Origin of the sequence: Maribacter aquimarinus (assembly GCF_047345505.1) — a bacterium.
Classification (GTDB): domain Bacteria; phylum Bacteroidota; class Bacteroidia; order Flavobacteriales; family Flavobacteriaceae; genus Maribacter.
This window is the reverse complement of the sequence record NZ_JBLFEO010000026.1, coordinates 1-57,671: the sequence shown is the minus strand read 5'-3', so window position 1 is coordinate 57,671 and position 57,671 is coordinate 1. Positions and strand designations below refer to the sequence as shown.

Here is a 57,671-nt window from a genome sequence, read left to right as displayed (position 1 = left end):
TTTTCGAATGTTGATGATGGCTGCGGCCTACCTGTGTTCTTGATGCTGTGGTAAATGGGTATTTGGCCCACATTGAGCGGCCAGGTGGCCGTTAACTTACCCGACGGGTTGTAAGCGCCAAACAGCACATCGGCAACAGCGTTTCCGGCCTCGACCCCCGGAAACCATACTTGAAGAATGCTCACGGGGAGCTCCATTTCTTCCTCGATGGTCAAAGGTCTACCGCTCATGAGCACCAATACCACGGGTGTATTCGTCAGGACAAGGGCTCTGATCAGTTTTTTTTGGGTTTCAGGTAGGTCCAAATCGGTTTTGCTGGCCGATTCCCCGGACATTTCAGAGGCTTCCCCGACCACAGCAACGACTACATCTGCCTTTTTGGCCACTTCCACCGCTTCTTTCCGCATTTCCTCTGGGCTGCGTGCGTCCATTACAACACGGGGCCCAAAGACATTTACATTTTTGGCCATTACCGTATCATTGGTAATGTTGGCGCCCTTGGCGTACAGGATATTTGCATTTGGGGCCACATTCTTAATTCCCTCCAGAATGGGAATGGACAGTTGCGGGTCTCCCGTTGGGGCCCAGGTGCCCAGCATATTGTTTTTGCTGTTGGCCAGGTCGCCTATCAAAGCGATGGTACCTTCCTTTTTAAGGGGCAAGGTGTTCCTATGTTTCTTGAGCAGCACAAAGGTTTGGGCCGCTACTTCCCGGGCAATCTTTCGGTGTTCCTTCGTGAGAATATCCCGTTGGGGTCGTTTTGTGTCGATGTAACGATAGGGATCCTGGAACAGGCCTAGTTTGTGTTTGGCCTCAAGTATCCTTCGACAGGCAGCCGTTATGTCCTCCTCTGTGATTTTTCGCTCCTCCAGGGATTTGCGCAGGGTCGTCAAAAACCCCTCGCCCACCATATCCATATCCAGGCCGGCCTTCAGTGCCAGTGCCGAAACGGCCTGTAGGTCTCCAAGTCCGTGCGCTACCATTTCATTGACGGAGGTGTAATCTGAAACCACAAATCCGTTGAATCCCCAACGCTGTCGCAACAATTCGGTCAACAGCCATCTATTTCCCGATGCGGGCACTCCGTCCACATCATTGAAGGAGGTCATGATACTGCCAACACCGGCCTCGATCGCCGCCTTAAAGGGGGGCAAGTATTCATTGTACATTCTTATTTTGCTCATGTCCACGGTATTGTAGTCCCTACCTGCCTCAGAGGCACCGTAAAGCGCAAAATGTTTAACACAGGCCATCATCGTTCTGGTCGCGGCAAGGTCATTTCCTTGATAGCCATTGACCATTGCTTTGGCAATTTCGGAACCCAAATAGGGATCTTCGCCCGCGCCCTCCGCAATACGTCCCCACCGCGGGTCGCGCGCTATGTCCACCATAGGGGAAAAGTTCCAATTGACACCATCTGCGGTTGCTTCCAGAGCGGCAATTTCAGCCGTCTTGCGCAATAGTTCCATATCCCAGGAAGAAGATAGGCCCAGGGGTATGGGAAAAGTGGTCTTGTACCCGTGAATAATATCCGATCCAAAAAAAAGCGGAATCCCCAACCGGGTATGTTTAACGGCATAATCTTGGGCCATTTTTATTTTTTCAGGACCGGAGATGCCAAAGAGTCCGCCCACTTGTCCTGCCTTTATTTTTGCCTCCACATTGGTGCTTACCACGGATCCTGTGGCAATGCCACCGCCGGGAGTGACCAAATTCAACTGACCAATTTTTTCATCTATCGTCATTTTGGACAAGAGCGATTCCACTTCCGGTATGGTCTGCTGCGCACTGGAGCGGATGGCCCATAGGACAAAGAAAATTTGTATGGTGATAATGGCATTGATTTTCATCTTACTGGACTTTTAAGGGATTGTTTACTTCACTTTGATTACTTCCGAGGTTTCGGAAACACCGTTTTCATTGAATGCCTCTATGGTAAAATAGTAGGATTGGTCCGTGTTCAAAGACCTTAGATCAAGGGCGTTGTCCCCATAGACCATCCAAGAGCTGTAGAGCTTGTCCGGTGCAATGCCCCACAGCACGTTATATCCGTCCGCTTTTGGTACGGGGTCCCAGCTGACCATAGCGGTTCTTCGGTCTTTCCCCCGAACAATGTTACCTTTTTTAACCGCTTTCGGAGACTTTCCAGAGCCAAGCCCAAATACCCTGATGTCAGATACGGAAAGGTGGGGCGTGGGCACATGGTAATTTGTATACCGGATATAGCGTATTTTCTCTTTACCGTGCACCTCATTATAATCATTGGGCACATCCTTGAAGTTATTGCGCTGGTCCACCAAGGGCATCCATCTTTGGCCATCCAGAGATCCCTCTATGAGGTACCTATGGTGCAGACCTTCGATCTTGCCGTACAAATTGGAATTGTAGTCATTGTAATTGACTTGGATTGCTTTTACAAGCGAAGGCCGTAATAGATCGATCTCCACTTGTTCGCCTTTTTTGTTGCTCTCCGCCACCCAGAAAGTCTGTACGTCCTCATCTACCAAATTACTCGCTTCATGACCCTTTAGGGCGGAAGAGGTGCTCACCGGTTTTTTGTAAGACAACAGCATCCAACCCGTAAACGACCCATTTTTATGGGGCACACTGGGTGCATGGTGTGGATAGTCCCCAAATCTCGTGTTGCTGTGCATGGTTCCATCTTTGTCAAAAAAGGTGGGGAACATCCCTATGCGCCGCTCCCAACCCACCGTGACATTGACGGCCATTGAGGCAAAGTGCCAATAGGTTTCCCATGGCCCCACTACCGTGCTTCCGTGGCCCGCACCATTGATGAACCCGCCGGGCTTGTAAGAAAAAGGATTGTGTGCCGCATACTCAAAGGGACCAAGGGGAGAGGAGCTGGTATAAACACCATCGGCATAAACATCAAATTCGGTTCCCGGAGCGCCATACTGTAGATAATAGGTGTCTTTGTGTTTTGTCATCCAAGGTCCTTCAATGTAACCACTCAAGATGGTATCCCTATGGTTTTCCCCAAAGCGTTCCCAGCCGTGTTCGTCCGGTTTAAGGTTGAAGAGCTCATAAGTTTCTTCTGAAGGTTTGAATCTGTCTGCCATCTCCAATTTTTTGGCCCGTATTGGAAATTTATTAGAAGAACCCCAATATACAAAGGCCTCATCGTTGTCATCAATGAACAGTGCAGGGTCTTGCAGGCGTGTAAGAATGCCCGGGGTGGCTTTCCAGTCCCCTTTTTTGGGATTGTCCGTGTACAAAATGCTCATTTGGCCGGATGGATCACCGGCAACATAGAGCAAGGAATCCCTGTAATTGAAAGCCGCTGGGGCATTGGATCCTTGAAAGTACCATTTCTCTGGGACAATGAATTCCCAATGGTTCAAATCGGTTGAACGCCAATACCCCATTGAGCGGGTAACGAACATATAATACGCGTTCCTGAACTTTACCACAGCTGGATCTGCCCCCGATCGATAGCTCATGTCCTTGTAGGAGTTGTAGATCATATAGGTATAATCTATATTGATGGGATTGCAATAGGTCCTTTGCTGTGCCCTGGCAGATGCCATGAAACTCAGGATTGCTCCATAGGCAAGCCACAGCAGTAGAGTGTTCCGTGTGGTTTTCATTGTTTTCGTTGTTTTGAAAATAGCCAAGGCAAGAGGGAAGGGTCTGCAAATGCGGGATCCCAACTGTTGTGGCCAGTGTTGTCGTACAAGGTCATTTTGGGGCTTCCGCCGTAGTGTAATATTTCAGAGGCCATATCCAAGGATAGCTGCGGGTGCACCACATTGTCATCGGCACCGTGGAACAGCCAAATGGGCGTGTCCCAAAAGCAGCTTGCACCTTGTGGCCATCCACCTCCGCAGATGGCAATTGCCGCCGCAAACGTGCTTGGTTTTCTGTAGAGCACTTCAAAGGTGCCCATGCCCCCCATGGACAAGCCCATGACATACACTTGGTTTTTGGCAACAAACTGCTTTTCCATAACATCATCCATCAGGCCCATTAGGCTTTTCATGGCGTTTGTGGGTGGTTTTTTATAATTGAAAACCAGTTCAATTGGTGTTTTACTGCGGTCTATTGATACGTTGGACCAGTAATCTTCCTCTGGGCACTGCGGAAACACCACTATAACGGGAAAGCGGTTTCTAACTTCTTCATCCGTAAAAAGGGAGCTTCCGTGCACCAGTTGTTTTTCATTGTCATTTCCACGCTCCCCCGCACCGTGCAAAAAGAAGATCAAGGGATATTGTTTGTTCTCAGAAAAATCCTTGGGATAGAGCACCCTATATAACAAGGTGTCCCCCGACTGAATGAAGTTTGCTGTCTTATATTCTTTATCTTGGCCCCAACTGGCCATAGTAATGCAAAGAGTGAAAAGAATGACGTGTTTATTTGCCAGCATATGTAAAACCGAGTTTATCAAGTCCGGCCCGTACCTCTGTGTTTTGCATAAACAAATCCCAGAGAAGGCCTGTCCTGTAATTTTCAATCATTATGATCTGAGGTCCTTGGTCAATGGCCAGATATGCTTCGGCCACCCAGAAATTGAACTGGGGGCTAAAAGCATCGTAAAAACCTGCGGGGCCCAAAAGCTTGTCCTTGTGGCCATAAAAATAATGCATGGCCCTCAAGGATTCCTCTGGCGCATAGGGAAGTGAGCTTATAGCCGCCGTTGGTGAAATAACCCCGGTATCGTTTACGGGTGAGTGGGCCGTGTACCCGATACCGCCGTCACTGTTTCGGGTATAGCTGGCCGTCAATCCCCAGCAGTTCTCTCCATAATCCTTGAATTTTTTTGGGTTTTCCACGGCATACTCGTAATTGATCATGATATGGTTCACGGCGGCCGTTCCATAGTCCACATACGCATCCGATAGGCCCTGGGGGTTGAGTCCCAGAAAGGAATAATGCGAGAAAAACAGAGGTCCTCCATATAGGGGTGAACCGGGGTGCTCCACGACCAAGGGGTAGCCATAATTGGTATTGGCGGACGCTATGGATCCATTGGACGCCCATCCATTTTCATACACTTCCTTTGAAATCCCATATTCTGGAGATGCTGCGGCCAAGACGTAGGTGATCAGGGTTTCGTTATACCCCCGTATCATTAAATTGATGTCGAAGCCGTAGGTTGGGCTCCAATGCCAAAATAGGGCATTTTGTCCTTGGGTGTACCCGTTCCACTCCACACCCTTCCATAGTGCATCGGCCTTATTGGCCAAGGTTTTTTCGGTATCTGAACCCTCTTTAAAGTATTCCTTTACACAGATAAGCCCTTGGGCCAACAGTGCTGTTTCCACCAGGTCCCCACCATTGTCCTTGGCACTGAAGGGAATTACCTTACCTGTATTTCCATTGAGCCAATGGGGCCAGGCGCCCCGAAAACGCTCGGCTGTTTCCAAAAAGGACACTATTTTGTTTAAACGCTGCACGGCCTCCGCCCTGCTCACATAACCGCGTTCCACTCCCACCAGAATGGCCATTAGGCCAAACCCGGTGCCACCCATCGTCACCGTGTTTTGGTCGTTATCGGGATCGTTGGGGTGGTAGCGCTCCCTGGCGGCCCCGGAAACGGGGTGTGCAAATTCCCAGAAATAGTTAAACGTTCTCTCCTGTGTCAGGTCCATTAATTCCTCATCCGTGAGTTCTACTTCCGGCTCCGGTTCCGGATCGGGCAATTCGGAATTTCCTGTGGGGCCCGGGCCGTCATTGTCTATGCAAGCGCAGGCAAAAAAGAGGGTTATAGTTCCCATTACAAGGTTTATCCATCTTTTCATCTGTTTATTTTTATTGGGTTTTTGTAGGTCAGCCCTGCCCGTTCCGGTTCGGGCAGGTGTGATTTTCCACGTCCAAATTGATTTTTTAAAGGTGTTCATGAACCTTCGGTTTCGCCAATAAACATATCTCTGGGCATTAAGATTGGTTATGGCTCATTTCATGGCAAATAGATTTGGTTTTGGCTATGTCACTTTCATTTTTCAATCTTACCACAACGGTTATGGGCCAGTGTTCTGCGAGGTGTCTTCAACAATGAAACCCAATCTGTCCAAACCACGCCTTAAATCTTCATTTTGCATGAACAGCTTCCATAAAAGACCGGTTCTGTGATTTTCAATCATTACCGGAATGGGACCTTGGTCAATGGCCAAATATCTAGGAGGACTCCAATTCTTCTCAAAACTGAAGGCGTCATAGGGGCCATATTTACCGATCAGTGAATCGTGTTCCGTGTACAAGTGCCGCAAGAACCCCAGACTTTCCTTGGGCGTATATGGTATGGAAGAGAGTGCCGCGGTGGGGGCAATGACACCAAGGTCTTCATCTGGCCTATGGCCGGCATAACCGTTAATGGAGTAACTGGATGTGAGCCCCCAACAGCTTTCCCCGTAACCTTTAAAATGGTTTGGGTTTTCCACGGCGTGCCTGTAATTGATCAAGGCATGGTTTTGGTTCACTTCCCAATAATCTGCATATTGATCGCTCAACCCCCTCGGGTCCAGTCCCAAATAAGAATAATGTGCCCAAAACAATGGCCCCACCGGGGCATTTCCATGTTCATAATGGTTGATTTCCGTTGTTAAGCCATAATAGGTCGTATCCTTTTTAATTGCCCCGTTACCTGCCCAGCCTTGTTCGTACACCTCTTTGGGGATGGCATGTTTGGGAGAGGCTGCCGCCAAGACATACATAATAAGCGCTTCATTGTAGCCACCCACGGGAAAATTCATTTCCCACCCATAGTTGGGAGACCAATGCCAATACAAGGTGTTTTCCTTTTTGGTGTACCAAGAAAAATCCACCTCCTCCCACAGCTGTTGAATTTGGTTTCGAAGCTTTTCTTCACGTGGGTTGTTCTTGTTGAAATACTCTTTCGCGGTCAAAAGGCCTTGAAGCAAAAAGGAAGTCTCCACCAGATCGCCCCCATCATCTTTTTCGCTGAAAGGTGCGGTACGGCCCGTGGGCATTAACCAATGGGGCCACACCCCGTGGAAGCGGTCTGCCCTTTGCAAAAAACCAATGCTCTTTTCATAGCGGTCCAGGGCCTGTTCCCGTGTAATGAAATTTCTTTCCACACCCACTAAAATGGCCATTAAACCAAACCCGGAACCACCAATGGTCACTATGTCCTTATCGTGGTTTGGATATACATTGTCCAGATGGATGCGTTCCCGCGCCAAACCAGAGGTTGGTTCTGCGCCTTCCCAGAAATAGTTAAAGGTCTGGTGTTGTACCAAGTCCATCAGCTCCTCATCAGAGATCCGGGGTTCAGCTTTGGCAAGGGCTGCTTTTTGCACCTTGTCCTTTTTACTATCGTTACATCCTGATAATGCCATCGCCAGCACGACTATAATAGCTGACGTCCACATAAAAAGATTTTTCATTTTCATTTTATTTCAACTCTCAAATCAGTCCGGGCTATTGGGTGGTTTGGCCACTAGGGAGCGAGAAGTTGTGATTCTCTCCAAACACTATATTTTCACCTAAGAACTCCAGTTTGCTTTCGTGTCCCAACAGTTGCCAGCCCTGAATGATTTGAATCTTAGCTCTTTTACGATTTCAAGTGATTAGGCTTGTTCATTCCAGCACTGCAAAGGCCAAGGAATACATTGCTATTGGCTACTATTCCCTGAGTTCTGTTATTTCCCAGCTGTCCTTGATTGCTTGGAAAATAAATTAATCAGATCCCATCACGGCCAAGACCTGTTCGGGTGTCAGCGCTTTATTGAAGAAACGGAGTTCGTCCATAAAACTAAGGTCCGAGCCATGGCCCCATTCGGTGAACCTGGGTGCTCCGGAGGCGATGGAGAGCACATCGCAGCCCGTCCAGTCTATTCCAGAAAAGTCCGATGCCTGCACCTGCGCACCATTGAGATACACAATGGCCTGGTCATTGGATATGGTAAAGGCAATGTGCACCCAATCATCCACTTCGGGGTCTATGTCTGCCGCTGCGCCACCATCCACCCAAGTGTCTGCCGTACCATCGCCCACATTCAACTTGATGCGCTGAAGGCCGCCTGCATTTTCCCTGAACAATCTAAAGCCGTGCGTGCGCAGATTTTGCACCTCTGGGTATTCTGCCCGTTCTGTATCCGGTGGCCCCATTACCAAGATGCCGCCACGATCAGGGGTTGCATTTACTTTGTACCAGAACGCAGCACTGAATTCTTCGGTGGTGAGGTCGGTGGTGGGAAAGGTCAGGTACGCATCGGTTGCTCCCGCAAAGGCATTTGTGCCTTCTTTGGCCTCTCCGGCAAAGCCTGTTGTGCCTACCATCGTGGCCTCCTCATTGGAGAATAGCTCCATATTGCTGTCGTCAAATGGCATATAAAACATTTCTCCTTCAAATGTCCCCGTGTATTCATTTGGGTCCACACCGGAGTCATCTTCCATTATGGTCTGGATTTCCTCTTGGGTCAGGGCTTTGTTAAATATGCGCAGCTCGTCCATAAAGCTCAGATCGGAAAAATGGTTCCAACCACTAAAATTTGGGGCACCGGACATTATGGACAATACATCCACATCCGTCCAATCAATTCCATTGAACGGCACCTGTTGTACGATTTGACCATCTATGTAAACCGTGGCCTGACTTCCAGATATGGTAAAGGCCATGTTCACCCATTTTCCGAGATTGGGATCAACATCGGCCGCTTCACCGCCATCTACCCACTGGCCACCCGATCCAAAACCGGCGTTTAGTTTATAGCGTTGCTCTCCGCCTGCATTTTCCCGGAAGAAACGGAATCCGGAGGTGAGCACATTACCCCCATTGGCATCCATGGGCGGGCTCATGACCAATAATCCGGCCCGATCGGGATCGGCGTTGACCTTTGTCCAGAAAATGGCACTGAACTCAGGGGTCTTCAACCTATCTGCGGGAAGTGTAAGGTAGGAATCCGTTGCGCCTGCGTAGGCAGCCGTACCGTTTAGGGCATCGTCCGTAAAGGCGGGGTTCCCGACGGCTTGGGCCGTCTCAAAACTAATGAGATCCACAAAATCGCCATCAAAGGGCATATAAAGTACTTCCCCATCGTATTTTTTGACGTAGGCGGGCTCTTTTTCAAAAGATACCGAGCTAGAGGTCGTTTTACCGTCCAAATCCACTGCGGTAACAGTGAGGGTATATGATCCATCCGCCAATCCATCAACAACAAGATCTTCCACAAGTAGCCTTCGGTAATCCTTGAAATCCGTGAAGGTGCCAATGATCTCGTCATTGAGCGTCACGGTAACCGAGCCCACTTCCACATCGTCGGTAACTTCAAAATCTATGGCCACTTCCGCAAAATCTGCCAACACTTTTATTTTTGAACCATCCAAAGGGGCTTTTATGGTGACTACGGGAGCCGTTGCATCTGCAGGTGGTTCTATGGCCGTGATGCCATCTATTCCTTGATCACAGGCAGTGAAAAATAAAATCGTTACTAAAAAAGGGACTATGCTTGTAAAACGTTTCATGGCTTTTGGTTTTTGCTGTTAGTTAGCCTCCAAGATGGGGAATCTGTCCACTTGGGGTTGGGGATAAGGGAGAAATTTCAAATTTTCGGAAAAAGTTCTTCCGTCATAATTCAACTCATCATACCTGCCGAGACGGATCAAATCAAAATAACGCTTGCCCCATTCCATTCCGAGTTCGGCAAATTTTTCATCTATGATCTCATCAAGGTTTACGCCAGAAAGCGGGGGCATATTGGCCCTTTCCCGCACTAGGTTCACCGCGGCATCCGCGCTTATGGAGGTAGGTGCGGCTCCTTGGGCCACGGCCTCGGCATACATCAGCAAAACCTCACCATAGCGCAGCACGTTATAGTTTTTGTTGCTGCCATAACTTGTTCTTCCCGGAATGAGCTGATTTGAGGGCAGATAGTGCTTTCCACTGGCAAAAAGGGCGCGGGGATAGTCATTGATGATATCGCCATCCCGGGTAGTGTTGCTTACAAAGCTTGGCAGGTCTTGATAAGCCGGATCGGTTCTCAGTTCCGTTATGCCGCGATCTGTAAAGAGTACACTGGTTTCCAAGCGCACGGTCTCACCCCGGTCCAGCATGAACTTAATGAATTTTTGACTGGGTTCATAAAAACCCCACCCACTGCTGGAGCCCTCTACCGCCGGGGTCCAGTTTTGTGGGCCATACGGTGCATAAAGATGCCCTTCCCGATCACCTTCACCTTGGCCAAAATCGGAATACTGCAGATCCAGAATGCTCTCATCACTGAGCTTTCCAGGTGTCTTGAAGAGCTCATAGAAATCTGGGTATAGGCTGAATTTTCCCGAGTTGATGATCTGTCCAGTGGCATCCGCGACAGCTTCATAGTTTTCCAATTCTTGGTTGGCCAGTGCTTTTATGGCCAGGGCCGTGTATTTGGTGACCCCGCCCGGAAGGTCTTGCCTTTCGTTGGGTCTTAGATCGGGCAGGAAAGGAATGGCCTCATCCATCTGGTCGGATAGATGTTGCATTACCTCCGCTTGTGTGGGTACCTCTGTCAAATCCAGAAGTTCGTTGGGGTCCGAATTCCGAGGAATGAACACACCTCCCCAAACTTGCGAAATATGGAAAAGCATAATGGCCCGCAGCACCTTTGCCTCGGCAATGTACTGATCTCCTTCCGCTTGGCCCGCTTCATTGGCGAATTCTTGGTAACGCGTTATCTGTTCCATGGCCGTATGGGCCGTGATCACATCAACATACATATTCTCCCAAAGAGAATTGTACATCCAATAATCCTTGTCATAGTTGAACAGGTCCGTATCCGTAAACTGTTGTTGGTCTCCCAAACCTCCCGCATTCACGTCATCTCCTCTAACGGATATCAATAGGGGCTGTTCCCAACCTCTTGAGTGAAAAGCGGCGTACACACCAATAATGGATAATTTCATATCCTCGGTTTTGGTAAAGTCCGTGCCACCGGCAAAATTGTTGTTCTCTTGTGGGGCGTCCAATTGGTCGGAACAGCCCAGGATGGCCATGGCAAATGCCATGATCAAAATAGGTGATAGCTTCTTGTTTAAGGGTTTCATAGCTTTATCTTTTAAATTTTAATGTTCACTCCCATCGTGTACACGGCAGGGATGGGATAGGTCTGATTGTCCACTCCGTTGGCCACCTCTGGGTTAAATCCGTTGTAGTTAAACAAGGTCAATGGTCTCTCCGCCGTTAGGTAAATCCTCGTAGTCGGAATTTTGTTGTTCTTTCCGTCCTTGTTTATGGTATATCCCAAAGTGATGTTCTGTATTCTCACATAATCCCCGTCTTCCACGTAATAATCGTTCAATCTTTGGTTCCAACCTTTGCGAACAGCTGCTGCAGATGGGTAGCTGTTTGTGGTTCCTTCCCCGTGCCACCGGTTAATCGCAAAATCGCGGTCAAAGTTGGTGTCGTTGGTGAAGATGACCTCCATACGCTTCCGATTTAGAATTTTGTTGCCTCCCTGGCCCTGGGCGGTAGCGGTGAAGTCAAAGTTTTTGTAATTGACGCCTAGATTGAAGCCAAAGGTATAGGAAGGCAGGAAAGACCCCAACACGACCCTGTCATCGTCATCAATGGTGTTCGGGTCCCCGCCATTTTCCTTGTACCTAAAATCTCCTGGAACGAGTCCGTTGGCCACTGCCACGGGATCGGCGGCAATTTCTGCTTCGTTTTGGTAAATCCCATCCGTTTCCCTTCCAAAGAAGGCGAACAGGGGCTGCCCCACGATCGATCTTTGACGGAATTCAGCGGTGCCCGCATCCAAAAAAGGTTGTTCGCTCAAACTCAACACTTCATTGCTTAAGGTAGCAAAATTTGCCCCTATGGCATAACTAAAGTCATTGGTCACGGCCTTGTTCCAACTCAGGGCCACTTCAAATCCGGAATTTCTGATTTCTCCCACGTTCTGCCTGATGGCTCCTGGAATTAGGGGCCTTTCCACCGGAATCACCGCATCTTTGGTGTCACGGATGTAATAGTCTGCTTCCAACGATAGGTTACTATCGAAAAAATTGGCTGTGATACCCACATTTGTTTCTTCAGTAACCTCCCATTTTAGGGATGTGAAATCACTTCCAGTGTTCAATCCACTGAACATTGTGTCTCCCAACGCGGTAAGGACAACGCTAGAAGTAATGGATCCACTGCTAGAGGGTACGTTGTCATTTCCCAGTTGACCCCAACTCCCTCTGAGCTTTAAGAAATCAATGCCGCGAACCCCTTGCATAAAAGACTCTTCAGAAAGGACCCAACCTGCGCCCACTGTGGGAAAATAGCCCCATTGCTCTTGGTATTTATTAGTGCCATCGGCTCTATAGGTGCCATATAATAAGTAGCGGTTGTCAAAGTTATAGGAAATCCTCCCGAAATAAGACAATCCATACTCCCTTGCCCCTCCGTCGCCTACGCTTTCCTCAACAATAGTCTGCGCTTGATCCAAGTAAAACGCTTCCTCTCCAGATAACGGAAAATTTAGTCCCGTGGCAAAAAGGGTCTGAAAGGACTCGTCCCTGAAGGAAGCTCCTCCCAATACCGTTACACTATGATCGCCAAAATCTTGGGTATAGGTAATGGTATTGTCCCATATTTGGTTGGAGATGGTGGTAGTACTTTTGGCGATGCTTGCATTCTCACGTTGAAATTGATTTCCTATAAAAAATGGTAGGCGTGTACTTCTTGAATTGAAGGTTTGAAAGTTATGATTGTACGCCGTTTTAAAAGTGAGCTTGTTTGGAATCAGTGTAGCTTCTGCGTAAAAATTAGCCAGGACATTGCGTATTCGAACCCTATTTTCGCTTGTGTCCATATTGGGAAAGGGGTTCTGGCCGCCCCGGTAACCCAGGTCTTGGGCATTGGCATAGTTTGTTGGGAAAACACTTGGGTCGTTCGCAAGATTGGGGTCCAGTACGGGCATAATGGGAACCGCAAAATAAGCGGAACGCCAGGCGCCATTTTCCCCATCGAATCGGGTTGCATTGCTGATCACCGTATTGGCTCCCATTTTTAACCAGTCATTGGCCTGGAAATCCAGCTTGGCCCTGAGGTTAAAACGTTCATAATTGTTTTCCATTTTCAAAATCCCATCCTGTTGAAAGTAGTTGGCCCCCACGGAATAGCTTACATTGTCAGCTCCTCCCGTGACGCCAAAACTATGGTTTTGAATGGGGGCGGTGCGCATGATTTCGTTGTACCAATCCGTGTTCACTGCCGGAATGTTCGGATTTACCCTGCTACGGCCATATCGTTGCATGGCATTCAAAATAAACTGTGCATCGGCAGCAGATCCAGATTCCAGGGCCAAGGTGGTGAACTGTTCCGCATTGGCCACCTTGAGAACATTCTGGCCCACTTGGTAACCCGTATAGCCATCATAGGTTATTTCAGCCTTCTTGTTAAAGCTGCCCGACTTTGTTTCAATCAGTACTACCCCATTAGCGGCGCGAACCCCATAGATGGCGGAAGCCGAGGCATCCTTTAAAACGGAGATGGAGCTGATATCTGCGGTGTTCAAGAAATCGATGTTATCAAAAAACATCCCATCAACAACATATAAGGGTGCAGAAGCTCCTGTATTATAGGAGCCTATGCCCCTAAGACGTACCGTTGGCCCCTGCCCGGGCGATCCATTGCTCACAATCTGAAGCCCCGCCACTTTACCCTGGAGGGCCTGCATGGCCTGCCCGGTGGGCACTGCTGCAATCTCTTCGGACTCGATCGTTGTAATGGCGGAAGTAAGGTCTTTGACTTTCAATTCCCCGTAACCCACCACTACCACTTCATCCAAGGCTTGGGTGTCCTCTTCCAAGATGATATCGATGTTGGTCTGGTTTGCCACGGCCACCTCTTTGGTGGCGTATCCGATATAGCTTACGGACAGGATGCCATCTGGGGGCACTCCAGCTAGGGTGAAGTTTCCGTCAAAATCCGTTTGCGTGCCTGTTGTGGTTCCCTTGAGAACGATGGAAGCCCCGGGAAGGGGGCGGTTTTCGTTGTCCAAGACCACTCCCGAGACCGTAATGGTGCCTTGCGCGGTGAGTTGTCCATATGACAATAGTAATAGCATTATCAAAAAAACCTTACTAATTTTCATAATAGCTTATTTATTGAGTTAGTTTTCCTCTAAATTAGCAAAGATGATCCGCCTTGACCTCGTTAGCAGACTACATAAAAAATACATCAGGGGATGGCAACACATTAAACTTGCGCTTTTGCGAGCTTGTTGAGCGATTTTGTGAAGGTGGGAATTTATGTTTTTTAACAGGACGATGTAGTAATGATGTAGTAAGCTTTCTGCGGAAATGCGATGGGAGCTTACCCTCTATTTACCACTTCGCCAACGGAGTGGTTCTGATATGTGGGGATTTGGCTTTTTTTCTATGCCGCTTTCGAGGGGCATCTATCGGCTTTATCAAACAAGATTAGGATATTTTCAAAGGTGATGTGTTAACGATGATGAGAAGTAGGGTGTAGTGTCCAAAGAGTCGGCATCCTCTTGGGAAGTTGTTGCATTTGGGTTTAAAAAGTGATAAGGTAGGTGGATAGATATTCATTTTTGTCCAGCCCCAATTTCTTCCTTAAACGGTATCTATGAATCTCCACGCCCCGAACAGAGATTCCCATTAGCGGGGCAATTTCCTTTGAGGACAAGTTCATTTTTAGATAGGCGCATAGTTTTAGGTCCTTTGGTGTTAATTTGGGAAATTGTTTTAAGAGACGTTCAAAGAAATCTTGGTGAAGTTCTTTGAAGTTGACTTCAAAACGCTTCCAATCTTCCTGATCGGCCACAGAGCGATCCAATTTTTTAATGATGTGGTCATAACGCTTGCGGCTCTCAAATTTGGCCTTGTTTACCGCCATCATATCCTTAAGTTCGAGAATCACTTGGTTTTTCTTGGCAATGCCCAAGGTTACGTTAGTCAATTCTTGTTGTTTTAATCTAACCTCTTTGGCCAACTTCTCTTTTTCAAGTTGGGCCCGCTGTACCACTTGCTCTTGATTCAATTTGTCTTCAAAGATGCGTTGTTTACGTTGCAACTTTCTTCTATTATAGGCCCGCACTAAGAAAACAGTTCCCATCAGGGCCAACAGATATAGTACAATGCTCAAGTTGCTAAGATACCAGGGAGGTAAAATCTCAAAACCAAATTTGAGTATTGGGGATGTTTGGCCATATGAACTTATAGCCGCAATTTCTACAAAGTATTCGCCAAAAGGAAGGTTTTGCGAAACAATGGTGCCATGATCCAAAACAACCGTCTTTTTTGAGTCTCCCTCAATAAGGGTGTACTTAAATCTGGGGTCGTTGAGAGCTGGTGCGGCTACTTGGAACACAATATTTCTGGAAGCTTTGAAAGATAGGTTGAAGATGGAATCTGTTACCGGGTACCGATGATTTTTGTCCTTGAAGTAAACGAGCTGGGGTCTTTGAGCCACCTTTTTTCCATAAAGACCGGCCAAGGCTTTCAGGTCTATTTTGGCGAACCCGTCATTGAGTGTGAGCAGCATTAACGAATCTGAAGTGAGCAAAACCTTTTCGGCATCGGGTACCAATCTTTTTTGCAATGACTCTTTTTCAATGACATACTGCCGATCTCTCAAATTGGTATAAAGGAGTCGTTTTGTTTCCCCATTGTCAATGAACATAAAGTGCTCTCCATCATTATAAATCAATTCATAACCGGTAAATTCATTGAAATCCTCAAAACGCTCTATCCGGTTGGCAATGCCGTTGTACCTGTACCAATTGCCCTCAATGTAAAAGAGGATCTGACTTTTCACCTCGTACATTTTAATGTTATAGGTGCTTGGCAATGCTGTGCCATCAAAATCAAGGACTTCTATCACTCGCCGTAGGCCTTCGTCCAAAACCAGTCTGGAAAGACCTTTGTAAGGATGTACGGCCCAGAGTATGTTGTTCGTTTCAAAACACAGATGCTTTACCGGGGAAGCTATGCCCTGGATCGGGATGGCCTGCCAGGTGCCGTCATCAGATTTTTCAAAACGGGACACTCCGGTGTAGGTGCCCTGTAAATAGATCTTGTTTTTTTCGGGGGCCTTGATGAGTTGGTAGCCCCCGGCTATGGAAGATATCTGTTTTAACTTCCCTGGCCCTATGCCGTACGTGCCCGTATTGTGCCCGGCCAACAGATCCCCTTCAATAGCTGCTAGGTCCCAAACATGACCCTGTGTGCCTTCAAGAAAACGCAAGGTGTTTTCCGTGAAGTAATATACCCCCGTATTGCTCCCCAAAAATAGATTTCCGCTGCCATAGTCCAGGTCATATACTGTGCCAAGAAGCCCAGAACGGTCGGTGTAAAAAGTTATGGGGGCGTTGGTTTTCATTTTATCAATGCCGTTGTCCAAGGCCAGCCAGAGTTTGTCTTCGTGCTGCACCATCCCCAAAACAGTGTTGTTCTGGAGTCCCATTTCCCGATTAAGCACCTCATAAGAATCTTCTTTTGGGTCAAAAACATAGACCCCATCCTTGATGGTCCCAAATGCTGTTCTGCCATCCTTAAACGCTATGATTTCATTGAGCTGGTTGGCTTTCAATTTGGCGTTCAATTCTTCATTCCACTGTTTCAGGGCTCCTTTATCATACAGATAACAGCCATTTAATTTTGTACCGATCAAAAGGCCGTCTGGTATCCTGAGAAGGGATACTACCGTATTGTTTTCCAGCTCTTTAAAAGTGAGATGGGGTAAAAGTTGTCCATTGTGCACACGGTAGATGGCACCGTTGGAACCTGCTACCAGCAAATCACCGTCCACGATTTCCATATTCGTGACAATGATATCCAGATCCAAGACCTGTATTTCTCCATTCCTATAGATATAAATAGTGGAGAATGATCGAAACACCACACTGTCGCCAAAAGCAACAATTTGCCAAAACTCTTCATTTGTAAAGGTGTGGTCTTTGATTAAATGGGTCAGGGAGGTGTATTCAAGCAAGCCCTGAGCATTGCGTTGCCAATATCCAAATTCTTCATAAGAACCGGTAAATATGCGATCATCAATGGCTTCCACCGATCGTACAATGGTGGCATTGGGCAGTTTGTAAAGTGACCACTCCTGTCCATTGAAGGAGAGCAGTCCTTTGTTGTTGGCCGCATAGACGATGCCTTGCTCGCCAATACTGATGTCCCAATTCTGACTTGCCGCACCATAATCGAAAATTCCATAGTTGCTTATGGATGGAATATCACGCTGGCCCAAAAGGGAATGGGATGACAATACGAAAACAAAGAGCCACAAATAGCGCATCACAGGAATTGGAATTAAGCTTGATGGGAAATTACAAAATATCATCGTACCGCAGCTGGCTAAATGGCAAAGACCATTTGTTGCGCATCAAATTTGGATTAGCATCTTTGCTTTATTCTGTGGCAATAATAGTTGCGGCAACGTGATGTTCTTATGGATGAACACCCATTTTAACACGCAACCTTTTCGTGAAATTCTGTCGTGTGATGGGGTTAAACTACTACCTAATGCATAGCCCGTAAATTCAGTTCCGACTGCAAATCGGCTCAAAAACTGCCGATTTCAAAGTTACCGTTCCTTCACTTGCACACCGTTTTAGTCGAATGGCCGTTGCGCGATTACTCGCTTTTTCTCATTTGGTGTTTTTTATTGGCGAGGTGGCCGTCAATCTTGCCCTCAAGCATCTTCTCACTGTAGCGGTTTTGAAGTTCGCTGAGAAAACCATTAAGCTTCTTCCCGGTCTTGAACTGATATAAAAATCGTAGTTGAACAATTTCTGTTTATTCGCAATGGCGCAAAAGTTTAAAGTTAAAAAAAGAGCGGGGGTATGCCTCCGCTCTTTTCTATTTACACACCTTATAAAATTGTCCCGCTATACCATGGCATAAACTTCATCAAAGATCAACTTATCCAATTTCTCTTGTTGGGTAAACGTTTTCTTAAGACTATTGTGCAGCATCCAATTGAAGGCATTGTAACCATCCCACAGCGTCGGCTTCCGGTTGCTGTCCTTTACCTCCCCATCTATCAAATCCAACAGTGTTCTGGACTTTTTGGATGGGTCATCGTTCGTATCACTGCAATCATAGCGAAAAAGTTTCGTCCTTGCCAAGATATCCTTTACAAATGCCCTGGTATCGATAAGCTGTATTTCCTCCATCTCACTGAACTTCTGGGTTATTTCGTAATATTCGTTGTTCATAAAACGTTGGAACAGGCCATTGAGCTTTGGCAACAACAGTTCTGTACTGTTCTTTGTATGCTTTATGGAAAAGTGAATCTGGGCGTTCGAGACATGGAGCCCGTTGGTGCACACCTCTCGATAAAAGCCAAAATGGCCTGAAGTTTTCTCCCGGCCATCGTATGAATTCTTAAAACGCAACATCGGCAGTATTTTGCCCATTTCGTTCTTTAGTGAAAACTGATCGGTGTCATCAATGATGAAGTCCGTTATAAAGGACCGGTCATCCCTATTGATGGTTCGCTTATGATAAGCTAATTGAGCGTCCAGCAAAAGCTGTTCGGCCTGTTTAAAAAACAGCTCGTTGGGAATATGTCCGTAACTGTTGGACACAACGTTCACAATTTTCCCGTTGGAGACAATAACATTCTCCAAGCCCCTCCTGGATGGCATCCCAGTAATACTTGCCAAAGATTTCATTTCATTGGAAACGAAAATTTCATCCTGTTGTAACTTTTGTAAATACATAACTTTTGAAATTAGATTGAACAATATTTGAGCGGAACCCAAACGGAAGCTAAAATCTCAGCTCAAAAGGAAACGGAATAAATAGTGAGTGGGCGAACGGCTTTATGCCGTAGTCTTTTGATGGGTGTATTTTACGAGTTTATCTTTACGCAGATATTGATTGATTATTTTTCCCTAAATCCAGAAAGTTAATTTTTGCTTCCTATTAAGTGAACTACCTCGGGGCAAGCACGAGGCATTAATCAGAAACTGAATTTTAATTTCAAGGCATACCTCGGAGTATTAAATCCTTTGGTGGTGCCAATAAAAACCTCTAACTTTAAAATCGAAAGTCAAATTATATCATTTGCAATCAAACTGACCGTCAACAATTCGGTCAACAGATTTTGAAAACAAGAGTATTATTCAATAAACAAAGGCTTCTGGAGAACAGGTTTGAATCCTGTCGAGGTCACTACAAGCAGAAAACCACGTCTTTTTTTTTGACGTGGTTCTTTGTTTTCTGGAAGAATGCAAGGCAATAGCCTTGTACTTCTGAAAGAAAATAAAGAACTAGGGCAGTGGCCCGCAGTTTTCTATTTGCAAAGGGGAACTCCAAGGGAAGGGCGCAGCCAATCCTGTCGAGGTCACTACAAGCAGAAAACCACGTCTTTTTTTTTTTGACGTGGTTCTTTGTTTTCTGGAAGAATGCAGGGCAATGGCCTTGTAATTCCAAAAGAAAATAAAGAACTAGGGCAATGGCCCGCAGTTTTCTATTTGCAAAGGGGAACTCCAAGGGAAGGGCGCAGCCAATCCTGTCGAGGTCACGAATACATCAACAAGCCTCACGTAAAATCGAGCTCGATTGAATTTGTCTTTGGGGCTTTTTGGTTTTCCAAACGGAGTGTTGAGGGATTCCCGCAGCGAATCCTGTTTGATGATATTTTTTTCTAACGGCCCAGAACAGGACATTAGACAGGTTTACCTAACTATGGCTGAATGACCGCTGGGGATTTGGTGTTGCCGTTGTTCTGGGGCCGAAAACGTTGGTTTTTCATTGGGCAAAAAAATATTTTGATGGACCCCGATCCCCGTTGAGACAATTACCATCTTAACCAAGGTAAGGGGATATGGGTTCTTCCAACCAATTTCTTTCCTTTGTTGGGAAAAATCCACCCCCAAAAAATATCATCACCCAGATGCGTGCCCGTGCTCGCCGCTTGGGGCAGCACTGTCTTGAGCGACTGCCTGGCCCACATCACAAGACATCATCGATGCAGGGCGGCAATAATGCCCTTAAGGTAGCCTATGGTAAAGGAGCGGCCGCGCTCTTCCCAAGTCTGGTCCCCAATTATCTTTGGAACGTGGCCCGGCATGATCATGCCGTTAAAGCCCACTTCCTTAAACTTGGCCAACACGGAAACGGGATCGTAATACCCGGGCATGTCCACAAACACTTCGTTGAACTTTGTATTGCCGTCCCGGAGGGAATTGGATACGGTTTGAAAGTGCACGTAGATGATCTTGTCCTGTTTGGCAAAGTACTCGGTAACGGCATTGATGTCCTCGCCCATGGAAGAGAAATTGCCCAAGCAGTACTGCAGGCCGTGGTTCTCGCTTTTTACCAGGTCCATCCCTTTCTTATAGGCCTCAAAACTCCTAAAAAGCTGTGGCACGCCGGCCAAGCTGGGTATGGGGGGATCATTGGGGTGCAGTGCCAAGGTTACCCCGGCCTCCTCGGCCACCGGCAGCACGCCTTCCAGAAAATACTGGTAATAATCCCACATCTCTTCTTCAGAGAACACCCGGCCATGGGAAAGGGGCGCCCTTTTAAAATCTTCCAAATTTACGCTCATGGCCTTTGCGCCCCCGCGGGTGGGGTAGCTTGTGGAAGAACGCCAAACCCCAGTGGGTGTCCAGCCGTAGCCCAGCACGGGAATGCCCGCGCTCCCCATATTGGCAATGGTCTCCTGTACATGCTTTAACTGTTCTTCCCTACCGGGCTGTCCCATCATGATTTTATCATAGAACGAAAACGGCAGGTTCTCCAAGGCCAAAAACCGGATACCGGCATTTTCCACGGTGTTTTTCAACATCAGTAGGTCTTTGTATTCCCATTGCCGGTCTCCGGGAAGGGGCAAGTTATCAAAATTGGTGTCGATCAAGTTGTTCCTGTACATGTTCAGGATAATGTCGTCCACACCCAATTGTTTTATGAGGGTCAGTTTTTCTTCGGTGGGGTGCATGAACGACCCCAGGCCTGTACGCATGGGCAAATGGGCCCACTTGTCCTCTTTAAGCAATCTTTTCATTTTTTGTTTTTTGTTTGTTATTCTATGGTCACGGATTCACCGTAGAACTTGGTGGCAATATGTTGCTCCCCTTCGTAAACGGAATAGGTCTTTCGGGTGAGCTTTACTCCAAAGGACCTGCCTTTCCACTCAATGTCCTTTAAGGTGGCCTCGCCAATGTCCTCGTGGTTAAAGGGTTTTATGACCAGCCGATCTTCTTGCATGTCCACCCCAAAGGTTCCAAAGACAATGGCTTCCAGGCCGGCACCTGCGGAGATTTGCAAAGGCATGGAGGAACGATCTTGAATGGGCGCATCGATCAATGGGTTTTGCGGCAGATAGGGAAAATGGTCCACATAGCGTATGTTTCGCCTTAAAACGTCCCACCCTTTCCCGGCAAATCCCTTGGCATAGAGGTTTCGTGAGATGCGCCCGGGCATCCCGGCATACTGGCCACCGCCACCCCAATCGGCATCAATAAGATCCCAGTGCACGGTATCCCTTCTGGCTATGGAATACACTCCAAATTTTCCCAAGAAGGTGCCTTCCTGTAAATGGCTCACCAACCTAAAGGCTTGGTGATCTGGCAGGTAATCGGTGCCCAAGAGATCGAACAAATGATAGGTCCATACCGTTCCTTTGGTGCCATCCGGGTAGTAATTGTCAAACCAGCCCAGCTCTTCGTTCCACAGGTAGGTGTCCACCAAGCCCTTCAACTTTTCGGCGTCCTTAAAGTAGGTTTCTTTCTTCTTTTTTTCGTTTCGTTTGGCGGCCCAATCAGACATGGTGTACAACAGGTCTATGCCAAGGGTGTTGGTAATGGGCACGGCGTGGTTGTACCCATCCGTTCTGATCTCAATGATCTTTTCGGTATTGTAGCCCACATCCATTAGGCCCAGCTCATTGGTGTAGTTGGTCTGCAGTTCGTTCACCCAGGCCTGCATCCATCCCCAAACAGTCTTTCCGGCCACTTCTTGATCAAAAATGCCATAATCCCCGGTATGCCTCAGATAGGCCTCCAACATAATTTTAAGGGCAAAAGGCTCTTGGATGTAAAGAATGTCCCAATAGGCGCCGTTCCACCCCACATAGGTGCGTTTTAGGCGCACTTGGTCAAAATTGGTCAAGATGGTGTTTTTGAGGCTTTCGGCATCGAGCATGGCAATGACATCGGAAGCGTAGCTAGTGTCCCAACTTATGGTGTAAGGCCACGTGCCCACGGCCCAGAACACCTCAGATATATAGTTGGGGTTTTCATACCTGCTCATCAACACGGAAAGCATGCAACGATAATAGTACTTTTCCAACTTTTTGTTGGTACTTGAGAATTTGGGCAGGTTCTTATGGGCCCAGGCCAACATTTCGCGGCTTTTCTTGTCCGCTTTTTCCATACGTTGCCCAATATCTGCCTGTACAATGGCCGGCGGGGTTTCCTTGGCATCATAAAACTTCACCGCGAAGTAATAGGTCTTGGACTGGTTGGGGGCAATGTTGATCTCAAAACCCTTCTCACTGGTCTCTTTTATGTTTGATGATACCCGTACGTGGGCCAATGAACTGCCTATGGTAAAGGCGTCTATGTTCTTTGCCTCGTTATCGCCAGATTGGGCTCCCGTCTTGGAGAATTTTTCCATTACCTCGGCAACTTGGTTGGGGATGATGGTCATCTCCAATTTTTTGGAGTTCCGATTGGTGAATGTCAGTTCAATGAAGACCTCATTGTCATCATAGGATACGTTGGTTGCACTGTGGGCCGCAAAGCTTACCCATTTGCTGTTGTATTCCTTGTGGAAGGTGGCCGTTCTCTCATATCTGTTGGGCTGCCACCTTTCATCTTGCGTTACCATGATGGAGGGCGAGTTGGGCCTAAAATTGGATCCCAGGGGATCATAGCTCTCCCCATCATCCACCCAAGATTTCCACTTGGTGGGCACGTCATCCTCGATCAAGCGCCCTGTGCCCTTGTCATAAAAATTAAGGTTGAATTCATAGCGGGGCGAAGCAAAGGGCAAAAACCACACATTGGTAAACTGGGTAACACTGAACTGCCGCGGTGAAATAAAGCCCCGGTGGTTAAAGAGCAGTACGTGCTCATCTTCAAAAGCAATCTTTTCCCGGTCCATGGCGTAATATTCCGGATCCGAAGGTTGAAGCTCCTGTTGTGCCGTGGTTCGCTGCTGTACCAGCAATACAAAAACAATTCCCAACAAATAAACATTTCTTGTGCCGTACCCCATCATTTTTATTCTATTCATGATTTCCGATTTTCTATGCTATTACAATCTCATCCACAAAAAGCCATGCCGCGCTACCCGAAAAATCATGTCGTTCCTTTATGGTATCCAAACGACCGGCAGGTACAACTGTACGACATCCTTAAAAACCTCCTTCTGATCATTGCCGATCTTCGCCAAAACGGTGATCGGAGCGTCCAAGCGAGAAAAATCAAAGGATGCTTTGTGCTCTTTAAACATCATTTACCCCCAGTTAACAGAGGGGCATCATCAACGGTTTGGTGAACGGGGCTTCAAAGAGAACGTACCCATATTAAGGACGGCACTTTTATCCGCACAGGACCGGAGGCGCCAAAAACCAAGGCCATAAGAAAGATGCCGGTACCCTCCCATTTCCCGTGCCCCTCTTTGGCCACGGCACACCCCTTCATTCCTAATGGCCAAATTAATTTTTATAACGATATCCCGGAAGAAATAGCCCTCTTTATTTTGGGCCAGTGCGCCCTTAATGTGAACATCCTTTCACAAAAGGACAATATCCACTCAACGCCAACGCTTCTGGGACACACAGTTGCCACATAAAGGGCCCGCGCCCAGTTCCCGTCAACGGGCACCGCATTGCCTCCCTTTAAAAAATTATGCTTTTATTTACCCCATGAAACTTGAATTTAAAAACACGCTCGAAGAAAGTTCCATTATCCTGACGGATTTTAACTGTGGGCCGGCACAAAACCTCCTCCAAGATAGCGGATACTACAAAATAGTATGGGCCAGGGACCGGGAATTTAGCCTTACCGTAGATGGGTACGCGGTGCAACTGAAACAGCACCAAGTCTTGTTTTGCACCACCTTGAACCTCTTGCAGGTGCCAAAGGAAAGCGGCCTCATTGCCCTTGTGTTCAACCGGGAGTTCTATTGCATTCGCGATCATGACCACGAGGTGTCCTGCAATGGCATCCTGTTCTTTGGCTCTTCGCAGCCCCCCATTGTGAGCCTAGCGCAAAAAGACATCAGGAGCTTTGAGGCCATGTTCACCATCTTTCGGGAAGAATTTGAAACAGTGGATCACATTCAGGGCGAAATGCTGCGCGTCATGCTGAAAAGGTTGCTCATTACCTCTTCGCGCCTTGTCAAGGAGATGCAAAAAATAAGCCAGCTGCCCAACACCCAATTGGAACTGCTCCGCAACTTCCACGTTCTGGTGGAGCAGCATTTTAAGGAGAAGCACAAGGTGGCAGATTATGCCGCATTGCTGTACAAATCGCCCAAGACGCTCTCCAACGTCTTCAAAAAGGCAGGGCGCCCCAGTCCGCTGGCCATCATAAACGAAAGGATCTTGTTGGAGGCCAAGCGGCTACTGCTCAATTCCCATCTATCGGCAGAACAGATCGCCCATGCACTGGGCTACGAGGAGGGTGCCCATTTCTCCAAGTTCTTTAAGTCGCACACGGGCCTGCCCCCGGTGGAGTACAGGGCCAAAAAAACAAAAACCGCCCAGGCATAGTGCCTGGACGGTTTCAAACATAAATCAACTACACTTATTTTACCACCAAGGTATATTCCGGGGTTGGGTTAAGCGGACAAAAGTACACGTACTCGCCCTTGGTCAAGGTCACCTCGCCCGTCATGGAAGTGCTTCCGGTGGCCACTGGTGCCTTTACGTAAGCCGGCTTAATGTGGTTTGCCTCATCCGTCATGCCTTTGGGTGCCAATACAAAACCTACCTCATGGTCCACATCCAGATTGGCGATCTCAAAGACATAGGTGCCTTCTTTCAATTCCAACTCGGTGGTGCTGAAAGCCCCTTTGGTCTGCTCTAACCGAATGTTCTGTACCTTGGTCTGCTGCGCTACCTCTTCCGCAACGGCCATTGTGGCCGCTTTGGCTTTTGTTTCTGTGTTTTTCACTTCTTGCTTACAAGATACGAAGGCCAATGAGGCCACCAGCATCAATCCCATTGTTTTGTTTATCATCATATGAATTTTTAAAGGGTTATCATTAATTTTTTAAAGTTCGGGTGCGGCGGGGAAGTCCAACGTGGCCTTTACCGTATTGTTGATGTAGTTGGAGATGGTCTTGTCCCCCACCAGGGAAATGGTGTCGATCAGGTTTTCCTTTGTCCACCCCGCCTCAAAAAAGTTGGCCACTACGGCCTGATCCGTATATCCGCGGTTTTCGGTTATGTTCTTGGCCAGTTGGGCCAGGGCATCCAACTTGGAATCAAAAGATGCCTTTCCTTGTCTCAACTCAAGGATCTGGGCATCGCTGTAACCGTTCATCTTACCAATGGCGGTGTGGGCCGCAAGGCAATAGGCACAGTTGTTCACTTGGCTCACGGCCAGGTTCACCGCTTCCTTTTCCTTTGCCTTCAGGGAAGAGGGCGCCCCGGAAAAATCCAGGTAGTTCTTCAGGGCATTTTCAGAATGGGCATAGGTGGCATAAAGGTTGGGCACAAAACCCACTTGTTTTTCCAATTGATCAAAAATGGCCTGGTTGGCCTCGCTTACTTCTTCCCTCTTGGGGATGTTGAATGTACTCATCTTATCGTTTTCTTAAAGGTTGTAAATGATGTTGTCCGCTTTGAACAGTGCAAAGATGCGGCCGGATCATGGAAGGGCCATGGTAGTCTTTTCCCGCTTCCTTGTACATTCTTCCCTTTCGCAGCTTCCGGGGCCGGCAAAGCCCCTCTCCTGGGCCTAACGCACCCTAAACCATAACGTCCTATACAGCATCTGGGGCTAAGGTGAAGCGAGCCAACAGGGACCAATGGGGAATTCCAGGGACGGTTCCAGGAGCCCTTGGGCCCCACGTCCCCATTTTCCTTGTCCGGCCCTATTCCACGGCGCTTTTTTTTTGCACTGGGGGGTTGCCACAACATGGATGGGCAGATGCCCCGTGCGGTTTTGGAAAGCACCGTTGTTTGCCAAAAGATGACGGGCGTCATTTCAAGGCCCCAAAGCGGCCCATACCTTTGTGGGAAGAAGGTTGATTCATGGTAAACCCCGGCGTGGTGCTTTCACGGCACTGGGCCAAATCTTTGGGAACAGCTGGCGTCCCATGGACTTTCCGGAATGGTTCATCACCAAAAAAAACATCTCGTCATGCAGCACATCCTTGTACCCACCGATTTCTCCAACAATGCCTACAGTGCCTTATTTTACGCCACCCAACTCCTCAAGGGCGAGCGCTGTAGTTTTTGCCTCTTGAACACCTATGACCACCGTACCCCACTGCTGGGCGGCAATGGGCTGCTCTTGGCCAGCAAAAAGAAGCGGGAACGCTTAAAAAAAGAGTCCCGGGACCAGTTGTTGGCCACCAAACACCGCATCGTGCGCGATACGGAAAACAACCAGCACCGGTTCAAGGTGTTGTCCGTGCACGGGGAACTCGTGGCCACGATAAAAAAAGAACTGGAAGAGCACCATTATGACCTCATTGTCATGGGGAACAAAGGCCTTACCCAAACGGCCGACATCTTTTTTGGCAGCAACACCATTCAGGTGGTACAGGCCTTGAACCGCCTTCCCTTACTGGCCGTACCGGGCGAGATGAACTATGCCCCGCCCAAGGAAATTGCGTTAGTGACCGATTACCGCACCGGCTGTGATGCGGAGACCTTGGCCCCCTTGTTGTTTTTTGCCGAGGGCACCCGGGCCAATGTTCGTGTGGTGCACGTGGCCACGGCGGAGGCGCTGGGCGCCACCAAGGAAGCCAACCGGGAACGGCTGGAGGATTGTTTGGCGCACAGGGCGCCCTCTTTCCACACCCTGGAAGAGACCGATGACAAGGCCAAGGTCATAGACCACTTTCTCAGAACCATGAAAATTGACCTTTTTGCCATGGTGAACCGGGAGAAAAGTCTTTTTGAACGCCTTACCCGCGAACCGGTGATCAAGGACGTGAGCATGTACTCCGAAGTGCCCTTGTTGGTCTTGCCCCAGGTGGTTTCACCTTGAGCGCTCTTTTAATTAAATGGAAAGGGAAATGGCCCTTACAAGCGCTAAAAAAATACCATTTAGGGTTACACCGGGGCAATGCTCAGGGGTCGCTGCCCACCTCAAGGGCGCAGTGACAACCCCCTGCCGAACTATACCAAGAAGGGTTGGCCACAGTGGTCCGGCAAACACATATGAAGCACTTAAAAAAAAGACCATAAGGGAAACCTTATGGCCATCAGTTGTACGTAAAATTGTTGGTATGGGTCATTCAACGGCATAACCTTCCGCCTTGCTCATGATGGTGGCCACTTGCCCCAATAGCACCCCATAGATCACTTTGGAGCAGACATCTGCGACCGTATAGGTCATTTGCCGGCCCACCACCCCAGATTCATTGTACAGGGCACCCTCTACCCCCAAAAGATGGGGCATTAAATAAGCGCCAGGGTACAACATCCAAGAAACCAGGAAAAGCACCCAAATCTGGCCCAGGATCTTCTGGGCCCTTGGCGGAATGTTTTCCTTTCCTTCCGCTATGACCTTGCGCATTACATAAAGCACGTGCACAAAAAAGACAGTGGATATGCCGCCCCAAACAAAGAACTTGGTCAGGTTGGATACTTCATAAAACTGGCCAATGTAGCCCGTAATGATCATAAGCGCCCCCGAGAACCAAAACTGGTTCCGTACGGAGGTAAAATCACTCTTGGTGAGGGTTACCACGAACAAGATTTGAAACAAGAGCATGGGTACGTCTATGAGCCAATTGAGGTACCGGTAGCCATTGTTGAAGAGGTCGCTGTCCCTCCCCAGAAAATAACGTCCAGAATCTGCATCAAAAACAAAGGCATCTGCCCAATTGCCCGCCTGGGCGTACAACAACAAGAAGGCGGAAACCATCACCACTCCCGAAAGGATGTTGCTCATGCGATACTTGGGCGATACCGTTTTCAGGGTAAGGACAAAATACAACAGCCCCGCCAGCATCACCGCATAACCCAAGGTCAGGATATGGGAGACCATCTGGTAGGCCATTTCAGAGTAGCCTTGCGTGGTACCAATGTAGTTCTCAAAATTTGCGTTCACCAATTTTTCCATAGTTCCATTATTTTTTTTGGAAATTATAAAGCTGGGAAGAGGGACGTGTGTTGCATCACTTCAAAAATTGACGCGAAAGACCAAAGCACCCTGATAAAGAACGTTGGAGCGTAGGCTTGGCCTCAAGGATTTCCCCCAATGGCGATGTTTGTGGAACGGTAAGGCGCAAGCAAGCGGCCGTTCCGCCAATTTAAGGCGTTGCTCACCTAAGTAACGACGGCATCCGTGGGCAATATGGGCAAATGGGAACACCTTGGCCGACCGCAAGGGCCAAGTCCGATCGCACCCGAGGTCAAGGGGCCAATATGCTGCCATGTACAAATGGTGTCTTGCCATTGGCCCAAACTCCCCCAACACCCCGCTAGGGCAAGGGAACCCCAAATACGGTCCGGTACCGGAACCGTCCGGGAAAGGCCTGGCCCGACCCCGAAGGGCCTTCCCAGCGCGAAGGCAAAGGCAAAGGATCCAAAGCACCCCCCTTACCTTTCCCCTTGATTGTAGGCCATATCCTTCAAATGAAACTTGCCATACACAAAGGCGCCCTCGGGGTAATGCCAGATGGCCTCGCCATAACCGGGCAGTTCATGGCCGTTAAAATTGCGGTACCGGGCCACGGGAGTGGAAAAGGGGTGGCGCTTCATTTGGTCCACCGCCAAGCGATCGTTGGAGGTGAAGTTCACCAATTGGCCCGCTTCGTTAAAATGGAGCACCGCGGCAATCCTGTTCTTTCCGTAACTGAAATGGGCGGTAACGGAGCGTTCGCCATGGGGCTCCCAGGCAATGCGCGGATCGATCAGGGCCGCCGGGGCAAACAGGCAGAGATCGTTAAAATAGGTCACCGTCTCCGCCACGGACAGCTCGGGCCCCTCCACCGCCACCACCGGGAACAGGGAAAGCAGCTTCACCTGCATCCGGGCTTGGCCCTGGGTATAGGCGTGATACCCGTATGCGGGCAGGCCCATGATCTTGGCCTTCATAAAAAAGTGCCGGGCGGGCCGATCAAAAAAACTGTGCTGCTCTGCCGTAAAGGAAAACCAATCCTTGCCGCGATCGCGCATTTGGCCCTCAAAAAATAAGGTCATGCGCCGTACTTTGGGCTTTCCCAGGGCACCGGACCGGCGTATGTATTGCTGTACCAGGGTGGGCAAGTGGGCCAAATCTGACTCGGTGAGCCGCTCCTCTGCGGGCGCACTGGCCTGCAGTGCGCTCTGCACCGCTTCCGCATAGCGCTGTTCAAAGCGCTGGGACGCCCAGGCCACCACGGCAAAGGCAAGCAGCAAGGCATTGGCCAAGGTGCCCCACTTGGCATCGGCCCACGTGGCCACAATGAGCCCCTGGGAAAGCACCACGGCGGCCAGCGCCACCGCGGCCCAGGAGTCCTTCTGAAAACCGTACAGGAAGCCCGCCAACAGAAAGAGGCACCCGGCAACCAACCAGAGCAGGCCCATGGGTCTGGATATGTCCCTTGAAAATTGGCCCACGTTGCCCAGATCAAAGCCTTTGGCAAAACCCATAAGGTGTATGGCACCGTGCACCATCAACAATAAAACAAGTAGTGTCCTCATATCGTTCTTTTTCAATTTGACTTCCCAGGAAGTTAAAAAACCAGGGGGGCAACCACAATGACCATGATCAGGGTGGCACAGGCAACAAGGCTGACAATCGTCATATTTTCGGGACGGTGCCATTGCTATCTTTACCGTATGCCACAAAAGGTAAGGCCCTGGACCAAACCCGATGGAAAGGGACCTGTTGCATCGACTTGATACAGGCCTCTATTTAAAACCAGGTTTCATTCCCTGGCCCGGGCGGGGTTCCTTATTTTTAAGACAACGGATGCTCAAAAACAATCACCATGAAAACCCTGATACACGCCACCGATTACTCCAGCAATGCCGTGGATGCGCTGCATTACGCCAACGCCCTGCGCTTGCAGCTGGCGGCGAAGCTCATTTTGGTACACGTGTACCAGGTGCCCCTTACCATGGGGAGCACCACATCCATCTCGCACACCAAAAAAGTGGCCCAGACCGCCGAAGAACAGCGCAAACGCCTCCGGACCTTTTGCAACGAACACCTTGGGCAGGTGGTATGCGACAGGGCAGTGGACCTGCGCGCCATCCAGGGCACCAGCGTGCGGGAGGCTTTGTTGGCCCTTACCACCAAAGAAAGTGCAGACCTGGTGGTCATGGGCACCCAAGGCGAAAACCTCTTGCGAAAATATGTGCTGGGCAGCACCACCACGGCCCTCTTGGAGCATGCCCCCTGCCCCATCCTGGCCATTCCGCCCAACAGGCCCTTCAGGGCCCTTAAGAACATGGTGTATGCCACCGATTTTGAAGCCTCCGATCGGTATGCCCTCAAGGCGTTGCTGGCCCTTGCCAAACCTTTCCGCGCCCGGGTTCACGTGGTGCACATTGCACAGAGCGCAACACCCGATCCCGAAAAGGGGATGGCACACTTTAAAGCGCAGCTGGAGCAAGAACTGCCGTATGAGGACCTGCAATGGGAAACCCACTTTGGCCAGGATCCCTATGCCACCCTCCAAGAGCATCTGGCCAAGGTGGAAGCCGATATGGTGGTGATGTTGGAAAGGGAAAACGGCGGCTTTTTAAAAAACTTGGGACACAGGGATTGGGTAAAAAGGATGAAGGCCGATGGCGCCCTGCCCCTGCTCTGTTACCAAAAAAAGAACTTGCTCCCCCAACACCCCGGCGTTGGAGGGTGATGCCCCATAAAAAAAGGAAAATTCGCCAAAACAAAGGATAACCTAAACAAGAAATGGTAAGGGAATTGGACATAGACACCTGCCTGGAGCTGCTCGCCACAAACTACGTGGCCCGCATGGCCTATGTGGCCGAAAATGGGCCCTATATGCTTCCCGTGACCTACCTATTTGTAAAGGAGGAAAACATTTGCCTGCTCTGTTATTCCGGTGAGGGACATAAAATAGCCGCATTGCGAAAAAATCCAAGGGTATGTTTCTTGGTCGATGACATAAAGACGCTGACCAACTGGCGTTCCGTTACCGTGCACGGCGTTTATGAGGAACTGAAAGGGAGCACCGCCAAAAGGGAACTGCACCGTTTCAGGCAGGGCCTAAAGAAACTGATCAACGCCCACACGGAGCAGCCCGTGGATGTGATACCCGACTTCTCGATGAAATTGGACGTAAAGGATGCGCATCCGGTGGTCTATAGGATCTATGTGCATGAAATTATGGGAAAACAGCGCCGGGACAAGGGTTCTACCTGAACGGTAATGCTTCTGCCCATACCCCAAATGACTTTTATCATCCCACACAAAAACATCTTTGAATATCTTTGGGTAACACCCCAATGGAACGCGACAAGATGAAGAACATATTGATCCCCACCGATTTCTCGGAAAACGCCTGGAACGCCACGGTGTATGCCATGCACTTCCTAGCCAAACAGCGCTGTACCATTTACTTTTTGCACACCTACACACCGGCATTTTATAGGTTGGACTATGCCCTGGGAGGTACCTCCCAAAGTGCGCTTCCCGATCCCGGGGCAGACAGCGCACAGGCCAAACTGGAAGCCACCCTGGCCAAGGTAAAAGCCCTGTTTCCCAATGCCCCGCACCAACTGGAGACACTATCTGCCTTTAACACCCTCACGGACGAGATCGGGGAGATGGTCCGGAAAAAGAACATTGACCTCATTGTTATGGGCACCCAAGGGGCCACGGGCGCCAAACGGGTGTTCTTGGGCTCCAATACGGTGTTTGTGCTGCGCAAGGCAACGGTGCCCGTTTTGGCGGTACCCAATGACCACGTGTTCGTGACACCAAAAAATATCCTGTTCCCCTCAGATTTCCAAGAACACCACAGCCCGGAGGAAGTGGGCATTGTACAGGACACGGCACAAATGTTCGGGGCGGCCATTACCCTGCTGCACATTTGGGAGGTGGTGGCCCTGAACAGCGAACAAAAAAGAAACAAAGAGCACTTGCTGGGCCTTTTGAAAAACACCGCTTTTGAACAGTGGAAGGTACAGGGAAAGAAATTTCCCGAGGCCGTCCTGGAATATGTGGAAACCAACCAAGTAGATCTCCTGGTGATGATGAACCGCAACCATTCCTTCTTTGAGCGGGTGCTGTTACGGCAGTCCATAGACCAAATAGGATTCCAGGTCCAAGTGCCCTTTCTCGTGGTCCCGGGGCCCAAGAACCCTTAAGCAAGAAAAGACACGCAGTGAAGCGCCAGTACACAACCCATTAAAACAGCACCATGAAAAAGATTCTATTGCCCACCGATTTTTCCATCAACTCGGAAAACGCCATTGCCTACGCCACCCAGCTTTTTAAAAAGGAACCCTGCCGGTTCTACTTGCTGCACGCCTACCGGAACATTCCCTCGGCACCCACCAACAAAAAAAGTGCGGAGCAAGAGGTGGAGGCCCTGGCAAGGCGGTGTGCGGCCAACAGCGACCACAAGCACCATCGCTTTGAGGGCCTTGTCCTGACCGACTCGGTGGTAAGCGCCATTGATGCCACCTTTATGGACAAGGGCATAGATTATGTGGTCATGGGCACCCAGGGCAGCACTGCCCTAAAAGAGGTGTTGTTGGGCAGTAACACCGCCAACGCCATAAAGCACTTGGCACGCTGCCCCCTGATCGTGGTGCCCACCGGACTCACTTTTAAAACGCCCAAGGCCATGGCTTTTGCAACGGACTACAAACATAGGTTCATGGAAGCCGAAATGCGCCCCCTATTGCAGTTGGCCCTTCTCTGGAAGGCAACGGTACAAGTGGTGCACGTGGAGGCCGAGCCGGAACTGGCCCCGGAACAGCTGGCCAACCGCAGCTTACTGGAGCGTACCCTGGGCAACGTGGCGCATGCACTGCGCACGGTGCCCAAAAAAGACAGCTTGGCCAACACCCTCCTGTCCCTGGAACAATCCGAGGGGCATCCGGATATGGTGGCCATGCTCAGAACCCAACACGGCTTCTTTGGCTCCATGTTCCGGGAACCGGTACTGAAAAAAATGGCCTTCAAGACCCAGATTCCGTTACTGGTCATGCCCTTGTTTTAAGGGAAAATGGGCGCGACAAATGGAAGAAAGGAAGGGCTCAGGGAACCGCATGCTCCTTGAAGGACGCCTTTTCGGGAAGCAAGTGCGTGAACTCCATTTTTGGCACAATGGAAGATTTTAAGGGATAGCCCAAACGGCGCAACTCCTGAAGCACGCTTTTAAAGGATGTGGCATCGGCATAAACAAAAAAGAAGAGCCCGTTCTCCAGATCAATTTTAAGGATGCGCACATCCATGATACGGGCCAGGTTCCTATAAATCCGCTTCCTGCACCGGTCCCCGTCCATGTTCCTTAAACTTACCACCGCTTCCATGTCCTTTATTATGAGAGATAGACGGCTAAGGTAGCACAAAGCCAAGGGGTCCGTTATGACCTGTGTCATCCCAACAAAAAAAAAGAGGTGTCCCCCTATTTTCCGCTCCAATTTTGTCCCATCGGTGGCCAAAACCAAAGGTGCGCGCCCGGCCGAAGTGCCGTGGTCCTTTGCCGGCAGATGGCCCCTAAAAGCAACGGCCCCAGAATAGGTATCCATAAAATATTCCCGTAAATTTGCAGGCTGAAAACGCCCTTTTTTTATGAACAAAGCCATATACATCGCCACTACCGAGCCCAACAGCGGAAAATCCATTGTCTCCCTGGGGCTCATGCACATGCTCTTGGGAAAGGCCGCCAAGGTAGGCTATTTCAGGCCCATCATTGACGACCTTGAGGAGGGTGCGGTGGACAACCACATTAACACCATAACCACCTATTTTAAACTGGACATTGCCTTTGAGGATGCCCATGCCTTTACCCGAAGCGAGGTGATCCGCATGAAGAACGAGGACCGGGACGACGCGATCATTGGCACCATCATAGAAAAATACAAGGCGCTGGAAGAACGTTTTGATTTTGTGCTGGTGGAAGGAACCAGTTTCCTTGGTGAGGGCACCATCATTGAGTTTGACATTAACGTGGTCATTGCCAAAAACCTGGGCATTCCCGCCATTATCCTGGCCAGCGGTGTGGGGAAAACCCTGGACGGCCTTGTGGGCAACCTGCAAATAGCCTATGATTCCTTTGACGACAAAGGGGTACAGGTTCTGGCCGTGATCGGCAATAAAGTGCAAAAGGAAAATGTGGCGCTGGTGACCAAAGCCCTGCGCCAACAGCTCCCGGAGGACATCTTGGTGGCCGCCATTCCCCTGAACCCCACCCTGGCCAACCCGTCCGTAAAGGAAATTGCCGATGAACTGGACGGCACCATCCTCTTTGGGGCCCAGCACACCAACAACCTGGTGAACGGGTTCAGCGTGGGGGCCATGCAACTGCGAAACTATCTAAAACACCTGAAGGAAAATGGTTTGGTGATCACCCCGGGCGACCGGGCGGACATTATCCTGGGAGCGCTACAGGCCAACCTATCGGCCAATTACCCCTCCATTTCGGGCATTGTCCTCACCGGTGGGCTCACCCCTGAGGAACCCATCTGCCAATTGATCGAGGGCCTCTCCGAAATTGTGCCCATTGTTTCCGTCCCAGGGGGCACCTTTGCCGTGACCAACCAAATTGGCGCCATAAAATCGCAGATGTATGCCGAGAACACCACCAAGATCAAGACCTCCATCCGGGATTTTGACACCTATGTGGCGGCAGAGACCTTGGAAGAACGCATGATCACCTTTAAGGCCAATGGCATTACGCCAAGGATGTTCCAGTACAACCTTCTAAAAAGGGCCAAGAGCAAGAAAAAGCACATTGTGCTGCCAGAGGGCACCGACCCCCGTATCCTAAGGGCGGCAAAACAGCTCACGGATGCCAATGCCGTGTCCCTGACCCTTTTGGGGGACAAGGAACAGATCGCCGAAAAACTGAGAAAGGCCGACCTGCAGTTGGACATGGGGAAAATACGGTTGGTGGACCCCCAGGAATCTCCAGATTTTGAACGCTATGCCACCGCCCTGTACGAACTGCGGAAACACAAGAACGTGGACATGACCACAGCGCGCGACCTGATGAAGGACGTTTCCTATTTTGGCACCATGATGGTGCACCAGGGAGATGCGGACGGGATGGTCTCCGGTGCCATGCACACCACCCAACACACCATTTTGCCGGCGCTGCAATTTGTGAAGACCAAACCGGGCATCTCCTTGGTGAGCTCTGTTTTCTTTATGTGCCTGCCCGGGCGGGTGGTGGTCTTTGGCGATTGCGCCATTAACCCCAACCCCACGGCGCAGCAACTGGCGGAAATTGCCATTTCCTCCGCAGATACCAGTGCCGCCTTTGGCATTGAGCCCCGCATTGCCATGCTGTCCTATTCCTCGGGGGCTTCGGGCATTGGCGAAGATGTGGACCGCGTGCGCCAGGCCACGGCGCTGGTCAAGGAAAAACGGCCCGACCTCCAGGTAGAGGGGCCCATACAATATGATGCCGCGGTGGACGCCACCGTGGCCCAGAGCAAGATGCCGGACTCAAAGGTGGCCGGCAGGGCCACCGTGTTCATCTTCCCCGACCTCAACACCGGGAACAACACCTACAAGGCCGTGCAGCGGGAGACCGGGGCACTGGCCATTGGCCCCATGCTCCAAGGACTCAACAAACCCGTGAACGACCTGAGCCGCGGCTGTACGGTGGACGATATTTTCAACACCGTGATGATCACCGCCATACAGGCCCATGGACTTTGAGAACAGGCCAGAAACAAAAGTACCGCAAGTACCATTGGCCCCTATTAAAAACACACGCAGTAGCACAACATCTTCTTTATGAACATCCTCATCCTTAACGCCGGAAGCTCCTCCATTAAGTTCCAACTCCTTAAAATGCCTTCCGAGACCGTGGTGTGCTCCGGGCTGGTGGAACGCATCGGGGCCCGGGATGCCGTGCTCACCTACAACGGGCAGGGCGGCACCTCCAAGGTCACGGCAGCCATAAAAAACCACAAGGAAGGGCTCACGCAAATCACCAAAATGCTCTGGCACCCCGAGAAGGGCGCCATTGGGCATGCCGATGACATAGACGCCGTGGGCCACAGGGTGGTGCACGGGGGCGACTCCTTTTCGGCCACCGCCCTGGTCACGGGGAAAGTAAAGGCCGAAATTGCCCACTTTGCCACCCTGGCGCCGCTGCACAACCCGCACAACCTCGAGGGCATTTCCGTGGCAGAGGAACTCTTTCCCAAAGCCAAACAGGTGGCCGTGTTCGATACCGCCTTTCACCAGACCATGCCCGTACACGCCAGAACCTACGCCATACCCAAGTCCCTAAAGACCGAGCACGGCATACAGGCCTACGGGTTTCACGGTACCAGTCACAAATATGTTTCTGAAAAGGCGGCGCAGCACCTTGGGAACCAAAACGCCAAGATCGCCTCGGTGCACTTGGGCAATGGCTGCAGCATTACCGCCGTGGTGAACGGAAAAAGTGTGGATACCAGCTTGGGCTTTGCCCCGGGCAACGGGCTCATCATGGGGTCCCGGAGCGGCGATATAGACCACGCCCTGATCTTTCACTTGGTAAGCAGCCTGGGCCACTCCCTTGAGGACGTGAACAACATGCTCACCAAAAAAAGCGGGATGCTGGGACTCACCGGCCACAGTGACCTCAGGGACATACAACGGCAAGCGGAGGAAGGCGATCGGGACTGCATCCTGGCGCTGGACATGAACGCCTACCGCATAAAAAAGTACATTGGGGCCTATGCCGCAGCGATGAACGGCCTGGACGCCATTGTCTTCACCGCGGGCATTGGCGAAAACTCCAGCCTGTTGCGCAAACTGGTCTGTACCCATATGGACTATCTTGGCATTCTTTTGGATGATGAAAAAAATGAGGCCCCATCCAACGTACTTCGGGAAATAAACGCCGACGCCTCTAAGGTGAAACTCTTGGTGATCCCCACCAATGAGGAACTGGAAATAGCCAAACAGGCCCATGCCCTAACGTTGGCCTAGTGGTTGGGGCAAGGCGATCGATCTCCCGGACCGTGGCCCAAGCTTGTCTTTTTATGGCCGAAAAGACTTCCTTTTTTCAGCGTTTCTCGAACCTACCGGTCTTCCTTAGGGGGACAATCTTGTACATGACCCCGTCCAGGGCCCTTGACCTGCCCAGGTGGGCGTCCCGCATCACGTGCTGCAAGGTGGTCTCCCCGGTGAGATAGGGCAGGGTACGGTCCAACAGGAACCGCATGGCGCTTTCCCGGGCCCCCGTTTCTTTCAACTCCTCAAACCTGCCCCAAAGGATCACGCTGCGCCAATTGCCCATGTCTTCCATCTCGTCCACCAAAAGGCAAATGTTCGGGTTTTTTCGCATCAGCTCCACCTTAAGGCCCTCTTGGGTGTGTCCGTAAAGATGGGTGCCATCATAGGCATAGGAAATGGGAACCACATAGGTCTCCCCCTCTGCATGGCAACCCAAGCGGCCCACGATGTTGCTGCGCAACACCTGTTCCATCTGTGTCTCTGTTAATCTTCCCAGCATCTTCTTGTGTTTTTCCAGTTCTTAGGACCGTTGGCCCTGTTCCTCACGCATCAACAAGAGGTATTCGCCCTTGTCCAGGGCCCTGATGTGCTCCCGGGCCGTTTCACCGTCCAAACCCAGTCCCCTTAGAATCCCATAGGGGCCCTCTGTGAGCTCGGCCAGCTTTTTGCCGTTCACGGCTTGGAGAAACAGTTCCGAGAGCGGGCCTGCGAGCACAATGGTGCCCAGCTCCGGATGCTCAAAAGACCCGAAGGAGGTCTTTGCCCCCAACACCTTCTCCCAACGGGCACGGAGGGCGGCCCTGCGGGCCGGGGGGCCATCATACTTCAACAACACCGTGACACCCAGCGCGTGTCCCGTGGTTTTCTTCACATTTTCAAGGGCAAGGACCACCTTGGCCCAATGCCTTGCCCGTTGTGAAAAAAAATCTTTCCGCTTTGGCGCCATAACATCCAATTCCATAGTCATCATTGTAATACCATTTCCCAATTGAAAATAAGCCGATAAATGGTTTCTTTTTACGCCCTACTTCAAAATAAAAATAAGCCGTAGCTCGGCTATGCCTGATTTTTCTTTTTCGCAGGCCAAAAAAATAATTCCATTTCTATGGCTGCATTTCAAACGAGAACTGGTATAACACCCCATTACCATCATGGGGTTCCAGCCTTATGGGCAAGTGGCAACACCCCCCATAAACACGCAAGATATCAAGGAACCACAAGCCATAAAATGATGTATGTCATACTTTGCGGCGGCCATGGGCGCGCTTTGATCCGTTTGGCATCCCTACATGCCCCTGAGCGGGAAACGGGCCGGAACACGCAAAAAAAGGTCCGGAAACCCAGGCTACCTTACATTGGCCACGTGCTGCAAGCGGGCCTTATCGCCCAGCATGATGCTCCTGTTGGCATTGATGGAAATAAGGCCCTCATCCTTGAACTCGGACAGGGTGCGTATGGCCGTTTCCGTGGCCGTGCCGATCATCCCCGCAAAATCTTCCCGAGGCAGTTCTATGCCTTCTTGGCCCACGCCCCTGGCATGCAGGCGCAACAAGGTTTTTGCCGCGCGCTGGCGAACAGACTCGTAGGCCATGCTCACCAGTTGTTCCTGCATTTCCATCAGATCATTGGAGATCAACTCCATGAACCTATTGGCAATTTCCCTGTTGTCCTTGATCAATGGTAGAAAATTGGACTTGGGAATGGCGTATATGGTGGCCTCTTTGAGCGCGGTGGCACTTTCCAAGTAGGTTCCCTGCCCCCCCAGCAGGGAAAGCTGCCCCATAAAATCGCCCGCCTTGTGGATGCCGGTGACAAACTCTTTTCCGGACTCTGTGGACCGATAGGTCTTTACCCTGCCTTTTTCCACAAAGAAAAGGTCGTGCGCGGCATCGCCCTCCATAAAGACAAAATCCTTGGGGGCATATACCTTGGCCCGGTACTCGCGCTGTATGGAGTCCACATCCAGATAGTGGGCGGCCCCCTGTAGAAAGGCATCCACGCCGCCCAGGTTCTTGGCGTACTCGTTTCTGAGAAAATCGGTCTTTTTTAGCCTGGCCCTTACGGCCTCCAAAAGCTCATGCTCCTCAAAGGGTTTGGTAAGGTAGTCGTCTGCCCCGAGGTTCATTCCCTTGCGCACGTCCGCTTTTTCGGATTTGGCGGTGAGGAATATGAACGGAATACGGGCGGTCTCGGACTTTTTGGCCAATGCCCGCAGCACGCCGTAACCATCCAGTTTTGGCATCATAATGTCGCAGATGATCAGGTCCGGGCCAAAGGCAAGGGTCTTGGCCACGCCCATCTCCCCGTCCGGGGCCGTGGCGGTGTCATAGCCCTCCAGTTCCAGAATGTCGGCCGTGTTTTCCCGCACGTCCCTATTGTCCTCGATAATCAGAATTTTTTTCATTGCCATTGCTTTAGGTTTCTGTTCTTTGTTTGTTCCCTTGCGGGTGTGGCCCCTGGGACATGTTCTTCCTTGGTTGCCCCCCTCAGGACAACGGGGGCACGCCCGCCCCATCCTTTTCCGCGGCCAGGTCAAAATCTACCCAAAAGGTGGTGCCCACGTTCTCCTTGCTCTCAAAGCGTACCCTGCCGCCCATAAGTTCGGTGTACTGTTTTACAATATGGAGCCCCAGCCCCGTGCCTTGAATGTTCACCGCGTTCTTGGCCCTGAAAAAACGCTCGAACAAATGCCCTTGTTCCCCTTGGGGAATCCCAATGCCGGCATCGCTTACCTGGAGGGTAACGCCGCCTTCGCCCAGTGCTATGCCCACCTTGATCTCGGTGCCCTCCTCCGCGTACTTTATGGCGTTGGAGACCAGGTTCACCAGGATATGCTTGGTAAGCTTGGGGTCCAACTCCTTCACCGGCACCGCTTCAGGGTGACTGAAACGCAGCTTCTGGCCCTCTTTTTTACTGGCTTCAAGATCACGCAGCACCTGCCCGGCCAGGGCCACCAGGTCAAAGGACTGTGGCCTACAGATGGTCTCGCCCTCCTCCAACTTGCCCAGGGACAGAAAATCGTTCAAGATCACCACCAAATTGCGCACATTGGATTCTATTTGGCCCACATACTTTTCCCGCTTCTGCACCTTGTCCGGATGGTGCATTCTGCGGATGAGCGTGGCCGAGGACAAAATGGCGCTGAGCGGGGTCCGGAACTCATGGGACGCCATGGAAATGAAGCGCGACTTTAGCTCATTGAGCTGTTGTTCCTGCACCAGGGCGTTACGGATATTGGTCTCTGCCTGCTTCTGTTTGCTGATGTCATTATACACGAACAAGGTCCATTTCACGGTGTTGTTGCCGGCATAAAGCGGTGAGGTGTTTACCGTATAGGTCTTCTTTCTGAACTGGATTTCAAAAGAAAGCTGCTCTCCCTGTATGGTGCGTTCTACATCGGCCTTGATACGGGCAATGCGCTGGGGCGAAAACTGCTCAATGTCCTCTATGTGCCTGCCTTCAAACTGTTCCTTTTTATAGCCCATGCGCAAAAGCTCGCCGCCGTCTATGTACACAATTTCCATGGCTGTGTTGAAGACGATGATGATGCCCTTTGGAAAGTTTTTGGAAATGGCGGTGAACATGGTCTGGCTCTCCAAGGCCTTGTTCTTGGCCGCTTTGGTGGCGGCCACCTGGTCTTTTAGCTGTAGGTTGGTGCGCACCAGTTCCTTGACCGTATGCCGCAGTTCATTGGTGCGCTCCGCCACCTTCTGTTCCAGTTCCCGGGCGTAGCCCTCCAACAGCGCACGGTTCTTTTTGAGTTCCTTTCCAATGGCGTCCTGTTCCAAGGCCACTCCCGTGAGCTGTACAATGTTGCTTATGATGGATTGCTGCATCTTGTTGGGCAAACAGCCTTTGTCATGGTAAATGGCCAATATGCCCAGTACCCGCTTGTTGGAGGAAAAAATGGGATAGGACCAGCAAGACCGCAAGCCGTGGGCCAAGGCCAACGCAGCGGCCTCGCGCCAGTTGTCATCTTTTTCAAGGTCTTTGACCACCACGGGCTCCTTGGTATGTGCGGCACGGCCACAAGGGCCCATTCCCGGACCCACCACGGTACCGTCCAAAGACCGCACAAAGGCCTCCGGCAACTTACTGGCCACCAGGGTGCGCAAGGATGTTGTGCCGGTGTCCAACATTTGGATGGAGGCCATGCCACGGTCCATGTTGGTCTCTACCGTACGGATGATCTCCCTGCCTATGGATTTCAGGGGGCGGTGCTCGGCGATCATCTGCAGGACCGTCCGGACATGGTCCTTGAACTCCTCCTCGAGCACGCGCTGCGTTACATCGTTCTGCACGCCTATGAAATGCGTCAACTCCCCCAAATTGTTGTGCACCGGGGTAATGGTGAGCTCGTTCCAAAAGAGCGTGCCGTCCTTGCGGTAGTTGCGCAGCTGTACCTGGCAGGGCAGGCCCTGGGCCATGGCAGCCGCCATTTTGCCAATGGCCTCCTGATCCCGATCGCTGTTCTGCAAAAAGCGGCAATTTCTGCCCAAGACCTCATTTTCCGAATAGCCCGTCATCCTGTAAAAGGCCTCATTGGCGTAGATCACCGGCTGCCCTTCCCTTTGGGCATCGGAGATCAAAATGCCATTGCCGGCAGAGGCCAGGGCCAAATTCTTTATGAAGAGGTTCACTTCGGTCTGCTTTCGGTGGCTTATGTCCCTGCTCAGCATCAAAAACCCGCTTTGCGGAAGGGCCACAATGCGCGATTCAAAATACCCATTGGCATCCTTTACGGGCATTTGGTGCTCCAGAAACTTGGTTCGCTGCAGCTCCTTGCTGCCCTGGTAGGCGTCCATGATGCGCTGCACCACTTCGCCCGGCAGGTGTTCGGAAAGGTGCTTGCCGATCATGGCCTGGGCGGACACGGGCAGCAATGAGGCATCCGGGGCGCCCACATCCAAACAGTGTCCTTGGGCGTCCACCAAAAAATAGAGGTCCGGCAAGGCCTGTAAAATGGCCCTGTTCTTGGCCTCACTGTCCTTTAGGTGCTGCTCCGTCTTTTTCTTTTGGGTCACATCGCGCACAATGGTGAGCAGGGCGTGCCGGTTCAGGGGAACGGTACGGGCCTCAAAGATCAGCTGCCCGGGGCCTTGGCCATGGACATATTCAAACTGCTGCAAACGGCCCGTTTTCAGTACCGCCTTGAAAACAGTGCCGTACTTGGCATAAATGGGCGACGGAAACACCTCTTTCATGTCCTTGCCCAACATCTCTTCCTTGGGCATGAAGAGTTTTTCCGGCTCTGGGGCGTACAGGTCCATGAACCTGCCCTTATGGTCCTGAATGAACATCATGTCCGGGAGCGCATCCAACAACGCCCTGTTTTCGGCATTTTTGGAGCGTAGTTCGCCCTCGATCTTCCGTTCGGCGGACACGTCGGCGATAAAGCCCTCCAAGGCCACGATGCCACCATCATGGCCACGCACCGGACTGCCAGAGGTCCTTACCGCCTTTACCCCTCCGCTTTGATCCAGGATGCCGTGATTGAGCACAAAGGGACGTTCTTGGGCAATGGCCCGCTGGATCTCCTTCCAGACCCTGTCCCGATCCTGGGCCAGAATGAGCTCTCCGAAACTAACACGCCCCTCGGTGAAGGCCTCGGGGGCATGCCCGGTCAAAAGGGCGCAGCCCGGACTGATGAACTCCATGGGGTACTGGCGGTCATTTTTGCAACGGAACACCACCCCTTGAAGGTTGCCAATGAGGGTGCCGTACTTACGGTTGGTCTCTGCCAACACCTTATTGGATTCCCGAAGCTGGCGCAACTGTTCCTTGCGCTGTGTGGCATTGCGCACATAGGCAATGGTCACGGAACGCCCGCCAATGGCCGTGGGGCTAAGGCTCACATCCACGGGGAATTCCGTGCCGTCCTTCCTGAGCCCCCAGAGGTCCAGGTTGCCGCCCATGACCCTACTCCCCGGCCTGCGCGCATAGCGCTTCCGGTGGCCCTGGTGCCTTTCCCTGTAGCGCTGGGGCACAAGGATTTCCATTTTCTGTTGCAGCAGCTCCCCTTGTGCATAGCCGAACATGGCATGGCAAGAGGCATTGGCCTTGAGGATGGCCCCATGGTCACTTACCACCATAACGCCCTCCACGGAGGCATCAAAAATGGCCTGTAGCAAATGGTCTTCGGTGGTGTTCCCAATCATTTTTCCAAGTTAAGGCGGCCAAAGCCGTTCCTTTGGCACATAGGGGGCATGGCCCGCCCTCCGCGGGTTGCGGCAGGGCCAAACCAAAGCATCCAGAGGCGGCAACCCCGCTTTCCCAATGGGGAAAACGCATCTGCCATCCGTACGCCTTAAGATATGAAAATCCCCCCTAAGCTTTTGCCCTGGCGACGTTAAACCCAGGTTAAGCAATAGAAATTCTATTACGGCTATAAATCCCTGCAAAATCAATCGTTGCACTGACTTTTGCTCACTCACCGTAGCGATGGCTACGACTCAATCGCAAAAGTCTTGATTTTATTGGGCTTTGCACCCTCATTTCGAAAGTCTAGTGCATAATCTGGGTTAAAAAAACCGTCCGGGAAAAGCAACTTCCGTAAAAATGTGGTGGGGCGTCCATGTCCCGTACGGCCAAAAATAGGCCGAACTTTTACGGCGAAACATGACCTAGGTCATACCACGGGGCCAGTGAACACTTCGGTTCGTTTTGTGCCACCCATATTGGTAGTATAGTGCCAGGCATTTGGGAGGAAAACGTGCCCCTCGTTGCGATCTATGCCGGTGTCCTCCCAAAGGTTTCTTTTATCCGTTCCCAAGGCAAAAAGAGCTTTTACCAGTTGGGTCCACCTTCTGGGTACGGGCAAAACCGATCGTTGCTCCCACTTTGGCGCCATCACCGGGGTTAGGGCCTTTACTTGATGGCAAAAGTCTTGATTTTGTTAGGGGCTGCACCCGCATTACGCACCTCCAAAACAGCATCTGGGAAAAATGGACACATTCTACGCGAAAGATGTGCTCTTTTGCAATTTTGGGTTAGCGATTTGGCTAGTGCGAAAGGTAGTTCAGGAACTTAAAAGCGTAAATTTTGAACACCCTGTGTCATTGCAAATGGGTATGGTTTTATGCGTTGGCTTCATTCATAACAAATTGAATAATAATTGTTTGTCAACTTGTTGGTTAAGTTCTGTTGATTTAGAATTTGTCAAGTCTGATTTATATTTCACCTCTGAAACATTATTCAAAATATGAATTACTTCAATTTTATCAATGTCTTGATGTCTAAATAACCTTAATGATTGACTTGCAATATCATAGTCGAACTTGATACCTAGACGTTATATTGGTAAATCGGCTCGTTCCAAGCTTTGCCGCCCTGGGCTTTTGGCACGGTAGCTCCGATCAAGGTTTTTCATTCTCTCCATATTTTTTGTGACTCTTCTGGTGCTGTTAGAATACATTTGGTAACCGTCTGTGGTTTGCTACCTTTCATTTGCTCAATTTTAGGATTCGGAATGCTCCTTGTACGACCAAAACAAAAACGATTGTCCCGATCATCAAATCAGGTATGCTTGACTGTAACCAATTTACCAAAAGTCCGGCGACCATAACCCCTAAATTAATAATCACATCATTCGAAGTGAAAATCATACTCGCTTTCATATGGGCTTCTTCCTTGCTTTTTGACCTTTGCAGCATATAAAGGCAAATTCCGTTTGCCATGAGTGCAAAAATCGAAACGATGATCATGGTAGAAAAATCCGGAAGTTCTTCGTGTCCAAAAAATCTTCTTAGAACTTCTACAAATCCAATGATCGCAAGGGTTATTTGAAGATATCCGGCAAGTTTGGCAATCCGCTTTTTCTTAATCAGCGTTCCACCGACCGCAAACAAACTAATGCCGTAAACAAAACTGTCTGCCAGCATATCCAAACTGTCGGCAACCAGTCCCATTGATTTTGAGATAATTCCCGTTGTCATTTCAATTAGGAAAAAAGCAAAATTTATTGCGAGTACAGACCAAAGCAGTTTCTTCTGGTCTGCGTTTTCTTTAAATTCCGTTTGGTAGGTTTGCTCGGTCGAAATTTTCTTTCCGCCCAAGTTCAGTTCAAGAACGGACTTTTCAATTTGGTCCATTTGTCCGCTGTGAAAAACGGTCAGTTTTCGGTTCGGAATGTCAAAGTCCAAATGGGCAATACTTGAGATTCCGTCCAATTTCATTCGGATTAGATTTTCCTCCGACGGACAGTCCATTTTGGTAATTTCAAATATTGTTTTTCTCACCCGGTTTCCAGATGTTAGTTGCGTTAGGTTATTGAATTGGGATTTAGTTTGTCAAGTTCTGACTAACGGTTGATTTTATCTTAAAATTCTTACAAAAATCAACTCGTTAACTCAAGAAATTAATAGAGTTTCTTTATGTAGGGAATTGTGCCCAACGGTTCGCTATGAGTAGTGCGGGATTTCAAGGCACTTCACTTTCCGTTTAGCAGTTAATTTGTTTAATGTAATTAATTTTATATCAGCACTTTGACTGCATTACGTATAGCCAATGTTGTGCTTTCGTGCTTTTTTCTTTTCCGTCCGTGCGTTGGCGTGAAAGCTCTTTGCAACCGCAGGAACGAGGATTGCAATGTGCTTGAACTGGGCGTTGGCATTCCTTAGTCGGTTGTTAATTCTTTTGCAATCATTTCTGCTTGTTTCAAAACCGTTTCTGTTGCCAGTTTTTGCATGTCTGGTGGATAGCCGTATTGTCTCAAAGTCCGCTTGATAATTACTTTGAGTTTCGCTCTTACACTTTCCTTAATTGTCCAGTCGATGGATGCGTTTTGTTTTACTCGTTCGGTTAAAATCACAGCAAGTTCTCTCAGCTTTTCTTGTTGCATGAGTTGTTTGGCAGAATCGTTACTGGCTACTGCTGTGTAAAAAGCATATTCAAAGTCAGTCAGTCCAAGCTTTTTGGCTTCACTGTCCATGTTCACGATTTCCTTACTCAACTTGATGAGTTCGTCCATCACTTCGGCAGCCGTCAAAATTTTGTTGTGGTATTTCTTGATGGAATTCTCCAACATCTCTTTAAGCGACTTACTCTTAACCAAGTTCTTTTTGGAACGTGCCTTTATCTCGTCATTTAGTAGCTTTTTCAAAACTTCCAGAGCTACGTTCTTGTGTTCCATTCCTTTGAGTTCCATCAGAAAATCTTCGGATAAAATGGAAATGTCGGGTTTCTTGATTCCTGCCGCATCAAAAACATCAATTACTTGTTCAGAAACCAAGGCTTGGTCTATGACCTGACGAATAGTAGTCTCAATTTCTTCATCGGTTCTGCCTGAACCTGTGCCATCAAATTTTGCCAAACGTGCCTTTACGGCTTGGAAAAATGACACTTCATCTTTCACGTCCATGGCTTGCTCGTGCGGAACAGCAATCGCAAAGGCTTTGGATAGAGCAGTTACTTCATTAATGTATCGTTTCTTTCCATCTTCCAGTCCGAGAATGTGTTCTTCTGCTGCCAAAATCATAGATAGTTTTTGACCCGTTTCGGCTTGAAAATAATCTTCATACGGGAAGCCGCTGTACATCTGCGAAACGACTTCCAGTTTTTCCAGCATCAATTCAACTGCTTGGGCTTGGGCAATGGTTGGGTCACCTTTACCACCTGCATCTGAGTAAAACGAAAGTGCTTTTTTTAAATCAGAAGCAATACCCAAATAATCTACGACCAAACCACCTGGCTTGTCTTTGTACACTCGGTTTACCCTTGCGATGGCCTGCATCAGGTTGTGGCCTTTCATCGGTTTGTCGATATAAAGGGTGTGCATGCTTGGTGCATCAAAACCCGTGAGCCACATATCCCGAACAATCACCAGTTTCAGTCCATCGTCTGGGTCTTTCATGCGGTCGGCAAGTGTTCTTCTTTGCTGTTTGGTAGTATGATGTTTGGCGATTTTTGGTCCATCCGAAGAGGATGAAGTCATCACGACTTTTATCACACCTTTGTCCAAATCGTCTGAATGCCATTCAGGCTTTAGTTTGATGATTTCATTGTACAAGTCAGCGGCAATTCTTCTGGACATGGCCACAATCATTCCTTTGCCTTCAAAAACTTCTTGGCGTTGACCAAAATGCTGAATGATATCGTTGGCTACATTCTTGATGCGGTTTTCACTGCCGATTAAGGCTTCCAACTGTGTCCATTTGGCTTTGGCTTTTTGGGTTTCGGTGAGTTCTTCTCCGTCCAACTCATCGTCCAGTTCCTCAACCAGTTTTTTACCTTCTTCACTTAGGTTCACTTTTGCCAGACGGCTTTCGTAATAAATGCGAACCGTTGCACCGTCTTCAACCGCTTGGGCAATGTCATAAACATCAATGTAGTTTCCGAAAACGGCAGGTGTGTTTACATCGGTGCTTTCAATAGGTGTTCCTGTAAAACCAATATATGTGGCATTGGGCAAAGCATCACGCATGTACTTGGCAAAACCGTACACGGTTTTCTTACCAATCACATTACCTTGCTCGTCTTTGTCATCTACTGTTTTGGCTTTGAAACCGTATTGCGTTCGGTGGGCTTCATCAGCTATTACCACAATGTTTTCTCGTTCCGAAAGGGTTTCATATACATTGCCTTCTTCGGGCGAGAATTTTTGAATGGTGGTAAAAATCACACCACCAGAAGCCACTTTCAGTTTTTCCTTTAAATCGTTTCGGTTTTCTATCTGCTTCGGTTCTTGTCGTAATAGCTGTGTGGAAGAAGCGAAAGTGTCAAAGAGTTGGTCGTCCAAATCATTACGGTCGGTGATTACCACCACGGTGGGGTTGTCCAAAGCCAATACGATTTTACCTGTGAAGAACACCATGGAAAGGGATTTGCCACTTCCTTGGGTATGCCAAACCACACCACCTTTTCGGTCGCCTTTGGGTTGTGATTTTACACCAGCCACACCATAACTTTCAGGCGATTCCATTACCATACTAACTGGCGTTTCTTTTTCTACCGTGTAGCCTGTCGCTCTCATGGCAGAATCCACCGCTCGGTTTACGGCATAATACTGATGATAAGCAGCTAATTTTTTGACGGTTGAAATGGTAGTAACGCCCGTTTTGGCATCTTCCTTTTTCGACTTTTCAAACACGATGAAATGCCGAACCAAATCCAGCAAGGTTTCTTTGTTGAGCATGCCATTGATGAGCGTTTCCATTTGGCTGACCAAGTGCGAAGCTTCTTCTTTGCCGTCTGCCGACTTCCAAGCCATAAAACGGCTCATGCCCGATGAAAGCGTTCCTGCTCTGGCTTCCAAACCATCTGAAATAATCGTAAACGCATTGTAAGTAAACAGACTTGGAATGACCTCTTTGTAGGTTTCTATCTGGCGAAATGCCGATTTGATGGTGGCGTTTTCATCCGCTGCATTTTTGAGTTCGATGACCACCAAAGGAAAACCGTTGATAAAGAGAATGACATCAGGGCGTTTGTTTACCCCATCTTCTACCACCGTAAACTGGTTGGCTACAATAAAATCATTGTTTTCAGGTGTGTTAAAGTCGATTAACCACACCAAATCTCCTCTTTGTTGTCCGTCTTTTTGATAGCTGACTTTAATGCCTTCGGTCAATAAGCGATGAAAGCTTTCATTGTTCGTCAATAACTCTGGCGAATGAATACGCTGAATCTCTTTGATGGCTTCTTCTTGTGCATCAGGTGGCACGGTGGGATTGATTCTTCGCACTGCTTCTGCCATGCGATGCGTGAGCAGGACTTCTTCGTATGAACTACGCTCTGGATTCTCACCGTCATGGGCAATGCTTGGGGCGTAGATGTATTCATAGCCCAAATGCTCCAACAGTTTGATGGCAAAATCTTCTATGCTATGTTCAGTAATTCTTGTCATTCTTCTTTTGGTGTCGCTCCTATGGAGCTTATATTGCTATTCAATGGCTTTTCTACACAGATTTCGTCCCGCTGGGACTGCTTCTGTTTCAGATGTTTTTCTTCCCAAAGGTTTCGTCCCGCTGGGACAGTTCTGGAATTCCTCCTGAAATGGCTGTCTCCCTATGGTACTGTTTTTGAATCCACTGCTTTTGAATTGGCATATGTATTAGCTCCGTAGGAGCAAAACCTTTGTAGCTCTTGACACATAAGAAAAGTCCAAGCCCCATAGGGGCGACACCTTTAGTCATTGAATTCAAACACATATTGATCATCATAATCTATTTCAAATTTTTCTAAGAAGCTTATGTACTCCTCTCTAAACGTTTTCTTCCTGTGGTGTTCGGGTTGATTACGTATGTATTGAACCACCTGATTTAATTGTGAACGGCTGTAGGTAAATGCCCCATGACCTTCTTGCCAATTGAATTTCCCCATCACCCATTTGTTTTCATTTATCCATTTTGATGAATTGGCTTTAATGTCTTGTGCCATTTCTGATGTGGAAACGGAAGGGTGTAATCCTATCAAAATATGACAATGGTCTGGATTGCAATAGATAGCAAGTGGCTTTGATTTTTTATTGGTGACAATGCCACAGATGTATTTTTCTATGGACTCACGATGTTTTTCCGTTATCAGGTTTTGGCGACCTTTTACCGCAAATACAATTTGAACCAATATTTGGGTGTAGGTATTAGCCATGGTTTTCTTTTGGTGCCGCTCCTACGGAGCTAATGTGATTGGTGGGATTTTTTCCTACAAAGGTTGCGTCCCGCTGGGACTGCTTCTGCCATAGCTGAAAGATTAGCTCCGTAGGAGCAACATCTTTGTAACATCGGGCATATAAAAAATGCCTGAGCCCCAGAGGGGCAATATCTTTAAATGTTGAATAAAAATAAATCTTAGCCATGGGTTTCTTTTTGTGCCGCACCTACGGAGCTGGGGTTGGTGGTGGAATTATTTCCTACAAAGGTTGCGTCCCGCTGGGACTGCACCCGCACCTCCCCACTCATCAACTTCGGCAGCAGCGTAACCCGTAGAGCGGTAAGGGTGCGGATTTGGGTTTGGTTTGATTCTATCCTTTTCCATGCATCATCGACAAATCGATCAAACTTTTCCAATACATCAGAAGGTGCTATCGAAAATTCAAGAGCTTCAATATCACTAGGCTTTAGGGACGGATAAGCCGATGTAGAGCCTTCTGCTATTGAATGCAAGTATTCTGTCATTCCTTTATCAGTTAAATAATAATAAACGAAGTAAGGCGATAGCGAGTGACAAGTGATTACACAAAAACCAGTTGACACCACCAAATTTTCAATTGGATTTCTAACTATGCCGTAGTGTAATTGATTGGGTCTGACCGTCGAATAAAGAATATCATTATGTTTAACCAGCCGTTTTGCTCGGCTTGGTGCTTCCGATAGCAAAAAAGGTTGAAAATTGCCCCATCTACCTGTGGTCAAAGATCCCGTATCTAAATACTCAATCTCTAGGTTTGGATAGTCTTTTCTTACTGAATTCTTATTGGTAAAAATATAATCCCCCAAAACACCTTTATCCCACCCCTCATCAGCTTCCTCCACAAACCACTGCCGAAACAACGTCTCCGCCATTTGCTCAAGGGTTTGGTTTTGGCGGTGCAGCAGGTCTATTTTGTCGTCTAAGCTGGAAAGGACTTCTGCTATTGCGTTTTGTTCGGGTGTAGAAGGTAAGTTGAAAGTATACTGTCTAATCCCCTTTAATGGAACATTAGGTATCGTAGTTCCTGTAGCTATCATTTCAATGTACAACTGAAACTCTTCACTTAAAAAATGATAGTACATGAATGGTACAGAAACATCTTCGTTGATGTTTATGTAACATGCACTTTTTCCAAGCATGCATTTTTCATAATTATAGAATGCCAAGTTTCCAATTGTACCATTTATCGATAGAAGTATTGTCCTATCGGATAATGGTCTTTCATGCTTTATAGCTTCTTCCTTGGTCACCTTTTTTGTGTCAGGTTTAATCAGAATCTTGCCGTCCTTTAGATTATTTCCATTGATAAAGAAATAATCTCCGTTGGTATCGTATTTGGGCGTGCCGTGTAATCCATCACCAATACGGCTGGTAATATCTTCTAATACAACTTCCTTCCACTCACTCATCAATTTTCACTTTTGGGGTTATTCAATAGGTTTGGGCTATCGTGTTGCAGCAAAATTTTCATTTGGCTGATGGCGATTTGGTTCAGTTTTAGGAGGCGGTCGCTTTGGGGGATGTCGTCACCAATCAAAACGGCATTGAGGTTTTCTAAATTGGCCAGGCATACCAGTTGCGAGACATTGGCATAATCGCGGATATTTCCCTTCTTGTCGAGATTTTCGTCTCGCCATTGTTTAGCGGTTTTTCCAAATAAAGCTACATTCAGCACATCGGCCTCATTGGCATATACAAAGGAGATTTGCTGAGCGGTAAGACCTTGGGGAATGAGGTTTTCTTTAATGGCATCGGTATGGATGCGGTAGTTGATTTTGGTCAATTGGCGTTTTACGTTCCATTCCAGGTCTTTGGACTCCGCCTCTTTTAGACGTTGAAATTCTTTGACCAGATAAATCTTAAACTCGGCACTGATCCACATGCCAAATTCAAAGGCAATATCCTGATGGGCATAGGTGCCGCCGTATCTTCCTGCCTTGGCCCTGATGCCTATCGCCTGTGTCTTTGCTACCCATTCCTTCACACTGATTTTGTAGCTGTTCAATCCTGCTTGTTGGGTAATTGTGGCGAATTCGCCATAATTAAAATCCGGATTGTGAATTCGCTCCCAAATACCCAGATACTCCAGGGTGTTGCGGTTTCTGAGCCAATCGGAGATAAAAAAATCGCCGTCCTTAGCTTTGAGCATATCGGTTAGGGAAATAAAATCATCCGGGTCTATGGTAATCACCTTTCCCAGCACCTCTATTTGCTGATTCTTTTTAGCCATCTACCTTAATTTTGGTAAGGTTCTTTGCAATGCGCTCGTTGAGCTCCGCCTCTTCTTTGAGCTGCGCCTCAAACTCGGCTTTCAGCCTGGTAAAGCGTTCGGCAAAGTCAAAGTCATCTTCTTCTTCCGCCAAGCCTACGTAGCGGCCTGGGGTAAGCACATAGTCCAGTTCGGCTACTCGTTCTTTGGTAACGGAAGCGCAGAAGCCTTTTATGTCTTCGTAATCGCCATCGGTATTTCGCCAGTTGTGGTAAGTACTCGTAATCTGCTCAATATCTTCCTCAGAAAGCACTTTGGTTCTTCGGTTTATCAAATGCCCCAGGTTGCGGGCATCTATAAAGAGGATTTCGCCTGTGCGGTTTCGGAATTTGCCATTGCTACGGTTACGGCTCATAAACCACAGCGAAGCAGGAATTTGGGTATTCAAAAACAACTTGGCAGGCAGGTTTACAATGCAGTCAATCAAGTCGGCTTCCACCAATTCTTTTCTGATGTCGCCTTCACCGCCACTTTTAGAAGTCAGTGCTCCTTTAGCTAATACAAAACCTGCTTGTCCACTGGGTGCCAGGTGGTACATGAAATGTTGAATCCACGCGTAATTGGCATTTCCTTTAGGCGGTGTACCGTATTTCCAGCGGCCATCGGTCCGCAGCAAATCACCGCTCCAATCACTCACGTTAAACGGTGGGTTGGCAATGATGTAATCGGCTTTCAGGTCTTTGTGGGCATCATTCAAAAACGAGCCTTCGTTGTTCCATTTCACCTGCGAGCTGTCAATGCCTCTAATGGCCAAATTCATTTTTGCCAGTCGCCAGGTTGTTTGGTTGCTTTCCTGCCCGTAAATGGAAATGTCATTGATTTTCCCTTGGTGTTCGGTTACAAATTCCTCAGACTGCACGAACATTCCACCCGAGCCACAGCAAGGGTCAAATACTCGACCTTTGTAGGGTTCGAGCATTTCAACCAAGAGTTCAACAACGCTTCTTGGCGTGTAGAACTGTCCGCCCTTTTTACCTTCTGCTAAGGCAAATTCACCCAAGAAATATTCAAACACATGACCGAGAACATCTGCACTTCGGGCTTTGGCATCCCCAAAGGCAATGTTTCCAATCATGTCTATGAGTTCACCTAAACTAGTTGGGTCAAGATTTTGTCGGGCATATACTTTGGGCAAAACGCCTTTCAACGAAACGTTTTCCTTTTCGATGAAGTCCATGGCTTCATCCACAGACTTCCCAATGGTCGGTTGCTTAGCTTGTGAGAGCAGGTAAGACCAACGGGCTTTCTCTGGCACGAAGAATACATTCTCGGCTTTGTATTCGTCTTTGTCTTCTGGGTCGGCTCCTGCATATTCGTCTGCGCCAGCTTTTAGTTTGTTGTAAAGCTCTTCAAAGGCATCCGAGATGTATTTCAGGAATATAAGTCCAAGCACTACGTGTTTGTATTCCGCAGCATCAATGTTTTTTCTCAGTTTATCAGCCGATTTCCAGAGTTGTTTTTCCAACGGTTCTTCCGTTCCGTTTACGTTCTTTTTTGCCATTTATTTTAAGTTCTTTTTATCTGTTTCAAATTTCATCTTTTCCGTCAGCGTTGGCAAAAAAGCAATGTGTGCGATAGCACTCATTGCTTTGTGCGTTGGCTTTTTTGTCTTGTCCTGAAATAGGTTGCCCTTTTTTTGTGTCAAAGGATTCATCTTTAAATATCGGATTTCTGGTCGGAATATGGGCCATTTCATCAAAATATATCCCCTGCGGGTTTTGAAAAAAGTGGCCTACCTTCCCAGGCCGTTTTCTTTTTATGGCAACAATACTTTATGGGGTGGTACATCTTGTGGATATGGTCGGGGGTTTCCAGTTCTGGGTTCCAGTGTGTTCTTTGGCGGAGATCCACCAATAAAAACGGCACAATGCCGTGCGGGACACCTATGACCGTAAGTGGACGTTTGGGTAAAAAGTGCCCGGCGGAGACGGAGATTCAAGGCTCCGGATCTTGAAAAGCATCCCCGCGGGGTCAAAAAATGCTGAAAAAAAAGTATCGGCCCAGGTGCCACTGTAAACCTCTCTCCCCCACTGCAGACCAATCCCCATAGCAGACAAAGAGACCAAGGGCCCGGTGTGGTTCCATACCGAAGTTTCGGTATATGCATGCTGGGTGGTACCGACCGTATGAGCGGTTGGTTCTTGGGCCACGTTATTTTAAACGATAGATTGTTTTATTTTTTTCTCCTATTTTTTCAAACAAATCCAATTCAGCTCCTTTCCTTAAATCCCTACTTGCGGTCGCTGAAGAAATGTCTTTGAATATATTCATATAATCTTTTCTTGTAAATTCAGTTTTATTCAGTGAAACATAATATTCCAATCTATCTTTTTCATTTAAGGTTCGATTATTAAAATCCAATAATTGACTTATTGAAATGTCAATTACATTGAGCATATACTCAATAAACTTAGTTGATTTTCCAGATTTATCACTTTCAGCCAAGGCTTTATAATATTTTTCTTGGTCGTTGCCAATTAAGGTTTCAAAGGGTAGAAACTCAAAGATTGGATATCTTTCCATTAAAATTAAAGTTTGCCATAATCTTCCCATTCTACCATTTCCATCCAAAAAAGGATGTATAAATTCCATTTCGTAATGGAACACACAACTTTTAATCAATTCAATTTCATCAGATTTTTTTAAGTATTCAAAAAGGTCTTTCATTAAGTATGGAACATTTTCATAAGGTGGTGCCAAATGCGCTACTTTAGCGCCTTTTACAATTCCCACACTTTGATTTCTATAAGTTCCAGAATTTTCAATTAGACCTTCCATTAAGTTTTGATGTGCTTTTAAAAAGGATTTTTCATTGGAAGGCTCGTATTCTTCTAAATTTTCATAGATTTTGATTGCATTTAAAACTTCAATCACATCTTTTTTAGGCCCAATAACTCTTTTGTTATCAAGAAGTGCCGTAACCTGTTCTTCTGTAAGTGTGTTTCCTTCTATTTTTAACGAAGAATGAATTGTTTTGATTCTATTCTGTTTTCTCAATTTCGGTGAAGGCTTGTTCAATAAATTAGCATTTACCTCTCCTATTTTTTCTGAAATGGAGGTTATTGATTTTAAAATAGAAGATGATATTTCGTAGGGTGGTTTCATTTTTGATACTATCATTTGATACTATCAAAGATACAATCATTTAACCTAAATTATGTTATGAAACGAATCTGTCCTGTCTTGAAATAGGTTGCCTTTTTTTCGTGTTAAAGAATTCATTGGCACCGCCAAAGGCTTTGATGCTCCGAGGCTTGCCCCGAAATTAAAATTCAGTTTCCAATGAACGCCTCGTGGGCTTGGCCCGAGGTAGTTTACTTTTAAATATCGGATTTCTGGTCGGAACATGGACCATTTTGTTAAAAAAACCTTCCCTGCGGGTTTTTAAAAAAGTGGCCAACCTTCCCGGGCCGTTTTCTGTTTACAGCAGCAATACTTTATGGAGTCATACTTCTTGTGGATATGGTCGGGGTTTCCAGTGCTGGGTTCCAGTGTGTTCTTTGGCGGAGATCCACAAACAAAAACGGTACAATGGCCGTGGGCGACACCTATGGCCCCAAATGGACGTTTTGCCGAAAAATGCCCGATGGAGCTAGGGATTCAAGGCTCCGGATCGTGGAAGGCATCCCCACGGGGTCAAGAAATACCGAAGTTTCGGTACCTGCATGCTGGGTGGTATCAAGCGTATGAATGGTTGGTTATTACCGGTAGTACTTTTTGCTATGAGGTTAAATCTTTGCTCTTCTTTTCAGTTCGCTTTTTTGTTCCTCTTTTGGCGATACTCTTTTTTTTTTTCGCGAAATAGTGTTTTAAAGCTAGCTCTTCTTTTTCCGTTAATGAGCCTTGTCCGCCAATAAAATCAGTTTCTATTATTTTATTTTTCATAAGTCCAAGTTTTTAAAATATCTGTTGATCAGTTTAATTGCTGATTTGGTTTCGATTATCATTACTCGACCACCAAAATGAAATGCGCCAAGCGTTTTTTCATAATGGTTGATTAAGTCCGTTTTCGATAAAAAGGATACATTTCCTTCGTGTCCACGTTGAAAAGAAAGTCGGCAAGCAAAAGCTACCAAATTTCCTGGAACTCCAGCATACATTTTCGCTTTACCACGATTAAATGGTGCGTTCTCAACCAAATGCATATAAAGGTGGTCTTGTTTAACTTCAACACACATCAATCCTTGTACCACATTTTGATTTCCAACAATTGTTAGGTTATAAACTTCTCTTTCAGGTTGTTTGTGTTCAAATTTCCAATTGAAAAGCCAACCGTTCTTTTTGGTTATAGCTTTTAGATCACTTGTTGAGACTAAAGAAACCACAGTTTGAAAACTATCGCCTGTAACAACATTTTCAATCGAATTTGTCAGTTTGTCAACTAAAAAATCAAGTTCGTTATTTTCATCTTTTTTCACTTTCCTAATTTACTAAAAATTGTCTTTCAAAATTATCGTTTGACTTTGTTACTTAATTTTGTCTTGTCCTGAAACAGGCAGCCCTTGTTTATTGTTAAAGAATTCATTGGCACCGCCAAAGGGCTTGATGCTCAGAGGCTTGCCTCGAAATTAAAATTCAGTTTCCAATGAACGCCTCGTGGGCTTGGCCCGAGGTAGTTTACTTTTAGATATCGGATTTCTGGTCGGAACATGGACCATTTTGTTAAAAAAACCTTCCCTGCGGGTTTTTAAAAAAGTGGCCAACCTTCCCAGGCCGTTTTCTGTTTACAGCAGCAATACTTTATGGAGTCATACTTCTTGTGGATATGGTCGGGGTTTCCAGTGCTGGGTTCCAGTGTGTTCTTTGGCGGAGATCCACAAACAAAAACGGTACAACGGCCGTGGGCGACACCTATGGCCCCAAATGGACGTTTTGCCGAAAAATGCCCGATGGAGCTAGGGATTCAAGGCTCCGGATCGTGGAAGGCATCCCCACGGGGTCAAGAAATACCGAAAACCACAAAAGCATCGGCCCAGGTGCCGCTGCAAACCTCCCTCCCCGTACATACCGATCCCCATAGCAGAAAAAGAGACCAAGGGCCCGGTGTGGTTCCATACCGAAGTTTCGTTACCTGCATGCTGGGCAGTACCGACCGCACAAACGCTTAGTTATTGCCCACAGTACTTTTTTCATCCAATTGATATATTGAGATTTTTCCCAAGTCCGAGTTCAATCAGTTTGTAATAAGTCGAAACTTGGATATCGCTCAATCCACGTTCAATTCGAGAAATGTAACTTTTTTTCGTGCCAGTTCGTTTTGCAAGTTCTTCTTGGGTCAAATTTGCCTCTTTGCGAGCCTCTTTTAGCATTACGCCCAATCGGAAGGCAAGTGAGTCTGCATCATACTTGTCACGTTTTTCAGTTCCTTTCTTTCCGTATTTTCTGATGAGGATGTCCTCAAAATCTGTTACGTTTTCCATATCAGCTTTTTTTATTTCGCTGGATTCAAGTCATAAACGCAACAATGCCCTGATTTTCTATTGCTGCGGCAAAAACCTCGTTGGGCGTTCTGTACCCGAACCTTTTTCTGGGCCTGTTGTTTAAAATGTTCTCCGCCTTTT

42 protein-coding genes and 1 pseudogene (1 of these 43 running past the window's edge) are annotated in these 57,671 nt (G+C 48.4%); 8 read left to right on the top strand and 35 right to left on the bottom strand.

Going from position 1 to position 57,671, the window contains the following annotated elements:
- The 13 genes from bglX to ACKWCC_RS15710 form a co-directional block, all read right to left on the bottom strand.
- Positions 1-1,850 carry the 5' portion of a beta-glucosidase BglX gene (gene bglX, locus ACKWCC_RS15770; protein ID WP_413996922.1) on the bottom strand. The gene continues 424 nt to the left of window position 1, outside the view, so the window shows 1,850 of its 2,274 coding nt (coding positions 1-1,850); the start codon lies at positions 1,848-1,850; its stop codon lies off the left edge, out of view.
- A 24-nt stretch (positions 1,851-1,874) separates the two neighbouring features.
- Positions 1,875-3,608: a family 43 glycosylhydrolase gene (locus ACKWCC_RS15765; protein WP_413996921.1), complete on the bottom strand. Its 1,734-nt coding sequence runs from the start codon at positions 3,606-3,608 to the stop codon at positions 1,875-1,877.
- The gene (locus ACKWCC_RS15760; RefSeq protein ID WP_413996926.1) at positions 3,605-4,342 is read right to left on the bottom strand and encodes a carboxylesterase family protein; all 738 of its coding nucleotides are present in this window, start codon (positions 4,340-4,342) and stop codon (positions 3,605-3,607) included. The genes ACKWCC_RS15765 and ACKWCC_RS15760 overlap by 4 nt, the downstream gene beginning before the upstream one ends.
- A 31-nt stretch (positions 4,343-4,373) precedes the next feature.
- On the bottom strand, positions 4,374-5,762 hold the full coding sequence (locus ACKWCC_RS15755; protein ID WP_413996920.1) for a glucoamylase family protein: 1,389 nt from the start codon (positions 5,760-5,762) through the stop codon (positions 4,374-4,376).
- A 219-nt stretch (positions 5,763-5,981) separates the two neighbouring features.
- On the bottom strand, positions 5,982-7,367 hold the full coding sequence (locus ACKWCC_RS15750) for a glucoamylase family protein (protein WP_413996919.1): 1,386 nt from the start codon (positions 7,365-7,367) through the stop codon (positions 5,982-5,984).
- Positions 7,368-7,659: 292 nt separating this feature from the next.
- On the bottom strand, positions 7,660-9,447 hold the full coding sequence (locus ACKWCC_RS15745) for a LamG-like jellyroll fold domain-containing protein (protein WP_413996918.1): 1,788 nt from the start codon (positions 9,445-9,447) through the stop codon (positions 7,660-7,662).
- 18 nt (positions 9,448-9,465) lie between these two features.
- Entirely contained in the window at positions 9,466-11,007 is a 1,542-nt protein-coding gene (locus ACKWCC_RS15740) for a RagB/SusD family nutrient uptake outer membrane protein (RefSeq protein WP_413996917.1), read from the bottom strand.
- 11 nt (positions 11,008-11,018) lie between these two features.
- Entirely contained in the window at positions 11,019-14,006 is a 2,988-nt protein-coding gene (locus tag ACKWCC_RS15735; RefSeq protein ID WP_413996916.1) for a SusC/RagA family TonB-linked outer membrane protein, read from the bottom strand.
- 464 nt (positions 14,007-14,470) lie between these two features.
- Positions 14,471-17,221, bottom strand: coding sequence for a helix-turn-helix and ligand-binding sensor domain-containing protein (locus ACKWCC_RS15730; RefSeq protein ID WP_413996925.1), 2,751 nt, complete (start codon positions 17,219-17,221; stop codon positions 14,471-14,473).
- Positions 17,222-17,813: 592 nt separating this feature from the next.
- A complete protein-coding gene (locus ACKWCC_RS15725; RefSeq protein WP_413996915.1) occupies positions 17,814-18,650 on the bottom strand; it encodes a DUF932 domain-containing protein in 837 nt (278 codons plus the stop codon).
- Positions 18,651-19,897: 1,247 nt separating this feature from the next.
- Positions 19,898-20,941 (bottom strand): mannonate dehydratase, encoded by a 1,044-nt coding sequence (locus ACKWCC_RS15720; RefSeq protein ID WP_413996914.1) that lies wholly within the window; start codon positions 20,939-20,941, stop codon positions 19,898-19,900.
- A gap of 17 nt (positions 20,942-20,958) precedes the next feature.
- Positions 20,959-23,175 carry a glucosidase family protein gene (locus ACKWCC_RS15715; protein ID WP_413996913.1) on the bottom strand — a complete coding sequence of 739 codons (2,217 nt, stop codon included), beginning with the start codon at positions 23,173-23,175 and terminating at the stop codon, positions 20,959-20,961.
- A 78-nt stretch (positions 23,176-23,253) separates the two neighbouring features.
- Positions 23,254-23,397, bottom strand: coding sequence for a hypothetical protein (locus ACKWCC_RS15710; RefSeq protein WP_413996912.1), 144 nt, complete (start codon positions 23,395-23,397; stop codon positions 23,254-23,256).
- Between the two features lie 412 nt (positions 23,398-23,809).
- Between ACKWCC_RS15710 and ACKWCC_RS15705 the strand changes: the two genes are divergently transcribed.
- Entirely contained in the window at positions 23,810-24,658 is an 849-nt protein-coding gene (locus ACKWCC_RS15705) for a helix-turn-helix domain-containing protein (protein WP_413996911.1), read from the top strand.
- 34 nt (positions 24,659-24,692) lie between these two features.
- Here ACKWCC_RS15705 and ACKWCC_RS15700 read toward each other — a convergent pair whose 3' ends face one another.
- A complete protein-coding gene (locus ACKWCC_RS15700; protein WP_413996910.1) occupies positions 24,693-25,127 on the bottom strand; it encodes a hypothetical protein in 435 nt (144 codons plus the stop codon).
- Positions 25,128-25,160: 33 nt separating this feature from the next.
- Positions 25,161-25,694, bottom strand: coding sequence for a carboxymuconolactone decarboxylase family protein (locus tag ACKWCC_RS15695; protein ID WP_413996909.1), 534 nt, complete (start codon positions 25,692-25,694; stop codon positions 25,161-25,163).
- 561 nt (positions 25,695-26,255) lie between these two features.
- Here ACKWCC_RS15695 and ACKWCC_RS15690 point away from each other — a divergent pair.
- Entirely contained in the window at positions 26,256-27,110 is an 855-nt protein-coding gene (locus tag ACKWCC_RS15690) for a universal stress protein (protein ID WP_413996908.1), read from the top strand.
- 246 nt (positions 27,111-27,356) lie between these two features.
- Here the strand turns inward: ACKWCC_RS15690 and ACKWCC_RS15685 are convergent, their stop codons facing one another.
- Both ACKWCC_RS15685 and ACKWCC_RS15680 read right to left on the bottom strand, forming a co-directional pair.
- Entirely contained in the window at positions 27,357-28,190 is an 834-nt protein-coding gene (locus ACKWCC_RS15685) for a bacteriorhodopsin (protein WP_413996907.1), read from the bottom strand.
- A 479-nt stretch (positions 28,191-28,669) separates the two neighbouring features.
- Positions 28,670-29,755, bottom strand: a complete 1,086-nt coding sequence (locus ACKWCC_RS15680) for a DUF6544 family protein (protein ID WP_413996906.1) — start codon at positions 29,753-29,755, stop codon at positions 28,670-28,672.
- Between the two features lie 290 nt (positions 29,756-30,045).
- Here ACKWCC_RS15680 and ACKWCC_RS15675 point away from each other — a divergent pair, with 290 nt between their 5' ends.
- From ACKWCC_RS15675 to ACKWCC_RS15660, 4 genes are all read left to right on the top strand, one after another.
- Positions 30,046-30,918 (top strand): universal stress protein, encoded by an 873-nt coding sequence (locus ACKWCC_RS15675; protein WP_413996905.1) that lies wholly within the window; start codon positions 30,046-30,048, stop codon positions 30,916-30,918.
- 53 nt (positions 30,919-30,971) lie between these two features.
- On the top strand, positions 30,972-31,445 hold the full coding sequence (locus ACKWCC_RS15670; protein ID WP_413996904.1) for a pyridoxamine 5'-phosphate oxidase family protein: 474 nt from the start codon (positions 30,972-30,974) through the stop codon (positions 31,443-31,445).
- Positions 31,446-31,513: 68 nt separating this feature from the next.
- Positions 31,514-32,392, top strand: a complete 879-nt coding sequence (locus tag ACKWCC_RS15665) for a universal stress protein (protein ID WP_413996903.1) — start codon at positions 31,514-31,516, stop codon at positions 32,390-32,392.
- A 53-nt stretch (positions 32,393-32,445) separates the two neighbouring features.
- Positions 32,446-33,252 (top strand): universal stress protein, encoded by an 807-nt coding sequence (locus ACKWCC_RS15660; protein ID WP_413996902.1) that lies wholly within the window; start codon positions 32,446-32,448, stop codon positions 33,250-33,252.
- 37 nt (positions 33,253-33,289) lie between these two features.
- Here the strand turns inward: ACKWCC_RS15660 and ACKWCC_RS15655 are convergent, their stop codons facing one another.
- Positions 33,290-33,784, bottom strand: coding sequence for a hypothetical protein (locus tag ACKWCC_RS15655; RefSeq protein ID WP_413996901.1), 495 nt, complete (start codon positions 33,782-33,784; stop codon positions 33,290-33,292).
- A gap of 43 nt (positions 33,785-33,827) precedes the next feature.
- Between ACKWCC_RS15655 and pta the strand changes: the two genes are divergently transcribed.
- Both pta and ACKWCC_RS15645 read left to right on the top strand, forming a co-directional pair.
- Positions 33,828-35,921 (top strand): phosphate acetyltransferase, encoded by a 2,094-nt coding sequence (gene pta / locus ACKWCC_RS15650; protein ID WP_413996900.1) that lies wholly within the window; start codon positions 33,828-33,830, stop codon positions 35,919-35,921.
- A 78-nt stretch (positions 35,922-35,999) separates the two neighbouring features.
- Complete coding sequence (locus tag ACKWCC_RS15645; RefSeq protein ID WP_413996899.1) at positions 36,000-37,187, top strand: acetate/propionate family kinase; 1,188 nt, start codon at positions 36,000-36,002, stop codon at positions 37,185-37,187.
- A 76-nt stretch (positions 37,188-37,263) separates the two neighbouring features.
- On the opposite strand, the gene ACKWCC_RS15640 is transcribed toward ACKWCC_RS15645, so the two are convergent.
- The 17 genes and pseudogenes from ACKWCC_RS15640 to ACKWCC_RS19370 form a co-directional block, all read right to left on the bottom strand.
- Positions 37,264-37,713, bottom strand: a complete 450-nt coding sequence (locus ACKWCC_RS15640) for a pyridoxamine 5'-phosphate oxidase family protein (protein WP_413996898.1) — start codon at positions 37,711-37,713, stop codon at positions 37,264-37,266.
- A gap of 21 nt (positions 37,714-37,734) precedes the next feature.
- On the bottom strand, positions 37,735-38,175 hold the full coding sequence (locus ACKWCC_RS15635) for a hypothetical protein (protein ID WP_413996897.1): 441 nt from the start codon (positions 38,173-38,175) through the stop codon (positions 37,735-37,737).
- Between the two features lie 384 nt (positions 38,176-38,559).
- Positions 38,560-39,618, bottom strand: coding sequence for a response regulator (locus tag ACKWCC_RS15630; protein ID WP_413996896.1), 1,059 nt, complete (start codon positions 39,616-39,618; stop codon positions 38,560-38,562).
- 82 nt (positions 39,619-39,700) lie between these two features.
- A complete protein-coding gene (locus tag ACKWCC_RS15625) occupies positions 39,701-43,372 on the bottom strand; it encodes a PAS domain S-box protein (protein ID WP_413996895.1) in 3,672 nt (1,223 codons plus the stop codon).
- Between the two features lie 1,284 nt (positions 43,373-44,656).
- A complete protein-coding gene (locus tag ACKWCC_RS15620) occupies positions 44,657-45,451 on the bottom strand; it encodes a cation transporter (protein WP_413996894.1) in 795 nt (264 codons plus the stop codon).
- A gap of 377 nt (positions 45,452-45,828) precedes the next feature.
- Complete coding sequence (locus tag ACKWCC_RS15615; protein ID WP_413996893.1) at positions 45,829-49,056, bottom strand: type I restriction endonuclease subunit R; 3,228 nt, start codon at positions 49,054-49,056, stop codon at positions 45,829-45,831.
- Between the two features lie 281 nt (positions 49,057-49,337).
- The gene (tnpA, locus tag ACKWCC_RS15610) at positions 49,338-49,799 is read right to left on the bottom strand and encodes an IS200/IS605 family transposase (RefSeq protein WP_413996892.1); all 462 of its coding nucleotides are present in this window, start codon (positions 49,797-49,799) and stop codon (positions 49,338-49,340) included.
- Entirely contained in the window at positions 49,792-50,007 is a 216-nt protein-coding gene (locus tag ACKWCC_RS15605; protein WP_413996891.1) for a hypothetical protein, read from the bottom strand. The genes tnpA and ACKWCC_RS15605 overlap by 8 nt, the downstream gene beginning before the upstream one ends.
- Positions 50,000-51,250 carry a restriction endonuclease subunit S gene (locus ACKWCC_RS15600; protein WP_413996890.1) on the bottom strand — a complete coding sequence of 417 codons (1,251 nt, stop codon included), beginning with the start codon at positions 51,248-51,250 and terminating at the stop codon, positions 50,000-50,002. The genes ACKWCC_RS15605 and ACKWCC_RS15600 overlap by 8 nt, the downstream gene beginning before the upstream one ends.
- Positions 51,250-52,071: a KilA-N domain-containing protein gene (locus ACKWCC_RS15595; RefSeq protein ID WP_413996889.1), complete on the bottom strand. Its 822-nt coding sequence runs from the start codon at positions 52,069-52,071 to the stop codon at positions 51,250-51,252. Before ACKWCC_RS15595 ends, ACKWCC_RS15600 begins: the two co-directional genes overlap by 1 nt.
- The gene (locus tag ACKWCC_RS15590; RefSeq protein ID WP_413996888.1) at positions 52,064-53,611 is read right to left on the bottom strand and encodes a class I SAM-dependent DNA methyltransferase; all 1,548 of its coding nucleotides are present in this window, start codon (positions 53,609-53,611) and stop codon (positions 52,064-52,066) included. Before ACKWCC_RS15590 ends, ACKWCC_RS15595 begins: the two co-directional genes overlap by 8 nt.
- Positions 53,612-53,755 carry a hypothetical protein gene (locus ACKWCC_RS15585; RefSeq protein WP_413996887.1) on the bottom strand — a complete coding sequence of 48 codons (144 nt, stop codon included), beginning with the start codon at positions 53,753-53,755 and terminating at the stop codon, positions 53,612-53,614.
- Positions 53,756-54,261: 506 nt separating this feature from the next.
- Positions 54,262-55,215: a Fic family protein gene (locus tag ACKWCC_RS15580; protein WP_413996886.1), complete on the bottom strand. Its 954-nt coding sequence runs from the start codon at positions 55,213-55,215 to the stop codon at positions 54,262-54,264.
- A gap of 615 nt (positions 55,216-55,830) precedes the next feature.
- On the bottom strand, positions 55,831-55,995 hold the full coding sequence (locus ACKWCC_RS15575; protein WP_413996885.1) for a hypothetical protein: 165 nt from the start codon (positions 55,993-55,995) through the stop codon (positions 55,831-55,833).
- Complete coding sequence (locus ACKWCC_RS15570; RefSeq protein ID WP_413996884.1) at positions 55,992-56,528, bottom strand: hypothetical protein; 537 nt, start codon at positions 56,526-56,528, stop codon at positions 55,992-55,994. Before ACKWCC_RS15570 ends, ACKWCC_RS15575 begins: the two co-directional genes overlap by 4 nt.
- Before the next feature lie 711 nt (positions 56,529-57,239).
- Positions 57,240-57,530 carry a helix-turn-helix domain-containing protein gene (locus ACKWCC_RS15565; RefSeq protein ID WP_413996883.1) on the bottom strand — a complete coding sequence of 97 codons (291 nt, stop codon included), beginning with the start codon at positions 57,528-57,530 and terminating at the stop codon, positions 57,240-57,242.
- A 25-nt stretch (positions 57,531-57,555) separates the two neighbouring features.
- Positions 57,556-57,671, bottom strand: a pseudogene (locus ACKWCC_RS19370) (IS30 family transposase); the annotation flags it as partial.

What these genes read in the sequence shown, in the direction of transcription:
- ACKWCC_RS15590 (WP_413996888.1), bottom strand. Translation starts at nt 53,611, where the DNA reads ATGGCAAAAAAGAACGTAAACGGAACGGAAGAACCGTTGGAAAAACAA.
- pta (WP_413996900.1), top strand. Translation starts at nt 33,828, where the DNA reads ATGAACAAAGCCATATACATCGCCACTACCGAGCCCAACAGCGGAAAA.
- ACKWCC_RS15575 (WP_413996885.1), bottom strand. Translation starts at nt 55,995, where the DNA reads ATGAAAAATAAAATAATAGAAACTGATTTTATTGGCGGACAAGGCTCA.
- ACKWCC_RS15630 (WP_413996896.1), bottom strand. Translation starts at nt 39,618, where the DNA reads ATGAAAAAAATTCTGATTATCGAGGACAATAGGGACGTGCGGGAAAAC.
- ACKWCC_RS15700 (WP_413996910.1), bottom strand. Translation starts at nt 25,127, where the DNA reads ATGATAAACAAAACAATGGGATTGATGCTGGTGGCCTCATTGGCCTTC.
- ACKWCC_RS15690 (WP_413996908.1), top strand. Translation starts at nt 26,256, where the DNA reads ATGCAGCACATCCTTGTACCCACCGATTTCTCCAACAATGCCTACAGT.
- ACKWCC_RS15710 (WP_413996912.1), bottom strand. Translation starts at nt 23,397, where the DNA reads ATGATGTTTAAAGAGCACAAAGCATCCTTTGATTTTTCTCGCTTGGAC.
- ACKWCC_RS15760 (WP_413996926.1), bottom strand. Translation starts at nt 4,342, where the DNA reads ATGGCCAGTTGGGGCCAAGATAAAGAATATAAGACAGCAAACTTCATT.
- ACKWCC_RS15725 (WP_413996915.1), bottom strand. Translation starts at nt 18,650, where the DNA reads ATGTATTTACAAAAGTTACAACAGGATGAAATTTTCGTTTCCAATGAA.
- ACKWCC_RS15660 (WP_413996902.1), top strand. Translation starts at nt 32,446, where the DNA reads ATGAAAAAGATTCTATTGCCCACCGATTTTTCCATCAACTCGGAAAAC.
- ACKWCC_RS15635 (WP_413996897.1), bottom strand. Translation starts at nt 38,175, where the DNA reads ATGGAATTGGATGTTATGGCGCCAAAGCGGAAAGATTTTTTTTCACAA.
- ACKWCC_RS15685 (WP_413996907.1), bottom strand. Translation starts at nt 28,190, where the DNA reads ATGGAAAAATTGGTGAACGCAAATTTTGAGAACTACATTGGTACCACG.
- ACKWCC_RS15595 (WP_413996889.1), bottom strand. Translation starts at nt 52,071, where the DNA reads ATGGCTAAAAAGAATCAGCAAATAGAGGTGCTGGGAAAGGTGATTACC.
- ACKWCC_RS15705 (WP_413996911.1), top strand. Translation starts at nt 23,810, where the DNA reads ATGAAACTTGAATTTAAAAACACGCTCGAAGAAAGTTCCATTATCCTG.
- ACKWCC_RS15670 (WP_413996904.1), top strand. Translation starts at nt 30,972, where the DNA reads ATGGTAAGGGAATTGGACATAGACACCTGCCTGGAGCTGCTCGCCACA.
- ACKWCC_RS15720 (WP_413996914.1), bottom strand. Translation starts at nt 20,941, where the DNA reads ATGAAAAGATTGCTTAAAGAGGACAAGTGGGCCCATTTGCCCATGCGT.
- ACKWCC_RS15695 (WP_413996909.1), bottom strand. Translation starts at nt 25,694, where the DNA reads ATGAGTACATTCAACATCCCCAAGAGGGAAGAAGTAAGCGAGGCCAAC.
- ACKWCC_RS15715 (WP_413996913.1), bottom strand. Translation starts at nt 23,175, where the DNA reads ATGAATAGAATAAAAATGATGGGGTACGGCACAAGAAATGTTTATTTG.
- ACKWCC_RS15605 (WP_413996891.1), bottom strand. Translation starts at nt 50,007, where the DNA reads ATGGCTAAGATTTATTTTTATTCAACATTTAAAGATATTGCCCCTCTG.
- ACKWCC_RS15755 (WP_413996920.1), bottom strand. Translation starts at nt 5,762, where the DNA reads ATGAAAAGATGGATAAACCTTGTAATGGGAACTATAACCCTCTTTTTT.
- ACKWCC_RS15615 (WP_413996893.1), bottom strand. Translation starts at nt 49,056, where the DNA reads ATGACAAGAATTACTGAACATAGCATAGAAGATTTTGCCATCAAACTG.
- ACKWCC_RS15640 (WP_413996898.1), bottom strand. Translation starts at nt 37,713, where the DNA reads ATGCTGGGAAGATTAACAGAGACACAGATGGAACAGGTGTTGCGCAGC.
- ACKWCC_RS15655 (WP_413996901.1), bottom strand. Translation starts at nt 33,784, where the DNA reads ATGGATACCTATTCTGGGGCCGTTGCTTTTAGGGGCCATCTGCCGGCA.
- ACKWCC_RS15675 (WP_413996905.1), top strand. Translation starts at nt 30,046, where the DNA reads ATGAAAACCCTGATACACGCCACCGATTACTCCAGCAATGCCGTGGAT.
- ACKWCC_RS15740 (WP_413996917.1), bottom strand. Translation starts at nt 11,007, where the DNA reads ATGAAACCCTTAAACAAGAAGCTATCACCTATTTTGATCATGGCATTT.
- tnpA (WP_413996892.1), bottom strand. Translation starts at nt 49,799, where the DNA reads ATGGCTAATACCTACACCCAAATATTGGTTCAAATTGTATTTGCGGTA.
- ACKWCC_RS15600 (WP_413996890.1), bottom strand. Translation starts at nt 51,250, where the DNA reads ATGAGTGAGTGGAAGGAAGTTGTATTAGAAGATATTACCAGCCGTATT.
- ACKWCC_RS15565 (WP_413996883.1), bottom strand. Translation starts at nt 57,530, where the DNA reads ATGGAAAACGTAACAGATTTTGAGGACATCCTCATCAGAAAATACGGA.
- ACKWCC_RS15750 (WP_413996919.1), bottom strand. Translation starts at nt 7,367, where the DNA reads ATGAAAAATCTTTTTATGTGGACGTCAGCTATTATAGTCGTGCTGGCG.
- ACKWCC_RS15645 (WP_413996899.1), top strand. Translation starts at nt 36,000, where the DNA reads ATGAACATCCTCATCCTTAACGCCGGAAGCTCCTCCATTAAGTTCCAA.
- ACKWCC_RS15680 (WP_413996906.1), bottom strand. Translation starts at nt 29,755, where the DNA reads ATGAGGACACTACTTGTTTTATTGTTGATGGTGCACGGTGCCATACAC.
- ACKWCC_RS15580 (WP_413996886.1), bottom strand. Translation starts at nt 55,215, where the DNA reads ATGAAACCACCCTACGAAATATCATCTTCTATTTTAAAATCAATAACC.
- ACKWCC_RS15745 (WP_413996918.1), bottom strand. Translation starts at nt 9,447, where the DNA reads ATGAAACGTTTTACAAGCATAGTCCCTTTTTTAGTAACGATTTTATTT.
- ACKWCC_RS15765 (WP_413996921.1), bottom strand. Translation starts at nt 3,608, where the DNA reads ATGAAAACCACACGGAACACTCTACTGCTGTGGCTTGCCTATGGAGCA.
- ACKWCC_RS15625 (WP_413996895.1), bottom strand. Translation starts at nt 43,372, where the DNA reads ATGATTGGGAACACCACCGAAGACCATTTGCTACAGGCCATTTTTGAT.
- ACKWCC_RS15730 (WP_413996925.1), bottom strand. Translation starts at nt 17,221, where the DNA reads ATGCGCTATTTGTGGCTCTTTGTTTTCGTATTGTCATCCCATTCCCTT.